Annotated in this window: 58 protein-coding genes (1 of these 58 only partly in view); 18 read left to right on the top strand and 40 right to left on the bottom strand. The window is 62.8% G+C overall.

Translation table 11 applies throughout. The features are described from left to right. The 3 genes in view from AC0L3H_RS26220 to AC0L3H_RS26210 are tightly spaced (at most 9 nt apart) and all read left to right on the top strand, a layout consistent with a single transcriptional unit that may run on beyond the window. Positions 1 to 907, top strand: the 3' portion of a protein-coding gene (locus AC0L3H_RS26220; protein ID WP_473587386.1) for a TRAP transporter large permease. It extends 395 nt beyond the left edge of the window; 907 of the gene's 1302 nt are visible here — the last part of the coding sequence; its start codon lies off the left edge, out of view; its stop codon occupies positions 905 to 907. Between the two features lie 4 nt (positions 908 to 911). Then, entirely contained in the window at positions 912 to 1346 is a 435-nt protein-coding gene (locus AC0L3H_RS26215; protein WP_128166373.1) for a type II 3-dehydroquinate dehydratase, read from the top strand. 9 nt (positions 1347 to 1355) lie between these two features. Next, a complete protein-coding gene (locus AC0L3H_RS26210; RefSeq protein WP_473587385.1) occupies positions 1356 to 2192 on the top strand; it encodes a 3-oxoadipate:acetyl-CoA acetyltransferase in 837 nt (278 codons plus the stop codon). Positions 2193 to 3258: 1066 nt separating this feature from the next. Here the strand turns inward: AC0L3H_RS26210 and AC0L3H_RS26205 are convergent. From AC0L3H_RS26205 to AC0L3H_RS26195, 3 genes are all read right to left on the bottom strand, one after another. Continuing rightward, positions 3259 to 4527 carry an adenylate/guanylate cyclase domain-containing protein gene (locus AC0L3H_RS26205; protein WP_473587384.1) on the bottom strand — a complete coding sequence of 423 codons (1269 nt, stop codon included), beginning with the start codon at positions 4525 to 4527 and terminating at the stop codon, positions 3259 to 3261. A gap of 190 nt (positions 4528 to 4717) precedes the next feature. After that, complete coding sequence (locus tag AC0L3H_RS26200; RefSeq protein WP_473587383.1) at positions 4718 to 5644, bottom strand: hypothetical protein; 927 nt, start codon at positions 5642 to 5644, stop codon at positions 4718 to 4720. 40 nt (positions 5645 to 5684) lie between these two features. Continuing rightward, positions 5685 to 6269: a GNAT family N-acetyltransferase gene (locus tag AC0L3H_RS26195; protein WP_091596894.1), complete on the bottom strand. Its 585-nt coding sequence runs from the start codon at positions 6267 to 6269 to the stop codon at positions 5685 to 5687. A gap of 205 nt (positions 6270 to 6474) precedes the next feature. Here AC0L3H_RS26195 and AC0L3H_RS26190 point away from each other — a divergent pair, with 205 nt between their 5' ends. Next, on the top strand, positions 6475 to 7194 hold the full coding sequence (locus tag AC0L3H_RS26190; RefSeq protein WP_473587382.1) for a DUF899 domain-containing protein: 720 nt from the start codon (positions 6475 to 6477) through the stop codon (positions 7192 to 7194). Positions 7195 to 7330: 136 nt separating this feature from the next. On the opposite strand, the gene AC0L3H_RS26185 is transcribed toward AC0L3H_RS26190, so the two are convergent. Together AC0L3H_RS26185 and AC0L3H_RS26180 are read right to left on the bottom strand one after the other, a co-directional pair. Continuing rightward, positions 7331 to 7747: a GFA family protein gene (locus AC0L3H_RS26185; RefSeq protein ID WP_473587381.1), complete on the bottom strand. Its 417-nt coding sequence runs from the start codon at positions 7745 to 7747 to the stop codon at positions 7331 to 7333. A 22-nt stretch (positions 7748 to 7769) separates the two neighbouring features. After that, positions 7770 to 8246, bottom strand: coding sequence for an SRPBCC family protein (locus AC0L3H_RS26180; RefSeq protein WP_473510991.1), 477 nt, complete (start codon positions 8244 to 8246; stop codon positions 7770 to 7772). A gap of 104 nt (positions 8247 to 8350) precedes the next feature. Here AC0L3H_RS26180 and folP point away from each other — a divergent pair, with 104 nt between their 5' ends. After that, positions 8351 to 9184, top strand: coding sequence for a dihydropteroate synthase (folP, locus tag AC0L3H_RS26175; RefSeq protein WP_473587380.1), 834 nt, complete (start codon positions 8351 to 8353; stop codon positions 9182 to 9184). Between the two features lie 91 nt (positions 9185 to 9275). Here the strand turns inward: folP and pqqE are convergent, their stop codons facing one another. The 4 genes from pqqE to pqqB are packed head-to-tail and all read right to left on the bottom strand — an operon-like array spanning position 9276 to position 12380. Next, entirely contained in the window at positions 9276 to 10397 is a 1122-nt protein-coding gene (gene pqqE, locus AC0L3H_RS26170; protein WP_128180874.1) for a pyrroloquinoline quinone biosynthesis protein PqqE, read from the bottom strand. Continuing rightward, positions 10394 to 10690, bottom strand: coding sequence for a pyrroloquinoline quinone biosynthesis peptide chaperone PqqD (gene pqqD, locus AC0L3H_RS26165; protein WP_473587379.1), 297 nt, complete (start codon positions 10688 to 10690; stop codon positions 10394 to 10396). Before pqqD ends, pqqE begins: the two co-directional genes overlap by 4 nt. Then, the gene (pqqC, locus tag AC0L3H_RS26160) at positions 10687 to 11445 is read right to left on the bottom strand and encodes a pyrroloquinoline-quinone synthase PqqC (protein WP_473510987.1); all 759 of its coding nucleotides are present in this window, start codon (positions 11443 to 11445) and stop codon (positions 10687 to 10689) included. Before pqqC ends, pqqD begins: the two co-directional genes overlap by 4 nt. Then, positions 11442 to 12380: a pyrroloquinoline quinone biosynthesis protein PqqB gene (gene pqqB / locus AC0L3H_RS26155; RefSeq protein WP_473510985.1), complete on the bottom strand. Its 939-nt coding sequence runs from the start codon at positions 12378 to 12380 to the stop codon at positions 11442 to 11444. Before pqqB ends, pqqC begins: the two co-directional genes overlap by 4 nt. A gap of 220 nt (positions 12381 to 12600) precedes the next feature. Between pqqB and AC0L3H_RS26150 the strand changes: the two genes are divergently transcribed. Then, positions 12601 to 12738, top strand: coding sequence for a hypothetical protein (locus AC0L3H_RS26150; RefSeq protein WP_023797673.1), 138 nt, complete (start codon positions 12601 to 12603; stop codon positions 12736 to 12738). Positions 12739 to 12788: 50 nt separating this feature from the next. On the opposite strand, the gene AC0L3H_RS26145 is transcribed toward AC0L3H_RS26150, so the two are convergent. The 4 genes from AC0L3H_RS26145 to AC0L3H_RS26130 all read right to left on the bottom strand — a co-directional run bounded on the left by AC0L3H_RS26145 (position 12789) and on the right by AC0L3H_RS26130 (position 16825). After that, a complete protein-coding gene (locus tag AC0L3H_RS26145; protein WP_473587378.1) occupies positions 12789 to 13346 on the bottom strand; it encodes a PQQ-dependent catabolism-associated CXXCW motif protein in 558 nt (185 codons plus the stop codon). A gap of 10 nt (positions 13347 to 13356) precedes the next feature. Continuing rightward, positions 13357 to 14220, bottom strand: a complete 864-nt coding sequence (locus AC0L3H_RS26140) for a quinoprotein dehydrogenase-associated putative ABC transporter substrate-binding protein (RefSeq protein WP_473510983.1) — start codon at positions 14218 to 14220, stop codon at positions 13357 to 13359. 1 nt (position 14221) lies between these two features. Then, positions 14222 to 14743, bottom strand: a complete 522-nt coding sequence (locus AC0L3H_RS26135) for a c-type cytochrome, methanol metabolism-related (RefSeq protein ID WP_023797676.1) — start codon at positions 14741 to 14743, stop codon at positions 14222 to 14224. Positions 14744 to 14926: 183 nt separating this feature from the next. Then, positions 14927 to 16825, bottom strand: a complete 1899-nt coding sequence (locus AC0L3H_RS26130; RefSeq protein ID WP_353682180.1) for a methanol/ethanol family PQQ-dependent dehydrogenase — start codon at positions 16823 to 16825, stop codon at positions 14927 to 14929. Positions 16826 to 17498: 673 nt separating this feature from the next. Here AC0L3H_RS26130 and AC0L3H_RS26125 point away from each other — a divergent pair. Then, on the top strand, positions 17499 to 17852 hold the full coding sequence (locus AC0L3H_RS26125; protein ID WP_023797678.1) for a hypothetical protein: 354 nt from the start codon (positions 17499 to 17501) through the stop codon (positions 17850 to 17852). A gap of 46 nt (positions 17853 to 17898) precedes the next feature. Here AC0L3H_RS26125 and AC0L3H_RS26120 read toward each other — a convergent pair whose 3' ends face one another. From AC0L3H_RS26120 to AC0L3H_RS26095, 6 genes are all read right to left on the bottom strand, one after another. Then, positions 17899 to 18762 carry a quinoprotein dehydrogenase-associated SoxYZ-like carrier gene (locus AC0L3H_RS26120; protein ID WP_473490814.1) on the bottom strand — a complete coding sequence of 288 codons (864 nt, stop codon included), beginning with the start codon at positions 18760 to 18762 and terminating at the stop codon, positions 17899 to 17901. Positions 18763 to 18875: 113 nt separating this feature from the next. Further along, a complete protein-coding gene (locus tag AC0L3H_RS26115) occupies positions 18876 to 19847 on the bottom strand; it encodes a quinoprotein relay system zinc metallohydrolase 2 (protein ID WP_473587377.1) in 972 nt (323 codons plus the stop codon). 31 nt (positions 19848 to 19878) lie between these two features. Continuing rightward, positions 19879 to 20619: an ABC transporter ATP-binding protein gene (locus tag AC0L3H_RS26110; RefSeq protein ID WP_473587399.1), complete on the bottom strand. Its 741-nt coding sequence runs from the start codon at positions 20617 to 20619 to the stop codon at positions 19879 to 19881. Further along, complete coding sequence (locus AC0L3H_RS26105) at positions 20588 to 21367, bottom strand: ABC transporter permease (RefSeq protein ID WP_473587398.1); 780 nt, start codon at positions 21365 to 21367, stop codon at positions 20588 to 20590. The genes AC0L3H_RS26110 and AC0L3H_RS26105 overlap by 32 nt, the downstream gene beginning before the upstream one ends. 44 nt (positions 21368 to 21411) lie before the next feature. Continuing rightward, positions 21412 to 22398, bottom strand: coding sequence for an ABC transporter substrate-binding protein (locus AC0L3H_RS26100; protein WP_473587397.1), 987 nt, complete (start codon positions 22396 to 22398; stop codon positions 21412 to 21414). A gap of 39 nt (positions 22399 to 22437) precedes the next feature. Then, the gene (locus AC0L3H_RS26095) at positions 22438 to 22647 is read right to left on the bottom strand and encodes a hypothetical protein (protein ID WP_473587376.1); all 210 of its coding nucleotides are present in this window, start codon (positions 22645 to 22647) and stop codon (positions 22438 to 22440) included. A 587-nt stretch (positions 22648 to 23234) separates the two neighbouring features. Here AC0L3H_RS26095 and AC0L3H_RS26090 point away from each other — a divergent pair. Further along, the gene (locus AC0L3H_RS26090; protein ID WP_027151302.1) at positions 23235 to 23615 is read left to right on the top strand and encodes a c-type cytochrome; all 381 of its coding nucleotides are present in this window, start codon (positions 23235 to 23237) and stop codon (positions 23613 to 23615) included. Positions 23616 to 23721: 106 nt separating this feature from the next. On the opposite strand, the gene gph is transcribed toward AC0L3H_RS26090, so the two are convergent. The 10 genes from gph to AC0L3H_RS26040 are packed head-to-tail and all read right to left on the bottom strand — an operon-like array spanning position 23722 to position 33708. After that, the gene (gene gph / locus AC0L3H_RS26085) at positions 23722 to 24423 is read right to left on the bottom strand and encodes a phosphoglycolate phosphatase (RefSeq protein WP_473587375.1); all 702 of its coding nucleotides are present in this window, start codon (positions 24421 to 24423) and stop codon (positions 23722 to 23724) included. Further along, the gene (locus AC0L3H_RS26080) at positions 24420 to 24977 is read right to left on the bottom strand and encodes a thioredoxin family protein (protein ID WP_473587374.1); all 558 of its coding nucleotides are present in this window, start codon (positions 24975 to 24977) and stop codon (positions 24420 to 24422) included. Before AC0L3H_RS26080 ends, gph begins: the two co-directional genes overlap by 4 nt. 21 nt (positions 24978 to 24998) lie before the next feature. Beyond that, positions 24999 to 25685, bottom strand: a complete 687-nt coding sequence (gene rpe / locus AC0L3H_RS26075) for a ribulose-phosphate 3-epimerase (protein ID WP_236377784.1) — start codon at positions 25683 to 25685, stop codon at positions 24999 to 25001. 58 nt (positions 25686 to 25743) lie between these two features. After that, positions 25744 to 26682, bottom strand: a complete 939-nt coding sequence (cbbX, locus tag AC0L3H_RS26070; protein WP_473587373.1) for a CbbX protein — start codon at positions 26680 to 26682, stop codon at positions 25744 to 25746. An 8-nt stretch (positions 26683 to 26690) separates the two neighbouring features. Beyond that, a complete protein-coding gene (locus AC0L3H_RS26065; RefSeq protein WP_023797690.1) occupies positions 26691 to 27125 on the bottom strand; it encodes a ribulose bisphosphate carboxylase small subunit in 435 nt (144 codons plus the stop codon). A gap of 18 nt (positions 27126 to 27143) precedes the next feature. Beyond that, entirely contained in the window at positions 27144 to 28637 is a 1494-nt protein-coding gene (locus tag AC0L3H_RS26060) for a ribulose-bisphosphate carboxylase large subunit (protein ID WP_473587372.1), read from the bottom strand. A 21-nt stretch (positions 28638 to 28658) separates the two neighbouring features. Next, entirely contained in the window at positions 28659 to 29738 is a 1080-nt protein-coding gene (fba, locus tag AC0L3H_RS26055) for a class II fructose-bisphosphate aldolase (protein WP_287225677.1), read from the bottom strand. A gap of 13 nt (positions 29739 to 29751) precedes the next feature. Beyond that, entirely contained in the window at positions 29752 to 31773 is a 2022-nt protein-coding gene (gene tkt, locus AC0L3H_RS26050; RefSeq protein ID WP_473587371.1) for a transketolase, read from the bottom strand. Between the two features lie 10 nt (positions 31774 to 31783). Beyond that, positions 31784 to 32656 carry a phosphoribulokinase gene (locus AC0L3H_RS26045; RefSeq protein WP_077373871.1) on the bottom strand — a complete coding sequence of 291 codons (873 nt, stop codon included), beginning with the start codon at positions 32654 to 32656 and terminating at the stop codon, positions 31784 to 31786. Positions 32657 to 32661: 5 nt separating this feature from the next. Continuing rightward, entirely contained in the window at positions 32662 to 33708 is a 1047-nt protein-coding gene (locus tag AC0L3H_RS26040) for a class 1 fructose-bisphosphatase (protein WP_023797695.1), read from the bottom strand. Positions 33709 to 33828: 120 nt separating this feature from the next. On the opposite strand from AC0L3H_RS26040, the gene AC0L3H_RS26035 reads away from it, so the two are divergent. Then, a complete protein-coding gene (locus AC0L3H_RS26035) occupies positions 33829 to 34785 on the top strand; it encodes a LysR family transcriptional regulator (RefSeq protein WP_473587370.1) in 957 nt (318 codons plus the stop codon). 43 nt (positions 34786 to 34828) lie between these two features. On the opposite strand, the gene AC0L3H_RS26030 is transcribed toward AC0L3H_RS26035, so the two are convergent. The 5 genes from AC0L3H_RS26030 to AC0L3H_RS26010 form a co-directional block, all read right to left on the bottom strand. After that, positions 34829 to 35404 (bottom strand): TetR/AcrR family transcriptional regulator, encoded by a 576-nt coding sequence (locus AC0L3H_RS26030; protein WP_473587369.1) that lies wholly within the window; start codon positions 35402 to 35404, stop codon positions 34829 to 34831. A 164-nt stretch (positions 35405 to 35568) separates the two neighbouring features. Next, entirely contained in the window at positions 35569 to 38679 is a 3111-nt protein-coding gene (locus tag AC0L3H_RS26025) for an efflux RND transporter permease subunit (protein ID WP_473587396.1), read from the bottom strand. 2 nt (positions 38680 to 38681) lie between these two features. After that, complete coding sequence (locus tag AC0L3H_RS26020; protein ID WP_473587368.1) at positions 38682 to 39791, bottom strand: efflux RND transporter periplasmic adaptor subunit; 1110 nt, start codon at positions 39789 to 39791, stop codon at positions 38682 to 38684. 35 nt (positions 39792 to 39826) lie between these two features. Further along, positions 39827 to 40237: a hypothetical protein gene (locus AC0L3H_RS26015; protein WP_473587367.1), complete on the bottom strand. Its 411-nt coding sequence runs from the start codon at positions 40235 to 40237 to the stop codon at positions 39827 to 39829. A 437-nt stretch (positions 40238 to 40674) separates the two neighbouring features. Beyond that, positions 40675 to 41133, bottom strand: a complete 459-nt coding sequence (locus AC0L3H_RS26010) for a nuclear transport factor 2 family protein (protein ID WP_473587366.1) — start codon at positions 41131 to 41133, stop codon at positions 40675 to 40677. A gap of 83 nt (positions 41134 to 41216) precedes the next feature. On the opposite strand from AC0L3H_RS26010, the gene AC0L3H_RS26005 reads away from it, so the two are divergent. From AC0L3H_RS26005 to AC0L3H_RS25990, 4 genes are all read left to right on the top strand, one after another. Continuing rightward, positions 41217 to 41795, top strand: a complete 579-nt coding sequence (locus AC0L3H_RS26005; RefSeq protein WP_473587365.1) for a TetR/AcrR family transcriptional regulator — start codon at positions 41217 to 41219, stop codon at positions 41793 to 41795. A gap of 47 nt (positions 41796 to 41842) precedes the next feature. Further along, positions 41843 to 43147, top strand: a complete 1305-nt coding sequence (gene fabF / locus AC0L3H_RS26000) for a beta-ketoacyl-ACP synthase II (RefSeq protein ID WP_473587364.1) — start codon at positions 41843 to 41845, stop codon at positions 43145 to 43147. 72 nt (positions 43148 to 43219) lie between these two features. Then, entirely contained in the window at positions 43220 to 44035 is an 816-nt protein-coding gene (locus AC0L3H_RS25995; RefSeq protein ID WP_473587363.1) for an oxidoreductase, read from the top strand. A 268-nt stretch (positions 44036 to 44303) separates the two neighbouring features. Then, positions 44304 to 44504: a hypothetical protein gene (locus tag AC0L3H_RS25990; RefSeq protein WP_023797709.1), complete on the top strand. Its 201-nt coding sequence runs from the start codon at positions 44304 to 44306 to the stop codon at positions 44502 to 44504. Between the two features lie 23 nt (positions 44505 to 44527). On the opposite strand, the gene AC0L3H_RS25985 is transcribed toward AC0L3H_RS25990, so the two are convergent. The 6 genes from AC0L3H_RS25985 to AC0L3H_RS25960 form a co-directional block, all read right to left on the bottom strand. Then, the gene (locus AC0L3H_RS25985) at positions 44528 to 45157 is read right to left on the bottom strand and encodes a hypothetical protein (protein WP_473587362.1); all 630 of its coding nucleotides are present in this window, start codon (positions 45155 to 45157) and stop codon (positions 44528 to 44530) included. Continuing rightward, positions 45157 to 46032 (bottom strand): ABC transporter permease, encoded by an 876-nt coding sequence (locus tag AC0L3H_RS25980; RefSeq protein WP_473587361.1) that lies wholly within the window; start codon positions 46030 to 46032, stop codon positions 45157 to 45159. Before AC0L3H_RS25980 ends, AC0L3H_RS25985 begins: the two co-directional genes overlap by 1 nt. Further along, positions 46029 to 46817: an ATP-binding cassette domain-containing protein gene (locus AC0L3H_RS25975; RefSeq protein WP_128173332.1), complete on the bottom strand. Its 789-nt coding sequence runs from the start codon at positions 46815 to 46817 to the stop codon at positions 46029 to 46031. Before AC0L3H_RS25975 ends, AC0L3H_RS25980 begins: the two co-directional genes overlap by 4 nt. Positions 46818 to 46903: 86 nt before the next feature. Beyond that, positions 46904 to 47398 carry a cupredoxin domain-containing protein gene (locus AC0L3H_RS25970; protein WP_091596883.1) on the bottom strand — a complete coding sequence of 165 codons (495 nt, stop codon included), beginning with the start codon at positions 47396 to 47398 and terminating at the stop codon, positions 46904 to 46906. 73 nt (positions 47399 to 47471) lie between these two features. After that, the gene (locus tag AC0L3H_RS25965; protein ID WP_287137524.1) at positions 47472 to 48398 is read right to left on the bottom strand and encodes a YVTN family beta-propeller repeat protein; all 927 of its coding nucleotides are present in this window, start codon (positions 48396 to 48398) and stop codon (positions 47472 to 47474) included. 66 nt (positions 48399 to 48464) lie between these two features. Then, positions 48465 to 49715 (bottom strand): ABC transporter substrate-binding protein, encoded by a 1251-nt coding sequence (locus tag AC0L3H_RS25960; RefSeq protein ID WP_473587360.1) that lies wholly within the window; start codon positions 49713 to 49715, stop codon positions 48465 to 48467. Between AC0L3H_RS25960 and AC0L3H_RS25955 the strand changes: the two genes are divergently transcribed. Genes AC0L3H_RS25955 through AC0L3H_RS25935 form a run of 5 tightly spaced genes read left to right on the top strand, consistent with a single transcriptional unit; the run spans position 49654 to position 54318 of the window. Next, on the top strand, positions 49654 to 49944 hold the full coding sequence (locus AC0L3H_RS25955) for a hypothetical protein (protein WP_473587401.1): 291 nt from the start codon (positions 49654 to 49656) through the stop codon (positions 49942 to 49944). The genes AC0L3H_RS25960 and AC0L3H_RS25955 overlap by 62 nt on opposite strands. Next, entirely contained in the window at positions 49941 to 51782 is a 1842-nt protein-coding gene (locus AC0L3H_RS25950; protein WP_473587359.1) for a (5-formylfuran-3-yl)methyl phosphate synthase, read from the top strand. Before AC0L3H_RS25955 ends, AC0L3H_RS25950 begins: the two co-directional genes overlap by 4 nt. 3 nt (positions 51783 to 51785) lie before the next feature. Next, complete coding sequence (locus tag AC0L3H_RS25945) at positions 51786 to 52337, top strand: flavoprotein (protein WP_473490792.1); 552 nt, start codon at positions 51786 to 51788, stop codon at positions 52335 to 52337. Further along, positions 52330 to 53724, top strand: coding sequence for a DUF6513 domain-containing protein (locus AC0L3H_RS25940; RefSeq protein ID WP_473587358.1), 1395 nt, complete (start codon positions 52330 to 52332; stop codon positions 53722 to 53724). The genes AC0L3H_RS25945 and AC0L3H_RS25940 overlap by 8 nt, the downstream gene beginning before the upstream one ends. 3 nt (positions 53725 to 53727) lie before the next feature. After that, positions 53728 to 54318 carry a DUF447 domain-containing protein gene (locus tag AC0L3H_RS25935; protein ID WP_473587357.1) on the top strand — a complete coding sequence of 197 codons (591 nt, stop codon included), beginning with the start codon at positions 53728 to 53730 and terminating at the stop codon, positions 54316 to 54318. Positions 54319 to 54663 lie beyond the last annotated feature (345 nt).

The raw sequence follows: 54663 nt of genomic DNA, 5'->3' as shown, positions 1-54663 counted from the left end.
GGATGGCAAGTACCCGGCGAGCTATGCCGCTGCGCTGACAGCCGTCACCTCCGTCGTCGGCCCGATCATTCCTCCGTCGATTCCTCTGGTCATCTACGCGCTGATCTCGGATGCATCCATCGGCTACCTGTTCATTGCCGGTATCGTGCCGGGCCTTCTTCTCGCCCTGTCGCAGATGATCATCGTCGCCATCGACGCGCGCCGGAAGAGCTTTCCGGTCGAGAAGCCGGTGCCGCTCAGGGAATTGCCGGGGATCACCTTGCGCGCATTTCCGGCGCTGATGCTGCCGGTCGTTCTGCTGGTCGGCATAAGGGGCGGCGTGATGACCCCGACCGAGGCCGCGGCGGTCGCCGCCGGCTACGCGCTGCTCATCTCGGTCGCGATCTATCGCAGCGTGACGCCGGGCCAACTCTACCATGCGCTTCTCAACAGCGCCCGCACCACGGCCTCGATCGGCATGCTCATCGCCGGCGCCCTGGTGTTCAACTACGTTGTCACGGTCGAGAACATTCCGCAGTCCCTGTCGGTGATCCTGAAGTCCTGGGATCTTTCGCCGATGGGTTTCCTGATCCTGGTCAACATCCTGCTGCTGATCCTGGGCTGCGTGCTGGAAGGGACGACCATCCTGCTGGTAATCGTACCGGTGCTGATTCCGACGGCGCAGGCGCTCGGTGTCGACATGGTGCATTTCGGCGTAATGGTCGTCGTCAACATCATGCTCGGGCTCGTCACCCCGCCCTACGGCTTGCTGCTGTTCATCATGACCCGCATCGCAGAGGTGCCGCTGCGCGACCTGGTGCACGACGTAATGCCGTTTCTCTACGCCATGATTGCCGCCCTGATGCTGATCACCTTCTTCCCATCGCTGGTGCTGTGGCTGCCGCGCCTGCTGGGCTATCAAGGATAGGACCATGACCAAGCCAATCTTCGTTCTCAACGGCCCCAATCTCAACCGGCTCGGCATGCGCGAGCCGGAGATCTATGGGCGGACGACACTCGCAGAAATCGAGCGGATGTGCCGTGACGCCGCCGGCGACCATCCGATCCGTTTTCACCAGTCGAACATTGAGGGCGAAATCGTCAATTGGGTGCATGAGGCGATCGACGACGGCGCGGGCATTTTGGTCAATCCCGCGGGTTTGAGTTTTGTTTCGATCCCGGTGCTCGATGCGCTCAAAATGTTTCCGGGCCCGATCGTCGAACTGCATATCTCGAACATCCATCGCCGCGAGGAGATCTATCATCGGTCGCTGGTATCGAAGGTCGCCACCGGCGTGATCGCGGGGCTCGGCGCCGCGGGCTATCCGCTCGCGATCCGCTGGCTCATGGACCAGATAGACGGATAGTTTGTCGCCATGCCTGAACCCTGTATCATCGCTGTTGCGATCACCGGCTCGCTGCCGCGCAAGGAAGACAATCCTGCGGTGCCGATCAGCGTGGCCGAACAGATCGAGTCGACCCAGGAAGCCTTTGAAGCAGGTGCGTCGCTGGTGCACATCCACGTGCGCAATGACGATCAGAGTTCATCGTCTGAACCAACGCGCTTCGCTGCTGTTCAGGCGGGGGTGCGTAGGCATTGCCCCGGTATGATCGTCCAGTTTTCGACCGGCGGGCGCGGTCGTGATCCTGCCGCGCGTGGCTCGGCACTTTATCTGAAACCGGACATGGCGTCGCTTTCGACCGGTTCGGTCAACTTCCCATCCATCGTCTACGAGAACCATCCCGCCCTGATCGGTGATCTCGCAACCGCGATGAAGGCAAATGGCGTGCTGCCGGAGATCGAGATCTTCGACCTCTCGCACCTTCACACTGCCAGGCGGCTGGCCGACGCAGGACTTTTAGGTGAGCGCCCGCACATCCAGTTTGTCATGGGCGTGCAAAACGCACTGCCTGCGCAGGAGAGATTGCTCGATGTGCTCCTCACGGAAGCGAAACTCCTGTTTCCACAATCCACCTGGACAGCGGCCGGAATAGGCCGCAACCAGACGATCGTCATGGAATGGGCGTTGGCGCGCGGAGCAGACGCAGTGCGCACCGGACTTGAGGACAATATCAGGATCACCAGGGAACGCCTGGCGCGCAGCAACGCCGAGCTTGTTGAAATCGCGGCGGCCTCAGTCGGGAAGTTTGGCCGGCGTGTGGCCACCGTCAACGAGGCGCGCCAAACGCTTGGTCTGGCGTCAGGATCGTAATTCCTGGGCCGCAACTTCGCGCCGCGCTGTCGGACCTGTTGCGCCTTGGCCAGCGTCCTGGAATTACGGTGACAGTGCACTATTTTCTTTCCCCGCCTGGCCGCGTTTTCCCGATTTCACGGCTTTTCCGGTTTGCTCGGCAATCCGGTCCAGAAGTGGTTCGCCGCCCTCCGGCCGTTCAGATGCCGACATCGGCAGCGCGGCGATGCTAGTCGAGCCGTGCGTTCAACTACACACAGGAAGGCCTCCGATCGGTAGGTGCGGCGAACGGCGGCAACGACGTGCGAATAGGATGGTTGAGTGTATGATCGAAAATGCCGTAGCTGCAGTCTAACGCGAAGCGAAATGCCGAGCGTCTGTGATCCATCGGTCATTGCAGCGGCGATGAACCGGAATCATGACCCCAAGCCGACCTTCAGCAACCCGTTTTGCTGCCCGATAGCCGGCGGCGCCCGGCGTGCCGCCGACGAGCTCGAGCGGTATCTCGACGACGCGCTCGGAGCATCGCGACCGATCGAACACAGGGGCGCTGAACCATGTCGACGACGGTCGCCGTACCCATACTTCGGCCTGCAGCACCGGCCGGAATCCGCTCCGCGGACTCCGGCCCGTCCTTCGGGTGGGCGATCCCCGTTCCGGTTTTCAGCTTGTCCCCCGTTCTCCCGGTCCTCGCCGGACAGGCAGGGGCAGGACGAGGCCTGCCCTGCCTTCCACTGGAAGGGAAAGAAGGGTGGCCGCTTGAAAAGGAGCTGATGCGGCATGGTTGAAGCGAGGATTGAGGGGGCCGGGCCCAGCCTGGCCGAAATTACAGAGCGGCATATCGCGGCGCAAAATTAGTGTGGCCCTGGGGTCTCAGAAGGCGCCTATCGTGACCCTTCGAATATCCCGGAAAGGGCCGCTGCATCAGACATTTAAGCGTTCCGGTGTCCCGGGGTTAATTTTCGGCGCGCTTTCACACTCAGAGACGACGGTTGATCAGAGTCTCATCCGCGGGTTGGAACATGAGAGACTACTTGATCTGAAGTTCCGGAGTTCCGGGAATTCATGCTTGTCCACCTTCCTCCGACTAGCCCCGCCGCTGCCGTCGCCGCAGGCCAGGCAAAGGCTGCGAGCGTTCCAGGCTCAGGCTGGGATCAAGGGTAAAGAGCTCCTGCGCGCGTCCGACGCCACGCAACGCGAACCGGCCGACTGAAACGAGCTTTTTGCGCTCCTCGCCGAGTAGCAGCTCGGCGAATTCCGATGAGCAAAGCATATTGCGACCGGCCGACTCGCACATGGAGCTGATCCGGCTGACCTCATTGACCGGCGGGCCGACAACGGTGAAATCGAGACGGTCCGGAGTGCCGATATTGCCGTAGAAGACCCTGCCGGCATGCAGGCCCAAGTGAATGTCGGCGACAGAAAGGCCATCGTTTTTGCGGCGTTTGGCAAGCTGCAGCAGCCGTGTGCGCATGTCGCGCTCTGCCTCCACCGCGGCGCGACAGGAATATTCGGGCCGCGAACTGGTGAAGATGGCCAGGACTCCATCTCCGATCAGTTTCAGCACATCGCCGCCGGCGGCCTTCACTGCGCCGATGACCGCTTCGGCGTAGTCATTGATCAACGGCACGAGTTGATCGTTTTGAACCGACTCGGACAGGTTCGTATAGCCAGTAATGTCGGAGAACCAGAGTACGGCGTTGATCCTCTTCACCGAGCCGTGGCGGATGCCGCCGCTCAGCACCTGGCGACCAGGCCCCCGGCCGAGATATGCCTCGACCAGCGTCTTGGTGAGCCTTGTCTGCGCAGCCGAACGAACCGCCAATCCCAGATGCGGTGTAAGCCGGGACAGAACAGCGACTTCCTCCTCCGAAAATCCACCCGGGCGCGCTGTGGTCCAGCGGGCGTAGAATGCATCGACATCCTCGACCCTCATCGCCTGCCGGATACGATAGACGATCGCAAGATAGTCCGTCTGGCCGGCATCGCGCAGCTCCTCGATCGCCGGAAAGCCGCGCGTTTCGCCTGCTTCGAGCCGGCAACGTAGGGTCAATTCACGCCGCCGCAGCATCTCCAGAAACGGGCTGCGCTTCCACAACTCCGCTCCCTTGCCCTCACGGCTCGACGGGTATTCTTCTTCGCGGAAGCTGATCGACTCGTCTTCGTCCCAGAAGAAGGCGCGTGCCTCGTGCATCGGGTGCAGCGTGTCGATCATCACAAACGCCTTGCCCAGCGGCAGCCCTGCTTCGACGCAACGCTCGCAGAAGGCCTGTACAAGCGATTCCTCGCTGCGGATGCCAAGCAGCCCAGCCTCCGCGAGCCAGGTGGCAATTTCATCGCAATCGCTGATCTTCATTGCCGACGATAGCTTCCCATTACACCGCAAAAACAGCGCCACGGTGTTTTATATCACATGCGCGGTCAACGGAGCACAAGCACGTCACCCGATGACAAGCTGATGCTTGCTGTCCTGGATCGGATGTTGTCGGTGCTCCAAATGGGGATTTACGAGTCTCGGCACGGACTCTGAACCGAACCGAGTAATGTTACCGCAATTCCGACAGCATGCGCACCCAACCGCGTATTCCCTTGCGAAGCCGATCGACACCGTACCGCTCGTTAGGGGCATGAATGGCATCGTCGGCGAGGATGAAGCCCGTGACGATGCAATTGAAGCAAAGGCGGTCGGTGAGGAGCCCGATCAGTGGAACGGTGCCGCCTGTTCCCTTGATCAGCGTCGGCTCTGGCCATTCTGCGTCAAGCGCTCGCGCCGTGGCTGCGATGTAGGGGCTGGCTTCGTCACCGTTCCCGCCGGCCCCCTCGAACACAACCTGACAGCCGGCAGGAAGGCGAGCCTCGACGAAGTTTCGAAACAAGGCGCGGATATGTTCCGGTCGCTGACCACCAACCAGGCGGAACGACAGTCGAGTTGTGGCCGATGAGGGTAGAACCGATCGTTCGCCGGGGCCTATATTGCCGCCCACGATGCCGTTGAAGTCGATGCCAGGACGTATGGAAGAGTTCCGAGACGACACCCCAGCGCGAAGCGAAAGAAAAAACGTCGGAAGAACCAGACGGGCGTGTCGCCGATGCGGGCGACGTCGGTGGCGGTCAGCCTTCGCCTGCGAGACGGAAGTGCAGGCGGACAGCGTTGCCCAGCAGACAGACCGCAACAGGCAGACTGGTGAGAAGCCGAAGCCATCCCAGGAATGAAAAGCCTCGTCATCCACAGGCGCACCGCGCCGTTCGACCGGCACGCCGTCACGATCGGCGAGCAGGACGCAGCATCCGACATCGCCCACCGCAAGATAGAGCCGGTCCAAGCTCGATTGGGCGGCCCGGACGAGCGGTTCAATGCGTTGCCGGGCCTCTCCCAATTCCGCCTCTGTCAGATGGCGTGGCGGGCCGAGCACGGCAAAAAGTCCACTGTCACCGAAATGCCCTTCACCGAAATACCCTTGCGCCGACACCACGGGATGGCGGCTGACGCTTCGCTCGTCTGCCCTGCCTGGCTCAACGCGGTCGCCGCAGCATCGGGACTTGCGTCGGCGATGAACCGACCTGGATCGCGCCGAGCGGTTCGAAGCCGTGGCGCCCGTAGAACGGAATGTTGCGCGGGTTCGAGGACTCCAGATAGGCGGGCGCGTGATCGCGATCGCACTGCGCGAGCGCGTATGCCATCAAGGCCTCGCCGTGGCCTTCGCCCTGATGCGCTGGGTCGACGCCGATCACGGGCAAGTACCAATGCGGTTCGGCCGGATGGTACTTGGCCATCTGCTCGAATACAGCGGCGACTTCAGGGGCAAGGGAGGGCGCAACCGTGCTCTCGACAACCGCACCGAGCCCTTCCTCGTCGGGATGCACACCGGGCGACAGCCACAACGCCGTCCCGACATAGCCATCGGTGCAAAAAGCGCTTCCGTTTGAGAATGCCCTGGCCCCGAAGGCGCGGACCATTCGCGGCATGGCCGCAAGGTACTGGTGTGCATGCGGCCAGGTCCATCGTGCCATGGGATCCGCTGCAAACGCCAGCGAGATTGTTCCGATCGCCGGATCTTCATCGGACGCGGCCATAACCCTCACTGTCGGCGATTTCATGCTGCCCTCCAAACGACGCAAATGATTCGACGAGGCGCCCGCGCCCTCAACGGGCGCCGCAACAAGCGGGCAGGGATCAGGCGGTGCATCGGAAACCGCCACATCCAGCTGCCATGTTTCGCCTCCGGCATTGAGTTTAACGCCTGACGCAACAAGTTGTTTCGAGAAACGGAAAGGAAGATCCCCGAGGAAGGAGACAGCAGCGATGACGAAACACAAGACCGGAACACGCGAGGAATGGCTCGGAGCGCGGCTCGCACTGCTCGAGGCGGAGAAAAGGCACATGCGGCAGAGCGACGAGCTGGCGCGACAGCGACAGGAGCTGCCCTGGGTTCGGATCGACAAGGAGTATCTGTTTGAGACCGAGGAGGGCAGCGCCTCGCTCGCCGACCTCTTCCAGGGGCGCTCGCAACTCTTCGTCTATCATTTCATGTTCGGCTACGGATACCGGCTCACCGATGAGCGCCAAGGATGCACCGGATGCTCCTTGATCGCCGATCACTTCGACTGCGTCATCCCCCACCTGAACGGCCGCGACATTACCCTGGTTTGCGAATCGATCGCCCCGTTGCAGGAGATCCAGGACTACAAGCGGCAAATGGGCTGGCGCTTCCCGTGGGTTTCGTCGCTCGGCAGCGATTTCAAATACGACCTCGGCGCCGCCTTCACCGAAGAGCAGCAGAGAGACGGCGCCGACTACAACTATCAGCGTGTCGACAGGGCCGAGCCGCAGAAGGAGGGAATGAGCGTCTTCGCGCTCCAGGACGGTGCCGTCTACCACACCTACTCGACCTACGCCCGTGGCACCGAGGCGTTTATGGGGGTCTACCGTTTCCTCGACCTGGCTCCGTGGGGAAGGAACGAGAACGGGCTCGAGTTCCCCCAGGAGTGGTGGCGCCGCCACGACGAGTACGGCAACCGCTGAGTGTCATGGGCACGACCGCGAACTACGGTGACGATGCACTATTTTCCTTCTGCCTGCCGTGCCTCGATCCGTAATGCCGCGGTGGGCGCAGATCCGCCTCCTGAAGATAGTGCGCGTCTACCCTGCCGCCGGCCGGTTAGCCCGGCGGCATCTTCTCGAAGGTCTTCAGCGCGGTATCGAGCTTGTCCCAGGGGAGGGCCCGGATACCGTACGTCACCACGGTCGGATTGAAGCGGCCCGGATCGTCGAGGCTTGCGGCATGGACCGTGATCACGTCCGGCATGGCGGCGTATGTCAGGTGTGTCGGCGTTCCGCAGACCGGGCAGAAGGAATGGATTTTCTCATTCCCGTTGTCCGCCGCGACACGCCAGTCCGTCGTCACGCCGGTGATCGTCACGTCCGCCCGCGACGCAAACGTCAGGTAAGATCCATGACCGGTGCCGCTTCTTTTCTGGCAATCGTGGCATTGGCAGTGGTTTTCGAAGATCGGGGCTGCCTTTGCCTCGTAGCGGACCGCGCCGCACGCGCATCCGCCGGTGTAGAGAGTGCTCATCTGCTCGGTCCTTTGTTCTGGATCAGGCCGCCAGTTCGGACGCGCGCGGCCTGGCGAAGACATCGATCGCCTGACCGGTTTCGAGGAAGGATTTCAGGCTGGAAAGGACGATCGGCCAACCCTTTTTGATGCCGTTCGCCATGCCGCTGCCGGCTTCGAGTTCGTCATGGCTGACGGTCAGCCGGACCATGGCCTCGTATTCCTCGAGCTCGAAGGTCACCCGGCTGTAGCTCGCCGGATCGGACGCCTGCGAAGCGTTTGCCCAGGTGATGACGAGACGGGTCGGCGGCGACACCTCGACGACCTTGCCGACGAGCTCGACGGTCCGTTCGTCATTGGCGCGGATGTGCTGCCAGTTCGAGCCGGGCTTCCAGTCGGAGACGTTCTCGTGGCCCCAGTAGCGCCGTGCGAGGTCCGGTTTGGTTATCGCCTCGAACACCTTTCCCGGTGTCGAGACAATATAGGTCGTGTAAGTAAAGCTGATCGTTTCCCTGGTCATTGCTACGCTCCTTTTGTTTCGCGAGCATAGGTAGACGGGGAAACCGGGTTCGTGTGAGTGACAATCTTGTCGCGAATTGCATCTGATATGAAAAAGGTTGACGCATGACGCGCTGGCAGCTTGCTCATGGACGGCATCTCGATCTTGGCGCGCAATCGTTGCTGATGGGGATTTTGAACGTCACGCCGGACAGTTTTTCCGACGGCGGAGAATTCGACCGGCCGGAGCGGGCGCTGCAGCAGGCGCGGCGCATGATCGGCGAGGGCGCGGCGATCATCGATGTCGGCGGCGAATCCACCCGGCCCGGCGCCGGCGCTGTTTCGGCGCGCGAGGAACAAGCGCGCATCCTGCCGGTCATCGAGGCGCTGTCGTCCGACGGCGACAGCCTGGTTTCGGTCGACACCTACAGGGCCGAGACGGCGCGGCTGGCGGTCGCGGCGGGCGCGCATATCGTCAACGACGTGCATGGCCTGCAGCGCGAACCCGACATCGCGCAGGTCGCGGCGGAAACCGGCGCCGGTCTCGTTATCATGCACACCGGGCGCGGCCGCGAAAAACTGGCGGATGTGATCGCCGACCAGTTCCTGTTCCTGAACAGATCGCTGGAGATCGCGCGCGACGCCGGCATCGCGGACGAGCGGATCGTGCTCGACCCCGGCTTCGCCTTCGCCAAGGACGGCGAGGAAAACCTCGCGCTCATGGCTCGCTTCGGTGAGTTGCGCGCGCTCGGTTTTCCATTGCTCGTCGGCACGTCACGCAAGCGCCTTGCCCGTCACCTGGTCGGCGGAAGTGACGAGGGGCGAGACGTCGGCACAGCGGCAACAAGCGTTATCCTGCGGCTGAAAGGCGCTGCGATCTTTCGCGTCCACAACATTGCCGTCAATCGCGACGCACTGGCATTCGCCGACGCGGTGCGCGAGCGCGAGACCGGGGAATAATGCGTGTCGCCCAAAAGCATGCCCTCGGGCCCTGACCCGAGGGTGCGCAGCGGTTTTGGGATAACGACACGCATAAAAACAAGAAGGCGCGTCAGGCGGGCTCGGTGACGACGCCAATCCGCCGATAGACGAATTGTTCGTCGTTCGAAGGAACTGCCGCAGCACGCTGGGCTTCGTCGATCAGCATGGCCATGCGCGCATGGATCGGCGATTTCGCGCAAGCCGGGTCCGTCGCGGCGGCGTCGCCGGCGATCGCCATCGCCTGGCAGCGGCAGCCGCCCCAGTCGATCTCACGCCGTTCGCAGCTGCGACAGGGCTGCTGCATCCAGTCGGTGCCGCGAAAGGCGTTGAATGCCGGCGAATCGGTCCAGATTTCGGCCAGGCTGCGCGGGCCGAAACGCTCAAAGCTGAGCGACGGGATGGTCTGTGCGGCATGGCATGGCAGCACGGTGCCGTCCGGCGCCACCATGAAGGCATCGCGCGCCCAGCCGCCCATGCACGGCTTGGGATAGATGGCGAAATAATCCGGCGTGACGAAATCGATGTTCATGATGCCGGTGAGCCGTTCGCGCGCCGCCGCGACGATCTCTGCCTGACGGTCGACCGCAGCACGCTCGGGCATCAGTTGATCGCGATTGGTCAGGGCCCAGCCGGCATACTGCACGTTGGCGATCTCGAGCCGCTCCGCGCCGAGCGAGAGCGCCAGGTCGATGAATTCCGGCACTTCCTCGATGTTGTGGCGATGGATCGGCGCGTTGATGGTAAGCGGCAGGCCGGCTGCGCGGGCGCGGCGTGCCGTCTCCAGCTTCTTTTCGTGGCCGCCTTTGTGATTGCCGATGCGGTCGGTGGTCGCCGGCCGTGCGCCTTGAAAGCTCAGCTGCAGATGGTCGAGCCCGGCTTCGGCAAACGCCTCGATGCGGCCTTCGGCGATGCCGACGCCGGCGGTGATCAGGTTGGTGTAGACGCCGCGCGCCGAAAGCCCGGCGATCAATTGCTCGAGGTCGCGGCGCAGCGTCGGTTCGCCGCCCGACAGATGCACCTGGAGAACGCCGAGATCGGCGGCCTGCGAGAACAGGTCGAGCCAGGTCTGCGTATCGAGTTCGCGATTGGCTTTCAGCAATTCGAGCGGATTGGAGCAATACGGGCATTGCAGCGGGCAGCGATGCGTCAGTTCCGCCAGCATGCCGATCGGAGGGAGAAGGGGCTCGCTCATAGTTTTACCAGCAGCTTGTCCGACCATTCTTGCAGGAAGGCAATGACGTCGGCCGCCACGGCCTCCTGTTCGGCGTCATAATCCGCCGCAAGCTCGGCGATGATGTGGCCGACCGTGGATCGCCCGTCGCAGCGGCGCAATATATCGAGGCTGATGTCATTCGGCCAAAATATTTTTTCCGGTGAAAGCACGGCGAACGCCTGCCGCACGGGATCGTACTGTATGCGCACGTGCTTCGGCAGCGACGGCACTGATCGTGACGAAACCAAAGCGCTTTCGCGCAGCGCCATCATTGGGCTGGCTCCGGACGGAAGGCGCCGGGCGGGATGTTTCCGGGCTCGCCATAGGCGTGTTGAAGCGCGTCGAGCATGGCCCACAGTATATCGCATTTGAACACCAGCGCATCGATCGCCTGCTGCTGGCGTTCCGCCGTGTCGGCATGGCCGAGCACGTAAGCGAGGGCGAAGTCGGCGTCGCGCGAGGCCTGTTCGGGCCGTCGGCTGAAATAGGCCAGCGTATCCTCGGTGATGTAATCGTATTTGGCCAGCATCGCCGGGATCCGTTCGCCGATGATGAGCGGCGAGAACATCTCGGTCAGCGACGATGCGACCGCCTCGAACAGCGTCCGGTTCGTGCAAAAGGCGAGGTAGGCGCCGACCGCGAAACGTGTCGCCGGCAGCGCCAGCCTTTCGCTCTTCACGTCATCGGCATCGAGGCCGAGCGAGGTCGCCAGATGCAGCCAGCGCGCGATGCCGCCGCTCCAGCCGTCCTCGCCGTCATGGTCCTCGATGCGTTTGCGCCAGGCAGCCCGAAACGCCGGATCCTCAGCATGTGCGAGGATCATGGCGTCCTTGCGCGGGATGACGGCCTGGTAGCAATAGCGGTTCAGCGCCCAGGCCTGCATCTCGGTCCTCGACAGCACACCGCTGGTCATCCTGTGATGGAAAGGATGGCGGTTGTGATAGCGCTCGGCGCCGACCTGCCGCAGCACGGCTTCGAGCTCGCTGGAGGACAGGCCGTTCCTGGCCGCGTCGTGGAAATCACTCAAAATTCCATCTCCATCCCATCTTGGGCGACTTCCCAGCCAGCCGCTTTGACCGCTGCGTGCTCGGCCGAATTCTCGTCCAGAACCGGATTGGTGTTGTTGATGTGGACGAAGACACGGCGGCCGATCCCCACATCGGCCAGGCCGGCGATCGACCCATCGTCTCCCGACATTGCCAGATGCCCCATGCGCGCCCCGGTCTTTTGGCCGACGCCGGCGGCGATCATCTCGTCGTCGGTGTAGACCGTGCCATCGAACAGGACACAGGCGGCATCGGCCAGGCGCGTGCGCAGGGCCGCATCGATGCGCGCGCAGCCTGGGATATAGAAGACGGAGCCGTGACTGCCGGCACCAGCGATGCGGACGCCGATCGTGTCGCCGGCGTCGGAACTGAAATTGGCATCCGGCCGGCTTCTTTCCTCGAGATAGAGGGCTATCTTGCCGGGCACGGGAAAACTCTCGACAGTCACGCCGGTGTCGTGGCCGTCTGCGTCGCAGATCGCCAGTTCTTCCGCCGGCGGCAAGGTGCGTCGCGGCACGAGCGCCGGATCGAGGACATTGAAGATCGAATTCGCTTCCAGCGTCGCCAGCACCTGTGTCGTTGCGTAGATGGCGAAGGGCTGCCGCTCACGCAGGCTGAGCAGGCCGGCGACATGATCGACATCGGCATTGGTCAGCACCACCGCGCGGATGGGCGTCGAACGCAACGGCGCATCATGCGCGGGCTGCAATTCAGGCGTTTGCGCAATCTGCTGGCGGATATCGGGTGAGGCGTTGAAGAGAACCCAGCCGGCCCCATCCACTGATGCGGCGATGCTTGATTGGGTTCGCGAATGCACGCCAGCCATCCCGGTGCGAGCCGCGCGGCTCAGGCGATAGTTGCAATTCCACTGCGGAAAGCCGCCGCCTGCCGCCGAGCCGATGATCTTCAAGCGCATTGCAATGCCCGCTCTGCGGCTTGTTCAACCAACAGCAAATTTTCGACCGCGAATGGCGTCGCGCCCGCATTGAACGCGTCAAAGCCTTTCACGGAGACCTGGCGCGGCAAGACAGTGCGTGTCCCCGTTGCCGGGGACACGCACCTCTGCGGCCTACTTCTTGGGAGTAATTTCAGCAGGCAGATACCGCGAAATCTCGAAGCCCGCAGCAACTTGGCACATGGTCGGTTTTGTCCAGCTCTTCTTCATGGCATATCTCCTCTTCTACCAGCCCGAAGGGGCCGATCCTTTTCTCAGTCAACCATTGCTGGGCACCATTGCAATGGCTCGTCCATCAGCTCTCAAAATGGACAAATGAAACGGCAGGTTCTGAAAAGTCGAAAAACAAGAAAATAACAATGCGCATGCTCAATTGCTAATCACATATGGCTTCCTTTCCTCCAGCGGAAGGTTGGCACGTTCCCATCCATCGGCGCCGGGCGGATACCAGATCACCGAACTGTAGCCCCATTCGATGGCCCGCTTCGCGGCATTCCACGACATCCAGCAATTCGTCATGCAATAGAACAGAATGGCACGCGACTTGTCGGGACCGGCTTCGGCCGCGAGGCCTTGGCGAAAATAGTTGGCGGTCTCCTCGGAGATAGCGCCGTAACCGACATTGGCCAGCCAGGTGCTGCCTGGGATGTCCTTTCTGATCTTGGCTCTCCAAATCGTTCCTGCCGGCAAATTGGCCGGCTTCGGCGTGTTCGGCATGACGTCGAAGAACACCGCCTTCTTCTCCCGCCACAGCGCCTCCGCCTCCGCCGTCGTTACGACCTTCGCGCCCTGCAGCGTCTGCGGCACCGGCGCCCGATATTCGTCCATCCGGTAGCCGCCGGGCTCGGCGATCTCGCCCGCCCACATCGGTTCGGTCAAACCGAGAAGGCCCGCGGCGACCAGCAAAATCGTCTCCTTTCCCTTCATGCGTTTCTCGTCATTGCGTGATCGGATTATCGTGTTCGTCGATCAGCGGCACATCGTAGTCCAGCAGGATCCTGGTGATCTCCGCCTGGTTTTCCCTGATCACCCGGTTGAGCGTCCGCTTCCATTCCTGGTCGGATGGACGCACGCCCATGGTGATGCGGTATGACATGCGCGAGCCGGTTTTCTCCTTCACCAGCGGAACGATCGTGAAATCGGCGCCGAGTTGCTTGGCATAGTAGCCGGCCATCGGTCCCCACATGACCGCCGCATCGATCTTGCCGGCGAGCATGTCCTTGATCATGACTTCCCCCATGGAAGGGGTGAGGCGGGTATCCACCGCCAGCGGATAGATCTTTGCCGTTCGCATGAGCTTGTTGGCGGCCATGTTGGCAGTCGGCGGTGTGCTTTCGACGACGCCGATCCTCTTGCCAGTGAGTTTCGGATCCTCGATGGTCTCGACGCCTTCCATGCCGTTGCCCTTCGGGTGCACCAACACATAGGACGAGCGATAGTAGGCGTTGGTGTTCTGCACCAGTTCATCGCCCTGGGCATAGCCCATGATGATGTCGCATCGGTTGGCGGCCAGCGTGTTGCGCACGAAGCCGGCGACAAGAGGAAACCATGTATAGGCGACGGACTTTCGGCCGGTTTTCGCGGCAACCAGGTCGGCCAGCCGGTTTTCGAAGCCTTCGCCGCTCTCGTCGGTGAACGGCATGTTCGAAGGATCGGCGCAGACGCGCAGAATGTCTGGGTCGACCAGTTCGCCCGCGGCACCAAGGCCGGCGTCCTGCGCCTGGGCGTTCGCAGGCAGCAAGGCGAGTGCGCCGAGCATCGGCAGGACAAAACACAGCTTCAACGCGTCATGGCCAATCATATCATCCACCCATGCAGGATGCTTCGGCATCCTTCGCTGCCTGTGGCTTGTCTGCTTTCTTCGGCGGCCTGCCGCGCGGCGCCGCACCGTCGGCGCGGGCACGCAGATAGACGTAGAGGTCATCCATGTAGCAATAGACGTTTTTGTTGTCGCCAAAGGCAGGCATGACATTTTCCTTGCCGCCGCCGACATTCTTGCGGCCCTCGGCGACGATCGAGATGAAAGTGGCGTAATCCATTGTTTTCAGGCTGTTGAGCAAGGCCGGCGCATAGCTCGAACCGGTGCCGTCCGGTCCGTGACAGACATGGCAATCGGAGTGATACCGGCGGTAACCGCTGAACGTGTACCAGTCGACGGCTCCGTTTTCGATCTTGAAGGTCGGATTTCCCTCCGCGTCGAAATGCTTGCCGCCTTCTTCCGTCACGGCCTTGGCTTTTTCAGCGCTGTCCTGGGCATGCGCGAGGCTTGAACTTGCCAGAGGCAGCGCCAGGGCGAGAGCGGAAATTACAATGCGAACGGACATTCAGCTACTTCCTTGATTTCTTGATTTCGCCTGCACACGGTATTGCTGTCGTGAAGCGGCATGGATCGATGTGGGTGCGCGGCGAAATTGAGAGCCCGGTCCTGGCTTCCCGGTGATCCGGGCTCTCGCTTTTCAAGCCTTGGTCTTCTCAAAAAACCGAGGCGTGCCTATGGTTCCCGTGTCTCAGTCCGGGAGACCGAAGACGGTGAGCTGGCCGCCCAGCGTCGTGTAGTCGGCAAGTGCTGCGTAGCCACCGACCGCGCCCAGACCAGCAGTCCCAACGACCGCAGCCTCGTCGCCTTGCGCACGGCCCTGATCGACGGCGCCATGCCAGGCAGCGGCGTTTTCGGGCGAAAGCAGTCCGCCTGCCAGACCGATACCGGCCCATCCGCCGACTCCGGACAGAACGGCAATGTATTGCTTGCCGCCATGCTCATAGGCCGTGATGTTGCCGATGATGCCGGACGGGGTCTTGAACTTGTAGAGTTCATTGCCGTCATGATCGACTGCCTTGATGTAGCCCTCGAGCGTGCCGTAGAAGACGACGTCACCGTCGGTCGCCAGCGCGCCCGACCAGACCGAGAACTTCTCGGGCTTGGACCAGACGATCTCGCCCTTGGCAGCATCCCAGGCAATGAAGTTGCCCATGTGGTCGGCTCCAGCGGGAGGATACATCGACACGGTGGCGCCCACGTAAGGCTGACCGGCGGTGTAGCTCACCTTGTAGGGCTCATAGTCCATGCAGACATGGTTTGTCGGCACGTAGAACAGACCGGTCTTCGGCGAATAGGTCGCCGGTTGCTGGTCCTTGGTTCCAAGCGCGGCCGGGCAGATGCCCGTCGAGTTGGTGTCTTCGCCATTCTGCTGGGTCGAATATTTGGCGACCACCTGCGGGCGGCCGTACTGGTCGCTGCTGGGGTCCATGTTGACTTCCGTCGCCCAGTTCACTGCCGGATCGTATTTCTTGGCGACGAGAAGCTCGCCATTGGCGCGATCCATGGTGTAGGCAAAGCCATTGCGGTCGAAGTGCACCAGCACATCGCGCTTGGCGCCCTTGATGTCCATGCCGTCGACAAGGATCATCTCGTTGACGCCGTCATAATCCCATTCGTCATGCGGGGTCATCTGGTAGAGCCACTTGGCCATCCCGGTATCCGCATCGCGAGCCATGATCGTCATCGACCAGCGATTGTCGCCTGGCCTCTGGACCGGGTTCCAGGTCGATGGATTGCCGGTACCATAGTAGATCAGGTTAAGCTTGGGATCATAGGCGTACCATCCCCAAGTCGTGCCGCCACCGGTCTTCCACTGCTCGCCTTCCCAGGTGTTCGTGCCCGAGTCCGCCCCGACTGGTTTGCCGAGATGGGTGGTCTTTTCGGAATCGATCAGGGTTTCTGCATCGGGTCCCGTCGAATAGGCCCGCCAAGCAAGCTTGCCATCCGAAAGATTGTAGGCCGAGAGGTGGCCGCGAACACCATATTCGGCGCCAGAGATGCCGACGATAACCTTGTCCTTGACGACCACAGGCGCGGACGTGCCGGATTCGCCCTTTCCGCCGTCGATCTGGTCGCCGTTCTTGACCGTCCAGACGACTTTTCCGGACTTGGCATCGAGCGCCACGACGGTGGTGTCGGCCTGGTTGAGGATGATCTTGCCGTCACCATAGGCAACGCCACGGTTGACCGTGTCGCAGCACATGATGCCAATAACATTCGGGTCTTGCTTGGGCTCGTATTTCCAGAGGATCTTTCCGTCATTCTTGAGATCGAGAGCATAGACGGTGTTCGGGAACGGCGCGTGGACATACATCACATCGCCGATGACCAGCGGCCCGCCTTCATGGCCGCGCAGCACGCCAGTGGAGAAGGTCCACTTGACCTGCAGGTTCTTCACATTGTCCTTGGTGATCTGGTTGAGCTTGGAAAAGCGGGTGTTGGCGTAGTCACCCGTCTGCATCACCCAGTCCTTGGGATTCTCGGCCATTTTCATCAGTTCTTCATTGGCCGACGTCATGTGGACCGCGCCGAACGACATGAGCGCCGCGGTTGTTAGTAGGTAGGCAGTTTTCGCTAATACACGCATCAAAGTCCTCCCAGGGTGCACAATGACGAATCGTCCGTTGAGCCCACCAGGGCTTGCCCAAGCGATTCATGTGGGGGAAGTATTTCCGGCAGCGTGTCACGACCTAAGCCGAATGAGCAGAGGGCACCGTTACTGCCCATCCCACCTGGCCTACGAAAGACTGTCGCCGCTCCCTAATTGACGGTGACGCCCTTGAAGCCGGAAACAGGATGAAGCTATGTCATCCCCAGAAGGAAGGCAAGAAAAATCACTTCCATCTATGTTGCACTGCAATATAGAGAAATAGATATGAAAAAATCCGGACTGAAAGCTATTGATCGACTGTGGATGAAGCGCGATTTATATAAGTGGTTAAATTTTACGTATTTTTTGGGCAAAATGTATTGATTTTTATTTGGGAATATTCGCTGGATCGTATGATTTTAAGTATGCGCGCGTAGCTTCGGGTGCCGATAGTGGAGGAGACCTGGAATCAAGCTCAGCACCAGGATTCGGAGCCGATGTTCGTGCTGTCGGGGAGGCCTTTTGCCGGCCGGGACGGCCCTGTCCTTTGGTACTATATGGCCTGCATGAGAACTTGACGGGCGTGGCGACAGGAGGCCAACTGGTGCGGTGATCCGTCTCGATCCATTGGGCTCGATCTGTCACGTTCCGGGCCAATCGGAGGTTCCCCATGATCAGATATGTCGGCTTTTCGAGCTTGCCGCTGTTGCTCACGTCGGCCCTGGCCTTCGCCAATCCGGCCGGCGCCGCCTCAGATTATCCGACGGTGACGGTTGTCGACTATGTGCTCGGCTGCATGCAGACGAATGGCCAGACACGTCGGGCGCTGGAGAGCTGTTCCTGCTCGATCGACGTCATCGCCTCGATCCTTCCCTTCGAGGACTATGAAAGGGCCGAGACCTTCAAGAGCATGTCCCTGACGACAGGGGAGCGTTCGGGACTGTTCCGCGAAAGCGCGCCGGCAAAAGCCGCAAGCACGGGACTGAAGCGCGCGCAGGCGGAAGCCGACGTGCGCTGCTTTTAGACGCTGTGTAAGACCGCCGACGGCGGCTGCATAGGGTTTCGAGGCTTCAAAGCCCCGTAGCCTCCAGCGGCCATTGATTGCGAAATACCTTGCCGTCCGTATCGATCGCTTCGACCTGGATTTGGCCAGTGCCGTGCGCGGTGAAATCGAACCGGAAATTGGGATCTTCCGAAATCGATATCCCCCCTTCCATCGACAGGATCAGCCGGTCTGCCTGCGAGACCGACAGTTTCTGAACGAAATGCGCGGGGATGAAATACTGGGTCAAGGGGTTGCGCTGCAGGCCCGAATTGTTCGGGTGGCGGATCATCAGCTGCAATTCCTGCGCCTTTGTCATCGTCTCTTGCGGCGGGAATTGGCGCAGCTTCATCTGCCCCATCGTCGCTATCGCCTCGTCCTGGTTCTTGAGCGCCGGGGCGGAGCATCCGCCTGACGCCTTGACGAAGGTCTGGGCCATGTGAAGCTCGCCGCCCTGCGTCTCTGCTATGGCACGCAAATAGGAATAGTCGTCGACGCGCACGCGCGTCGACAGATGTGTCACACCGGCGTCCTTGCCGATCTCGAACGTCGCCGCTACCGGCGCTGGATTGACGTCGATGATCAAGGTGACGGATTTGATGCCGGCGGGCGCCTTGGCCGGGTCGATATAGATGTCGACGGGCACGATGGCGGCATCCTGCGCCCGCTTCGGCGCCTCGATCCTGACGACGCCGCTATCGACCAAAATTGCCCGATCGCCGAACACGTCGCCTTTCATATCCTGCCAGATCCGGTCCGAAGAGGCGGTTGTCTGCTGGGCGTTGGCGGCGCCGGAGGCGCCAAAGAGCGCGCCGATGGCCAGGATGATCGCGGCGAAGATGGCTGCGAGCGGCAAGCCGAGCTGCCGGCTCCGGTAAGCGTGGTTCTGCATTTCGATGCCTCCACCAATGTCAGAGAGGTGGTGCCCAGGCCGATGTCGAGGATAGACCCTTGACGATGCGTTTGGCAAATCGATCCGCCACGTCCAGCGTTCGTCGCGGTGACCTATTCCCATTCGAGTTCGGCAAAGGCGGCTGTTGCATTGCGCTCGTTGTAGTCGTCGAACAGCTGCCAATTGCTCCGTTCGCTTGCGCCGGCGGTCTTGACGGCGTCGCGGAGCGGCGTCCCGTCGGCGATCGCCTTGCGAATATCGCGCGCCAGAATTTCGAAATAGCGCCGCTCTCCCGTCAGCGCCGCCGGCCAGTCGGCCGGCACCGGGCCATGACCCGGCACGACGCGCGTGGCGCCAATCGCGGCGAGCCCATCCATCTGGCGGAGCCAGCCGAGCAGCGATCCGTCGAGCGTCGGCAAGGAACCGATGAAAACCAGATCGCCGGCAAACAGCGTGCGGGTCGCGCTATCGAAGACGGTCAGGTCGTTGTCGGTGTGAGCCGCCTTCCATGCCTGCAATTCGAGCACGCGTCCGCCAAGGTCGAGCTGCAGGCGGTCGTCGACCAGCATGGTCGGCGGTATGATCTCGATCCCTTTGATGAGCGCGTCGCCGATCTGTTCGCGAAAGCTCTGCAGGTAGAACGCGCCGCGTGCCTCGAGGGCTCGCGGCAGATTGTGGTGGCCGACGATGGTGGCGCCGATCTGCCGGAACGCCGCGTTGCCGAAGACATGGTCGGGGTGCATGTGGGTGTTGATCAGGTAGCGGACCGGCCTGGCGCTTATCTTGCCGATCGCGGCGATGAGGGCGTTCGCCTCGATCAGGCTGCCGCCGCTGTCGATGACGGCGACGGCGTCGGCGCCGACGACGACGCCGAGGTTGGAGATCGCGCCCTGGTTGGCGGCGCTCATCAATTCATCGACGCCCTGGAACGCGAAGACGCCGTCGGCGACTTTCCTGAGCTTGAATTCAAGGCCGTGGGCTGCGGCGAGAGCGGCCCGCCCGAGGCAACAGGGCAGCATCGCGGCGCTGACCGCGGTGCAGGCGAAGCCGTTCACAAGCTTGCGTCGTATCCTGTCGATAGGCATGGCTTCCTCCCGATTCCGAACTGCAAGGCGATCAGGCCACGCCAGGAAATTTTTGCTGGAACGACCGCAAAAGGTCGCTCATCACCTGTGGATTGCGATAGTGCCGCGGCAGCCTTACGTCGAACATGCCGAGCACATGCGCCGGCCGCTGCGCGAGCACGATGATGCGGTCCGACAGCATCAGGGCCTCGCGCAGATTGTGGGTTACCATCAGGGCGGTCGTGGGCCGCGCCGACCACACGGTCAAAAGCAGGTGCCGAAGCCGCTCGGCGGTCCGTTCGTCGAGTGAGGCAAAGGGTTCGTCCAGGAACAGCACCGCCGGTTCGGTGGCGAAGGCCCTGGCAAGCGCTGCCCTGCGTGCAAGGCCGAGCGAAAGCTCGGCCGGATAGAGCGAGCGCATGCCGGCGAGGCCGAGCGTGTCGAACAGCCCGTCGAGGTTCTTCGTCCTCAGGCTTTTCGGCAGCGCCAGCCTGACATTCTGCTCCACCGTCCGCCACGGCAGCAAGACCGGCTCCTGGAACACGGCGGCGATCCGGTCGGAGCCGCCTTCAGGCAGCTGGAACGAGCCGGAAAAGTCCTTGTCCAACCCAAGCAGGATGCGCAGCGTCGTGGTCTTGCCGCAGCCGGACGGCCCCAGCAAGCAGGCGAATTCGCCTTGCCGGACCTCGAAGGAAAGGTCCTGGAGCGCCTTGATCGAGACGCCTTGCGCGGACCTAAAGATCTTTTCCGCGATGTCGACCCTAAGCGGGACGACGGCGCCAACGGGTTGCATGTCGTTCAACGGGCTGCACCAGAAAGAGTTCGATGACAAGCATCACCGCCACGAAAGCCAGGGTGTAGGCAAGAATGGCGGCGACGTCGAAGAGCTGGAAATAAAGATAGATCTGGAAGCCGACGCCGTTGGAGCGGCCGAGCAGTTCGACCACCAGGACGATCTTCCAGATGAGGGCGATGCCGGATCGTGAGGCGGCGGCAAGATAGGGCTGCAGTTGCGGCAGCAGGACATGGCGAATGCGGTCGAGGAGACCAAAGCGGTAGACGGCGGCCATTTCGGCGTAACTCGGATCAAGCGCCCTGGCGCCTTCGCGCATCGTCACCACGACATTCGGGATCTTGTTGACGGCAACCGCGCCAATCGCCGCCGCTTCGTTGAGGCCGAACCAGATGTAGGCAAGCACGATGACGACCAGTGCGGGAATGTTGAGGAACAGGACCACCCAGGGAGCGAAGAACCGGTCTGCGCTGCGGTGGCTGCCGAGGAGGACGCCGATGACCGAGCCAACAACCATCGCGACGACATAGGCCGCGGCAACCCGGCCGAGCGTCGCGCCGAGATGGTAGAAAAGATCGCCGTTCGCCGCCTCTGCGAGCAGCACCTGCCAGACCTGTCCCGGCCCTGGAAAGGCACGGCTCGGCCAGGCATTTGCCGCAAGGGCCCACAGCAGGCCAAGCCCGAGCAGAGAGGCCGCGACCGTCAGCACCGGTGTCAGCGCCGCTGCCAGGCCGGATTGGCTGGACATGCCGGCCGCAGCGCCAAGCGGGCGATCGCCGGAATCAGGTGCGCTCATTGCGGGGGTACCTGCCAGAACGTGCCGGGCGCCATCTCGGGCGCGCGGCCGACCAGCTTTTCGCCGCCGATCTCGGCCAGCACACGATAGAGCTTGCCGGCGTCGGCCGCATCCTCGGCGACGGGGCGTCTGGGAATGCCGTCGCGATAGCGGTCACGCAGTTTGGCCAGTTCCTCGCCTTGCGCGCGGATATCAGGCGCAAGGCGCAGCCACTCATCGTCGGATCTGGCCAGCAAGTCCTTGGACTGCGCCGAAGCCTTGATGAAGCCGCTGATAGCGTGCGGATTTTCGTTCGCCCATTTGTCATGAAAGACATAGCCGAGCGCCGATACGGCGCCCGAGGCCCCGAGCGCTTTCGCCGCAGCATCGGCGCCGATCAGCCGACGAAAGCCGTTGGCCTCGAGCCGGGCGCAAAAATGCCAGAAATTGAGCACCGCATCGAGCTCGCCCTGCATCGCCTTTTCCGAAATCAGCGGCGGCGCGCCAAAGACGATGTCGCTGGTTGCCGCCAGGTCGAGGCCGTGATCGCGTCTGGCCAGCGCCTGGATCAGCAGCCAGCTTTTATCGAGAGGTCCGCCGGCGACGCCGAGCTTTTTTCCGCTGAGATCGATGATCGTGCGGATCGGCGCTCCCTCCTTCACCATGATCGCTCCGACGGCGGTCGAATAGGGGACCAGTGTGAGGTCGACTCCTTCGGAGCGCTGGCGCGAGACCCACAGCCAGTCGGAGACGATCATGTCGATCGCGCCGGCCAGCATGGCGACGTTGGTTGCATCCTCGCCGGCAAAATCGAGGATCTCCAGCTCGATGCCGTTGGCTGCGTCGAACCTGTGGTGCTTCAGCGTGTCAAGCGCCCAGCTCACGGTGCCGAATTTCAGCACACCGATGCGAACCCGGTTCGTGGCGAAGGAGGGCTTTGGGACAAGTGCCGCGGCTGTTCCAAGAGCCGCCAGCCGGAGCGTTCCTCGACGCGAAATCATGATGATGTCTCCTCCCGGGGCCGTAACGGGCCGGGGCGCCGATCAGATCGCACGGTCTTTGTTCGGCAAAGCGCATTTCCAGCGCTTGACCCTGAGGGTCGGGTGTTCCTGCGACCATTTCGCGATTTCGGTGGGTGCCAGCATCATGCATTGGAACAGAGAGCCGCGGCTCTCGAAATAGAGATGTTCGTCTCGGCAATTGCCCGGATTGGCAATCAGGCAAACCGTCAAGATGAGGTCGACCATATCCATTCAGCACCTCTTGCGCGCTTGAAGACGCCCGCTTTGACGAGATCCGGCCCGATCCGCGAGCCTGGACAAAATCGCCAACTGCCGGAGTCCCGAGGTGCCCATGGAAAACCGGAATGGTTTGAGGCTACGCGTTCGCCCGATGGCCGTCAATCGCGCCGTCGGTGAAGCTGCCGATCTCCCCCCTTGCGGGGGAGATGCCCGGCAGGGCAGAGGGGGTGCTGTCCCTCCGACCTGTCGATCAATTACAGCCACACCCTCAGGCTGATTTCCGGTTGGGAAGCCGAAAGTTGGCGATCCTTCCCACCCCCCTCTGTCCTGCCGGACATCTCCCCCGCAAGGGGGGAGATTGGATGTCGCCTTCGGCTTTCGCCAGCCTTCAACGTTGGAAGGCAGCGCAAACCCAAAGCGACTGCCTTGAACTCGGGTAGTGGTTGACATCGCTCATCTGCCGGGTAGCTTCCAGGGTGCAGGCGCTGCAACTCCGCAAGGGAGACGTTTTCGCTCTGCATAAAACGATGCATGCCGATGATCAGACAAAGGCATGCGCTAATCGTCCAGGGCACCTTGACGATCAATGAGGAAATGCCATGCGTGCAGTCGCATTTTTCGCCGTCGTGTCCGTTGCGACGTTTATTACAAACCAATCGCAGGCACAGGATGCCGCGGCGGGTGAGAAGGTCTTCGCCAAGTGCAAGGCCTGCCACGTCGTCGACGAGGACAAGAACAAGATCGGCCCGTCATTGAGCGGCGTTATCGGCCGGACGGCCGGCACGCATCCGGGGTTCAAATATTCCAAACCGATGGCCGAGGCGGGTAAATCCGGCGTCAAATGGGACGAAGCCACGCTGACGAATTATCTTCGCGACCCGAAGGGCATGATCAAAGGTACGAAGATGGCGTTTCCCGGTCTGAAGAAGGACGAGGATCTCGCCAACGTCATCGCCTATCTGAAGCAATACTCCAAATAACCCGGTTTTTCCGCAGGAAATAACCCGGTTTTTCCGCAGGAGTAACGCGACTTCGCCGGCCGTTCGCAAACTGCGTGCGGCCGGCGCCCGCACTGGTTGGCGCCGGTCACGCGGCGTCTTGCAGCCTGCGCATCGCGGAAGGCAGGTCGAGCAAGCCGTCGCAAACCAGGTCGGCGCCAAGCGCTTCAACGGCAATTTGGGTGTAGCCGCCACGCAGCAGGATAGCCGGCATGCCGGCGGCGCGGGCGGCGGCCACGTCGGCGCCGCTGTCTCCGACCATCAGCGCGTCACGAGGCTCGACCTGAAGCTGGTCGAGCGCCAGCAGCAGAGCGTCGGGCGCCGGTTTCAGGCAAGTTACCGCGTCTCCGCCGACGATCGCGCCGAGATGGTCCGTCAGCCCGAAATGCAGCAGGATTTCGCGAGCCGCCAGCTGCGGCTTGTTGGTTACCACGCCCATGGCTATTCCGCTCAAATGGAAGTGGGTGAGAACCTCCCTGACGCCGGGCATCAGCGTCGTCAGGCCGGTCAGATGTCTGCGGTAGATCGGCGCCATGGCACGGTTGGCCTCGTCGAGGGCGCTGCCGAGGAGCGGCGCGCCGGATGCCGCGAAGGCTCGCTCGACCAGTTTCCTGACGCCGCCGCCGATCATCGCCCTGACCTGTTCCAGGCGCAGCGGCGGCAGATCGCGACCGGCCAGCAACTCGTTGACGGCGGCGGTTATATCGGGCGCCGAATCGACCAGCGTGCCGTCGAGATCGAACAGGATCGCTTTCGGCGATCGAAACCGCCTGCCTGCGCCGACGTTCATGCAGCATCCTTCCACTTGATCGAGCAGCCGATCGAAGCGATCTGGTCCAGCGGTCCGTCGCCGGTTCGGGCAATTTGCCTCATCGCCTCGAAAAGGTCGCGTCTCAGTCCGGGCGGTCCGGCGTCGCGCCGCGCCGCGTCCAGCCGGCCGCGATATTGCAGCGTCAATTCGCTGTTGAGCCCGAAGAAATCCGGAGTGCAAACGGCTCCATAGGCACGCGCCACCGTCTGGCGCTCGTCGTGGAGGTAGGGGAAAGTGAAGCCGTTCGTCTTGGCGAAGAGCTTCATGTTGTCGAAGGAATCATCCGGATAGGCGTCGGCATCGTTGGAATTGATCGCGACAAAGCCGATGCCTTCGGGCTTGAGGTCGTTGGCATCGCGGACGATGCGGGAAATCACCGCCTTCACGTAAGGGCAGTGGTTGCAGATGAAAGCCACCACCAGCCCGTTCGGGCCGGCATGGCTGAAGATCGAATGCGATTTGCCGTCGACACCGGGCAAGACGGCATCGATGGCTTGCCAGCCGAAATCGCAGACAGGTGGGATTTCCCCCATGTTGTGCTCCGATGAAATGGTTTACGCGGCTTTCCGGATCGCGCCGTCGGCTGCCTGCCTGATGGCGCCGATATTGGCGCGATAGGCCGCCTCGCTGCCGCCCTTGAAGATAGCCGAGCCGGCGACCAGCACATTGGCGCCGGCCGCGGTTACCAGCGGGGCGGTCTCGGGGGTGACGCCGCCGTCGATCTCGATGTCGATCGGGCGATTGCCGATCAGCGCCTTGACCCGCCTGACCTTGTCGACGACCGCCGGAATGAAAGCCTGGCCGCCGAAACCCGGATTGACCGTCATCAGAAGCACCAGATCGAGCCGGTCGAGCACATACTCGATGACGCTTTCCGGCGTCGACGGGTTCAGCGACACGCCGGCCTTCTTGCCGAGATTCCTGATCGCCTGCAGCGAACGGTCGAGATGCGGCCCGGCCTCGGCGTGCACGGTGATGATGTCGCAGCCGGCATCGGCGAAGGCGGCGAGATAGGCGTCGGCCGGCGCGATCATCAGATGGCAGTCGAAGACCTTGTCGGTTCGGTCACGAATCGCCTTGATCACCGGTGGACCGAAGGTGATGTTGGGCACGAAATGACCGTCCATCACGTCGAGATGGATCCAGTCGGCGCCCGCCCGGACGACTGCTTCGACCTCGTCGCCGAGCCGCGAGAAATCCGCAGAAAGCACCGAGGGGGCGATGATTGTCTTGGTACCCATGGTCGTCGGCTCCATTCCGTCTTCGGTTTCCGGTCGCTGACCAACCGGCGTCATCTTGTCAGCGCGCCTTCGTCTCCGGTTCGCCTTCGAGCTTGCCTTCCGCGAACACGCGGCTGCCGCGAATATCGGACTCTTCAATGGTGATAAGGTCGGTCTTCGTCAACACCCGGTCGCGCGACGTGAAAAGCCGGTTGGCCTGGCGAAGCCGCGCCCGGTCGAGCCCATTGCGGACCGAGCGAGCGTTGGAGAAATGCGGCAGCCGCATGCGGATCGGCAGATACTCTTCGAGCGCCTTGGCCGCCGCCTCGCTGAGACGGTAATTCTGTTCCGCCAGCATGATCTCGGCGATCGATTTGAGCTCGCCGACGCCGTAGTCGGGAAAGTCGAGGTGATGGGCGATGCGCGAGCGCATGCCGGGATTGCTGTTGAAGAAGCGGTCCATCTTGTCCTTGTAGCCGGCAAGTATCACAACCAGGTCGTCACGGTTGTTTTCCATGCATTGCAGCAGGATCTCGATCGATTCCTGGCCGTAGTCGCGTTCGTTCTCGGGCTTGTAGAGATAGTAGGCCTCGTCGATGAAAAGCACCCCGCCCATGGCGCGCTTGATCACTTCGCGGGTTTTGGGCGCGGTGTGGCCGACATACTGGCCGACGAGATCGTCTCGCGTCACTGCGACCATGTGGCCTTCGCGGACATAGCCGAGACGATGCAGGATTTCGGCCATCCTGAGCGCCACGGTGGTTTTCCCGGTACCGGGATTTCCGGTGAAGTTCATGTGCAGCGTCGGCGCGCCCGAGGTCAGGCCGAACTTGCGGCGAAGCCGGTCGACCAGGAGCAGCGCCGCGATCTCGCGGATGCGGGTCTTGATGGGCTTCAGGCCAACGAGTTCGCGGTCGAGCTTGGCCAGCACCTCATCGATGTTGGACGCCTCGAACTCGGCCTGCAGATCGACCGATTCGTCCGGCGCGGCAGTGCCCTTTGCTATCGCGTCCAGCATGGTTTCGGCTAGCTCCGCTCGCCTTCGGGCCTGTCGGTCGCATAAGGCACGATCGAATAGCCCTGGCTGCGGCCGTCGCGCTCCTGGCGCAGCAGCCGGAACCCGGGTTCGTTGGGCGGCCGGTTGACGATGAACGACATGCGCGGCGCTTCCCAGCCCTTGCTCGAATCGAAGGCGGTGACCCGGACATACATGTTGGGCATGGCTTTCCGGCAATTGTTGACTTCAAGCAGGATGCCCGCCGGGTCCTTCAGGTCGAACATCGGGTTGCCGTACATTTCCCAATAGGTGTTGCGCGGATGCGGATCGTCCGTGTACTCGACGCTGACCGCCCAGTGGTTTTTCAGCGCGTATTTGATCTGCGCCGAAATCTGCTCATCGGTCAGGTCGGGCAGGAACGAAAACTGTCCCTGCGTGACCTTGTTTCCCGGATTGGTCATCATGGCGACGGTTCCTTTCGTCTAGAAGCTGGGCGTTGCGGTTGGCACGAAGTCGGCCGTGTCGGTCGATTCGTAGTTGAATGTGACGTCCTTCCAGGTCTCCAGGGCAGCTTTCAGCGGCGTGCACCATCTGGCCGCCTGTTCGAGGATTTTGGTGCCTTCGCGCAGATAGTCGCGGCCCTCGTTGCGGGCGAGGATCATCGCCTCCAACGCGACGCGATTGGCCGTCGCGCCGGCCTGGATGCCGTCCGGATGGCCGATCGTGCCGCCGCCGAACTGCAGGACGACGTCCTCGCCGAGATAATGGATCAGCTGGTGCATCTGGCCGGCATGGATGCCACCCGAGGCGACGGGCATCACCTTGTTGAGCGAGGCCCAGTCCTGGTCGAAGAACAGCCCGGTTTCGAGGTTCTGCGGCGTGCGCTCCTCGCGCAGCGTGTCATAGAAACCCTTGATCATCAGCGGGTCGCCTTCCAGCTTGCCGACAACGGTACCGGCATGGATGTGGTCGACGCCGGCCATCCGCATCCATTTGCAGATGACGCGAAAATTCATGCCGTGGTTCTTCTGGCGCGAATAGGTCGAGTTGCCGGCGCGGTGCAGGTGCAGGATCATGTCGTTGCGGCGTGCCCATTTGGCCATCGACTGGATCGCCGTGTAGCCGATGACCAGGTCGACCATGACGATGCAGGAGCCAAGCTGTTTTGCGAATTCGGCGCGCTCGTACATCTCCTCCATCGTGCCGGCGGTGACGTTGAGATAATGGCCCTTGACCTCGCCGGTGGCGGCCGACGCCTTGTTCACGGCCTCCATGCAGTAGAGGAAGCGGTCGCGCCAGTGCATGAACGGCTGCGAGTTGATGTTCTCGTCGTCCTTGACGAAGTCGAGGCCACCCTTCAGCGCCTCGTAGACGACGCGGCCATAGTTGCGGCCTGACAGGCCAAGCTTCGGCTTCGTCGTCGCGCCGAGCAGCGGCCGGCCGAACTTGTCGAGCCGCTCGCGTTCCACCACGATGCCGGTCGCCGGGCCCTGGAAGGTTTTGAGGTAAGCCACCGGGATGCGCATGTCCTCGAGCCGCAAGGCCTTGACTGCCTTGAAGCCGAACACGTTGCCGATGATCGATGCAGTCAGGTTGGCGATCGAGCCCGGCTCGAACAGGTCGAGGTCGTAGGCGATGTAGGCGAAGTACTGCTGCTCGGTCTTGGTGCCGGGACCGGTGTTCGGCACCGGCTCGGATCTGAACGCCTTGGCGCGGTAGAGCTCGCAGGCGGTCAGCCTGTCGGTCCACACCACCGTCCACGTCGCGGTGGAGGATTCACCGGCGATGGCGGCCGCCGCCTCCTCGTGGTCGACACCTGGCTGCGGCGTGATCCGAAACATGGCGATCAGGTCGGTCTCCTTGGGCCGGTAGTCCGGCTCCCAGTAGCCCATTTTCTTGTAGGGGATGACGCCCGACTTGTAGCGTTCCTTGCCTTCCTTGAGCGTGCCAGCTGACGGCATGTCGATCTTGTTCATGACAGGTCTCCTGTTTGCCGCTCAGGCGGCTTTCGCGGTTGCGATTTGCGGGTCGAGTTTTCCCGCGGCGTAACGTTTGGCCATCTCGTCCATGGCGATGACTTTGATCTTCGAGGCGTTGCCGGCGGTGCCGAAGCGCTCGAAGCGATCGCGGCACAGGTCGCGCAGGGCATCCATGGCGGGTTTCAGGAATTTGCGCGGATCGAATTCGCGCGGGTCTTCCGTCGCGACGCGGCGGAACTGCCCGGCCATGGCCATGCGGCAATCGGTGTCGATGTTGACCTTGCGCACGCCGTAACGGATGCCGCGCTCGATCTCCTCGACCGGAACGCCAAAGGTCTGGGGCATCTCGCCGCCATATCGGTTGATGACGTCCTGCAGTTCCTGCGGTACCGAGGAAGAGCCATGCATGACCAGATGCGTGTTGGGCAGCTTTTCGTGGATCGCCTCGATCACCTGCATGGCGAGGATGCCGCCGTCGGGCTTGCGGCTGAATTTGTAGGCGCCGTGCGAAGTGCCGCAGGCGATCGCCAGCGCGTCGACCCGGGTGGCGGTGACGAAGTCGACCGCCTGATCGGGATCGGTCAAAAGCTGGTCGTGGGAAAGCGCGCCTTCGGCGCCATGCCCGTCCTCGGCCTCGCCCTGGCCGGTTTCCAGCGAGCCGAGCACGCCGAGCTCGCCTTCGACGGAAGCGCCGACCCAATGCGCCATGCGTGCGACACGTTCGGTGATGGCGACGTTGTAGTCGTAGCTCGCCGGCGTCTTGGCGTCCGCCATCAACGAGCCGTCCATCATCACCGAGGTGAAGCCGTGGCGGATCGCCGAAAGGCAGGTGGCTTCGTTGTTGCCGTGGTCCTGATGGATGCAGAGCGGAATGGCCGGATGCATTTCGGTCAACGCCTCCATCATCTTGGCCAGCATGATGTCGTTGGCATAGGAGCGGGCGCCGCGCGAGGCCTGGATGATGACCGGTGCGTCGCAGGCCCTGGCCGCCTCCATGATGGCAAGGCCCTGTTCCATGTTGTTGATGTTGAATGCCGGAACGCCATAGCCGTGCTCGGCGGCATGGTCGAGAAGCTGGCGAAGGGTGATGCGGGCCATTTTGGGGTCCTTCCTAGATGATGAGCTTCAGCGCCGCTGCGGCGACGGCTTCGGGCGTGATGTCAAAATGCCGGTAGAGATCCGGGGCAGGGGCGCTGGCGCCGAAACCGGCCATGCCGACGAAAGCGCCGGTGTCGCCGATCCAGCGGTCCCAGCCGAGCCGTGCTGCGGCTTCGACGGCGACGCGCGGCGCCGAGCCGAGGACCGCCTTGCGGGTGTCGGCATCCTGTTCCTCGAACAGCTCCCAGCACGGCATCGAGACGACGGCGGCGGCGATGCCGTGCTCGGTCTCCAGCCGTTCGGCGGCGGCAACGGCGATCTCGACCTCCGAGCCGGTGGCGATCAGCGTCACGGCGCGGTGTCCGGCCGGCTCGCGCAGGATGTAGGCGCCCTGGCTCGACCGGTTCTCGTCGCTGTGTGGCTCGTCGCTATGTGTGTGGCGCAGCATCGGCAGGTTCTGCCGCGAGAGCACCAGCACGCTCGGCCGGTTCTTGCTCTTCAGCGCCAGTTCCCAGCACTCCGCCGTTTCGATGATGTCGGCCGGACGGAAGACGTTGAGGTTGGGCGTTGCCCGCAGCATCGCCAGGTGCTCGATCGGCTGATGGGTCGGGCCGTCCTCGCCGAGACCGATGGAATCATGGGTCATCACATAGATGACGCGCTGGCCCATCAGCGCCGAGAGCCGCATCGCGCCGCGGGCATAGTCGGCGAAGCACAGGAAGGTGCCGCCATAAGGCACGAAGCCGCCATGCAGCGCGATGCCGTTCATGGCCGCGGCCATGCCATGCTCGCGGATGCCGTAGTGGATGTAGCGGCCGGTATAGGTACCAGGCGCTATGCGATCCATGCCCTTGGTGATCGTCAGGTTCGAATGCGTCAGGTCGGCGGAGCCGCCGACGGTCAGCTCGGTTGCGGCGTTGATGGCACCGAGCGCCATTTCGGAGGCTTTTCGCGTTGCGACCTTGGTCGCCTTTTCGACATGCTCCTTGCGGAAAGCGCCAAGCGCTTCGAAGACCGCGTCGGGCAGGCTGCCGGCGACCGCACTCTCGAAGGCCTGGCGCTGCGGCGAGGCGGCAAGCCGCTGCTCCCAGGCGTGCCGCGCCGCTTGCCCGCGCTCGGCACTTTCGCGCCAGGCGAACAGGATGTCGTCCGGCACCTCGAACGGCGCGCAGGCCCAGCCGATGTTCTCGCGCGTCGCGGCGATCTCGGCATCGCCCAGCGGCGCGCCGTGCGTCTTTTCCGAGCCGCCCAGATTGGGCGCGCCCTTGCCGATCACCGTTCGGCAGGCGATCAGCGACGGCCGGTCCGACTGCTGCGCCGCTTCGATTGCCGCAGCGACGGCTTCCGTGTCGTGGCCGTCCACCGACTGCACATGCCATCCGGCGGCTTCGAACCGTGCCGGCTGGTCCATCGATGTCGACAGCGACGTCGGTCCATCGATCGAAATCGCATTGTCGTCCCAGAAGACGATCAGCCGGGCGAGCTTCAGGTGACCGGCAAGGTCGATCGCCTCGTGACTGATGCCTTCCTGCAGGCAGCCGTCGCCGGCGATCGCATAGGTGAAATGATCGACGAGATCGGCGCCGTGGCGGGCAGCCAGCATGCGCTCGGCCAGCGCCATGCCGACGGCGGTCGAGATGCCTTGTCCAAGCGGACCGGTCGTCGTCTCGATGCCAAGCGCATGGCCATATTCGGGATGTCCGGCGGTGCGGCTGCCCAGCTGACGAAACCGCTGCAATTGCTCGATCGGCATGTCTTCGTAGCCGAGCAGGTAGTGCAGCGCATATTGCAGCATCGAGCCGTGCCCGGCCGAAAGTACGAAGCGGTCGCGATCGGGCCAGTTGGGCGCCGACGGATCGATGTTTATGAAGCGGCCGAACAGCACCGTCGCAACGTCGGCCATGCCCATCGGCATGCCCGGATGACCGGAATTGGCCTTTTGGACGCTGTCCATCGCCAGCGCGCGAATGGCGTTCGCCATGTCGTGCTCCGAGACGGCGGCGACGGGCTTCAGGGCTGCTGCTTGGCTGTTCATGGCGTCCTCCTCACGACACACGGTTCTTGCGTTCGATCAATTGCAGGATGAGCGGCGTCAGGATCAGCTGCATGGCAAGATCGAGCTTGTTGCCTGGCACCACTATGGAATTCGGCCGCGACATGAACGAGTCGTGGATCATCGAAAGCAGGTAGGGGAAATCGATGCCGCGGGGATTGGCGAAGCGGATGACCAGCATCGATTCGTCGGGCGTCGGGATCCAGCGCGCGATGAACGGGTTGGACGTGTCGACGATCGGCACGCGCTGGAAGTTGATGGCGGTCTGCGAGAATTGCGGGACGATGTAGCGGACATAGTCCGGCATGCGGCGCAGGATGACGTCCATCACCGCCTCGGTGGAATAGCCGCGGGTTGCCCGGTCGCGATGGATCTTCTGGATCCATTCGAGATTTATGACCGGCACCACGCCGATCCTGAGGTCAGCGTGCCGGGCCAAGTCTATCTTGTCGGTGACGACGCAGCCGTGCAGGCCCTCGTAGAACAGCAGGTCGCTCGGCGGGAATTCGCGCCATTCGGTAAATTGTCCGGGCGGCGTGCCGTACTGCTTCTCCTCGTCCTCGTCATGGATGTAGGTGCGGGTCTTTCCGGTTCCACGGCGGCCATATTCCTCAAACACCTCTTCGAGGATTGCGAGCTCGTTGGCCTCGGCATGGAAGTGGGTGAAGTTCGGATTGCCGGCCTTCTCCTGCTCGGCCACCTTGACCTTCATCGTGGCGCGGTCGTAGCGGTGAAAGGCGTCGCCTTCGATGAAGGCGGCGTCGATGTTCTCACGCCGGAAGATCAGCTCGAAGATGCGCTTGACCGAGGTGGTGCCGGCGCCTGACGACCCGGTGATGGTGATGATGGGGTGCTTTGCCGACATGATGCTCAGGCCCTGAACAGGCCGCGGCGGCTGAACAGCGGTGCACGCTCGCCGATCGCGCTGGGCTCGGTGTGGTAGCGGGTGATGCGCGCGACCTCGCGCGCCGATCCGAACACCACGGGCACGCGCTGGTGCAGACCCTCGGGCTCGATTTCGAGGATGCGGGTGATGGTGTCGGTGGCGGCGCCGCCTGCCTGTTCGATGAGATAGGCGATCGGGTTGGCCTCATAGACGAGGCGCAGCCGTCCCTGGCGGTAACCCTTGCGCTTGTCGCCTGGATAGAGGAACACGCCGCCGCGCATCAATATGCGGTAGCAGTCGGCGACGAGGGAGGCGATCCAGCGCATGTTGAAGTCCTTTCCGCGTGGGCCTTCAGTGCCTTCGAGGCAGTCGTCGATGTAGAGCCGCACCGCCTCGTCCCAATGCCGGTAGTTGGCGGCGTTGATGGCGAACTCCTGGGTACGCTGCGGGATGATCCGGCTCTCGTAGGCCTGAACGAAGGTGCCGAGCCTGGTCGAGAGAACGAAGACATGCGTGCCGCTGCCGAGCGACAGGACCAGTGCCAGCTGCGGCCCGTAGATGAAGAAACCGGCGCCCAGCTGCTTCACGCCCGGCTGCAAAAAAGAGGCGGCCGGATTTTCGTCCGGCGCGCCAGTTGCAGGGAGGAGCGAGAAGATCGTTCCGATCGACACGTTGGTGTCGATGTTGGAAGAGCCGTCGAGCGGGTCGATGGCGATGGCGAGAGGCGCCTGGCTGTCGAGCAGAACTGGCTGCTCCAGTTCCTCGGAGGCGTAGAGCGCGACCGGAGCGTGGCGCATGGCATCGAGGAAGATGTCGTCGGCGAAGATGTCGAGATCCTTCTGGATGTCGCCGTCGGCATTGGCGCTGCGGGTCCCGGCAAAGGCGGTGCCGAGCACGCCCTGATTGATGGTGTTGCGGACCTTGGTGGCGGCCTGCGTCAGCTGACGAACGGTCGCGACGACTGCCGAACGCAGTTCGTCGGGTGGGCCGAGATAGGAATTCAGAAATGCGTCGAGCGTTGCCGCTGGCATCGTAACCTCCCGATCCAGCCGCAAACTCCTCCGGCCGGATTGGGGAATGAGAACAAACTGCCATGGATAAGTAAAATTCAATAACTTTACTTTCATGCTAAAAAAAACTTAGTATGGCGCATGAGAAACCTCACACTCAAGCAATTCAAGACCGTTCAGGCCATCATCAGCCATGGAAAAATCGTTAGCGCGGCCAAGGTGTTAGGCTTGTCTCCTCCAGCGGTGACGATCCAGTTGCGGCAGGTCGAGGAGGAGTTCCAGTTGGCCTTGTTCGACCGGACGTCGGACGGCATGCGTCCGACTGCCGCAGGTCTGGCCTTCGTCGAGACGGCGCAGGCGATCGAGGAGCGGCTTCGCCTGCTCGAAGACAAGATGGATGCGATCAAGGGCGTGCGTATCGGCAGCTTGCGGCTCGGCGTCGTTTCCACCGCCAAATATTTCGCGCCGCGGCTGATGGCCGGCTTCATGAAGGAACATCCCGACATCGACATGCGGCTCGCCATCGGCAACCGCGCCGAAACCATCAACAGTCTTAAGAACCACGACATCGACATCGCGCTGATGGGACGCCCGGCGAGGGAAGTCCCGGTGCGTGCCTCGGTCTTCGGTGATCACCCGCTGGTCATCATCGCGCCGCCCGACCACCCGCTGGCGTCGGCGCGCGAGATATCCAAGGAGCGGATCGCCGAAGAGCATTTCCTCATCCGCGAGCCCGGCTCCGGCACGCGCATCTCGCTGGAAATATTCCTCAGCGACGTGCCCGGCCGCATCGACGATCTCGGCGTCGAGATGGGCTCGAACGAGACGATCAAGCAGGCGGTGATGGCCGGGCTCGGCATTGCCTTCATCTCTGCCCACACCATCGCCGCCGAAACCGAAGCCGGCCGGCTGGTCATCCTCGACGTCGTCGGCATGCCGATCCGCCGGCAATGGTTTTCGGTGATGCGCAGCGATCACGCGATCTCGCCGGCGATGGCGACGTTCCACGATTTCCTGATGCGCAAGGGCGCGATGTACCTGCCGCTGTTCGGCAAGCTCTATCCGCACGAAGGACCGAACATTGGAGGTCGCGCCTGAATTGAGGGCGGAATGCGTCGCTGGCAGCCACCTGCCAGGGCGGCTAGTTCGATTTGCCGAGAGCTTTCAGGACAAAGCGAATCTGCGTGCGCAGGCCCGCTTCGGTGTCTTCGCCGTGTTGAACGCAGTGCTCGATCAGAATCGGGTGGAAGAACGGCGTGAACGCGGCGTTGACCGCACGCCCCGCTTCTGCCGGGTCCTCGACCTTGAGTTCGCCCGCCTCGGTCCCCTCACGAATGATCGCCTCAAGGATTTCCAACATTCGCTCGACATGCGCTTTGATGACCGCCCGATTCTCGCGCAGGGCGGCGACGATCAAGTCGTGCATGCTTCTTTCCTTGATCAATTTCGTCTTGTTGTGCTGGTGAACGGCGGTCAGGAGCCGGTCGAGTTTCTCCAAGGCCGGCGCGTTGGTGCGTGCGATCGCAACGGCGATGTCCGCGACCTCGTTCACGACCTGCCTGCAGATGGATTCGTTGATTGCATCCCTGGAGGAAAAGAAACGGTAGACGTTCGCCCGGCTCATGCCGAGTTCGGAGGCGATGTCGGCTACCGACGTCTTATGGTAGCCGATGCGGCGAAAATGCGCCTCCGCCACCTCCAGGATGCGAGCGCGCACCTCGTCGGACCGGATGATTCATGGATGTCTCCAGAACTGATGATGGATCTGCCGGGCTCGCCCTGAACGATCATTTGCAAGCGGTAAAGTCGCGCGACTGGCCCTGCGTATGTTGAGGCAAAGCCAGCGGCGAAATCTTGATCCGCCTGCTCGACAACAGGGCCCTATTCAGCAGCAATTGCCGTGTGCATTTCCAGTTCCTCCGCCGCGCCCTCACGGACCTCGTCAGCAGTCGGCTTGATGCCGAACCACGCGGCGTAGAGCGCGGGAAGGAAGAGCAGGATCAGCACCGTGCCAACCGCCGTGCCGCCGATGAGCGTATAGGCCATCGATCCCCAGAAGACGGAGTGCGTGAGCGGGATGAAGGCCAGCACAGCGGCGAGTGCCGTCAGGATCACGGGCCTCGTGCGTTGCACCGTCGCCTCGATGACGGCGTGATAGTCATTAAGGCCGGCAGCTCGGTTCTCCTTGATCTGTTCGGTCAGGATCAGCGTGTTGCGCATCAGGATGCCGGCCAGTCCTATCATGCCCAGAATGGCGTTGAATCCGAAGGGCTGGTTGAAGGTGAGCAGCATCGGCACGACGCCGACGAGACCAAGCGGCGCCGTCAGCATCACCATGGCCATCGTCGAGAAGGATCGCACCTGCAGCATGATAACAATCAGCATGGCGGCGATCATTGCCGGAAAGACTTTGCCCAGTGCGGTGTTGGCCTTTTCAGCCTCCTCGATCGATCCGCCCAGTTCGATGCGATAGCCGGCCGGAAGGGATGCAATCAGCGGCTGAAGGGCCTTCATGATCGCCTTGGAAACCTCTGGCGGCTGAGTCGCTTCGTTGATATCCGAGCGGATCGTGATGACAGGCGTGCGATCGCGGCGCTTCAGGATCGGCTCTTCCAGACGGATTTCCGAATGGCCGATCTGGTCGAGCGGAATCGGGCGACCGTCCCGGCTCATCAGTGTGAAATCCGCCAAACGTGTCGGATCCAGCCGCTCGCCGCCGGCGCTGCGTGCGACGATGGGGACGTTGCGGATGTCCTCGCGAACCTGCGTAACGGGGATGCCGGTGAGCAAGAACTGGAGTTGCTGGCCCACCTCTGCCGGCGACAGGCCGATGAGGTTCAGTCGATCCTGATCCGGGACGAAGCGGAGCACAGGTGTGCGATTGCCCCAATCGCGGTTGGCCTGACGCACGTCCGGGACGCCCCGCATGATGTCGAGGGCCTTCTCGGATATGCTGTAGAGCTGCGCGGGATCAGGTCCGATAATCCGGAACTCGACCGGGAACGGCGTGTAGGGGCCGAACACGAGTTGCGTGACGCGGACATTGGCCTCGGGTGCAAGCCCCTCTGCCACCGCCTCGCGGAGGCGGTGCTTCAACACCTCACGCGCCTCGGCGTCCTGGGTCAGCACGACGATCTTGGCGAAGGCAGGATCAGGCAGTTCCGGCGCCATTGCGAAAAAGAAGCGGGGTGCCCCCTGACCGACATAGCTCGTGACGATCTTGGCCTCGGCTTGGTCGTCCAGCCAGCCTTCGAGCTTCTCGACCGTAGCGGTCGTCGTCTCGATGCTGGTGCCTTCCGGCAGGCGAACCTCCACCAGCACTTCGGGGCGGTCGGACGTCGGGAAGAACTGCTGTTTGAGAGAGCCCATGCCGACAACCGAAAGCACGAAGGCGATGCCAACGATACCGCTGATCATGAACTTGTGGCGCACGGCGAAGGTGATGAGCCGCCGCAAGCGCCGATAATTGGGTGTGTCATAGATCGCGTGGTGACCGCCTTCGACCGGTTTGATCGCGGGCAGCATCTTGACGCCGAGGTAAGGTGTGAAGACCACCGCGACGATCCAGGAGACGATGAGGGCGAACCCTACGACCCAAAAGATGTTGCCGGCGTATTCGCCGGCCGTCGAGCGCGCGAAGCCCACCGGCAGGAACCCGGCGATCGTCACCAGCGTTCCGGACAGCATCGGCGCCGCAGTGTGGCTCCACGCATAGGCCGCCGCCTTGATGCGGTCCATGCCTTCTTCCATCTTCACCACCATCACCTCGATGGCAATAATGGCGTCGTCGACGAGAAGACCGAGCGCCAGGATGAGGGCGCCGAGCGTGATGCGGTCGAAGAACCGGCCGGTCTCCAGCATGATGAGGAACACGACGGCTAGCGTCAGGGGGACGGCAGCCGCCACGACGATGCCGACGCGCCAGCCCATGCTAATCAGGGCGATCAGCAGCACCACGCCGAGCGCCATCGCGAATTTCATCATGAACTCGTCAACCGCAGAGGTGATGTTGACGGCCTGGTCGCTCACCTTGTCGAGCGTCATCCCGAGCGGCAGCGTCTGTGCGATGGCCGCCGTCCTGTCCTCCAGCGCCTTGCCGAGCGCGAGACCATCCCAGCCCTCCTGCATGACAGCCGCGAGCATGATGGTGGGCTCACCCTGACGTCGGATGAGGTATGTGGGAGGATCTTCATAGCCGCGCCGGACTTCGGCGATATCGGAGAGCTTCAGCGTCCGCCCCGCGGCGGCAATCGGCGTGTCGGCGATCGCCTGAACGCTGTCATAAGCGCCATCGACCCGGATGAAGACTCGCGGCCCCTTTGTGTCGATCGAGCCTGCCGGCGTGAGGGTGTTCTGCCGCTGCAAGGCGGCGACGATGTCCTGTGCCGATACGCCGAGGGTAGCCAGCTTGGCATAGGAAAATTCGACGAATATCTGTTCGGGACGTTCACCAAGCATGTTGATCTTCTTGACGCCGGGCACGTGCAGGAGGTCCTGGCGGATCGCCTCGGCCTGCCTCGCCAGCTCGCGCATCGGCATGCCCTTGGCCTTCAGCGCGTAAAGGGCGAAGCTCACATCCGAATATTCGTCGTTGACGAAGGGGCCGAAGACGCCCGACGGCAGGTTGCGGGCTTCATCCCCGAGCTTCTTGCGGGCCTGGTAGAACTCCTCCTGCACGACAGCTGGCGGTGTGCTGTCCTTCAGCGTGACCATCATATACGCATAACCCGGCCGTGTGGTCGTCTCGACCCGATCGTACCAGGTCAACTCCTGAAGCCGCTTCTCCAACGGTTCGGCGACGAGGTCCTGCATCTCGCGCGCCGTCGCGCCCGGCCATGCCGTCGTGACCGTCAGGGTCTTGATGGTGAAGTTGGGGTCCTCCGCCCGCCCGAGCATGACGAAAGCGTAGGCGCCGGCGGCCACCAGCAGGAGGATGAAGAACAGCGTGACGGCGCGTTCACGAACGGCGATCGCGGAAAGATTGAGGTTCATCATCAGTTGCCCCTGATTTCGGACGCAGTCCTGACGCGAGCGCCCTCCTGCAGGAGATGGGCGCCGAGCGAAACAATCGGATCGCTGGAGTTCAGTCCGGAGACCACAGCGGTTTCGCTGGTCACACGAACAAGCTTGACGGGCTGAAACTTTACGGTCGAGGTGGCGTTGTCCAGGACCCAGACCCCAGTCTTCTCGCCGTCATCGAGCACGGCTCCCAGCGGCAGTTGGACTTCGCGCTGGCGTGCCTGGCCCGCAAGCCGAATGGTTACCGTCGCGCCAAGCGGTGCTGCCGCGGCCTCACCGTCGAGCACATAACGGGCCTCATAGGTACGGGTCCGGGCATCGGCGGAGTTCGACAATTGCCGCAGACGTGCCGTATAACGACGTCCGTCGCCGCCATACACGCTGGCCTCGGCCGCCGACCCAATCGCCGGCCGGATCGTTTCGGGAAGCGCGACCACCGCTTCGCGGGAGCCGGCCTTGGCGATCCGGACCACTGTCTGGCCGGCGGAGACGACCTGTCCCGGCTCGCCAAGCGTTTCGACCACCGTTCCATCCGCGTCCGCCAGCAGGACCGCGTAGATCGCTTCGTTCTCGGCGACCCGTGCTTCTGCTTCGGCGGCGGCGAGTTGCGCCTCGGCCGTATCCACCGCAGCCTTCGCCTGCTCGTAGCGCTGACGGGGAACCCATCCATCCCTAAGCAAACTGGCGTATCGCCGTTCATCCGGTTTCGCCTGAACGACTGTTGCGCGCGCTGCAGCAACGGCGTTGCGCTTCGCCGTGAGCGCGAGGCGAAGGTCGGTGTCGTCGATGCGCATCAGTGGCTGACCAGCCTTGACCTCCTGACCCACATCCACGAGCCGCTCCACGATCTTGCCGGGGACGCGAAAGCCGAGATCGCTCTGCACCCTCGCCCCGATAATACCGGTGAAGCCGCGTTCGGATCCGTTCACCGGCGCTGCCTTCACCAGTCTGACGATCGGCGCTTCCTGCCTCGGGTCGCCTACGGCGGAGGCTCCCTGCGTAGGAATGGCAAGTATGGCAAATGCCGCCGCTCCTGACATCGCGATCAGCACGCTCCCCAGTACAACAGCGGGTCTCTTTTTCACGTTCGTCGCCTCTCAAAAAAGATTGGGTTTGACCTTTACATCGGCCCGACGGACGCGAGCCCAGCACGCAGGCTGCCGTCTGCAAGGCGGGTCGGTGCATTGGCATCGGCGCGCATGCCTGTCTCGGACGACACCGTCACCTCCTCGCCGGACCGCGAGAACGCGTAGAGCGGGCCGCGGTGGCCGGGCATCGAAAATGCCACGGAGTCGCCGTCGGCGAGGCCCATGACGACGCGCTGCGGATCGCCGCCGGTCTTCGGCGCGAAGGTGGCGGTGACCTCCAGGAGGTCGCCCTCGACCGGGACGTAATAGACGACCATGTCGAGGTGGCCCTCGTGCAGGCTGCCAGCTTCGATCGGGCGTCCTATGGTGGCTTCCTCGGCAAACGCCGGGGCGGCAAGAAACAGCGTGGCCAAAACCGAGGCGCTCAGGGTGTTGCGGATCATCTCGTATCTCCTTCGTTTTAGATTGCGTTCGAACTCTATAACTGAGTTAGATTACGAATGCAATCTAAAAAATGAAAATTTATGATGCATGTGAGTCGCAGGCGCATCGCGCAGACAGAATGGAGGGGCTGCCCGATTGACGCGCTCGGTTCGGATGCCGCCGGGCAGGGCGCCGACGTGAGGCATCATTCGAGGCCGGGGATCAGGGAATACTCTGGAATGCTCGATAGCTGGGTTGGCGAGGGCAGGGCAAGGAGCCCAACTGCAAGGCCATTCTCTCGACAACGGCCGGCGCGGTGCTCCTCTCGCGACCGTCAACGACGAGCGGCTGTCGAAGCGGTTCCCGCAAGCGGCCGTCGAGCACGCGCTGATGGGGTCGGCATGGCCACGGGCTAGCGTACCCGCGGTTACGCTGCGGGCCGCTGACTGCGCTTCTGCTAGCCTACGATTGGTTCGGCGACAGCTTCTTCGAGGCCAGCTGCCGCCTGGGCGGCAAGACCGCGGGCCGCTGCTTGTGAATCGTAGAATTCCTCAAGCGCATAGACCTTGCCCCATCGCAGGGTGAACACATGCAGGCCACTATTGACGTAAGACGCGTCGCCGTTGAGCAGCGTCGCGGTGCCGTCCCACTGGGCAAATACGGTGGTGTGCCACGGCCAGCCCTTCACCCAGACATGGTTGACCGTGAGATGGAGATTGGGCAGGACGCGGCCGAGGCGCTCAAACCAGCGGCGCACGGCTTCCTTGTCGTGGCGCTCACCACCAAGCGCGTGGGCGCCGGAAACGCGGTGATGGACATGCGGCACGAGTGCTTTCACCGCCTCATCCCAGCGATGGTTGTTGACGTGGTCGAAGCTCTGCCGGATCGATTTCTCGACGATATGACTGTATAGCATTTGACCTCTCCTCCAAATTGGATTGCGTTCGTACTCTATATCTGTTATAGATGTCGAACGCAAGCTAATTTAAGGAGGTCTACATGCGTGTGAGTCGGATTCAGGCGGCGGAAAACCGCGAAACCGTGATCAATGTGGCAAGCCGGCTTTTTCGGGAGCGCGGCTTTGACGGCATCGGCCTCAAAGACCTGATGCAGGCTGCCGGGCTGACCCAGGGCGCGTTCTACAAGCAGTTCGCCTCCAAGGACGATTTGGCGGTGCAGGCGTCGAGGCGGGCGATGGAGAGCGCCACGCTGCGCTGGTCGGCCGCGACTGCGGCAAAATCCGAGGATCCGCTTGGCGCCGTGATCGCATTCTACCTCAGCATGGGCCATCGCGGAGAAAAGATGGACGGCTGCCCGATTGTCGCGCTCGGCTCGGATGCCGCCAGACAGGGCAGCGAGGTGAAAGCGTCGTTCGAAGCCGGGATCAAGGAGCATCTCGAAATCCTCGGCCGTTTCATTGCCGACGCCAAAGCTGAGGAGCCCGACAGAAAAGCCATGGCCATTCTCTCGACGATGGTCGGCGCGCTGATGCTGTCGCGCGTCGTCAACGATCCGGATCTCGCCCAGGCCTTCCTGGACGCGGCGACCGGACAGGTTCGCGAAGCAGCCGCCGCTTGAACGGCGTGCGCAGCGCTGGCGACGCAGCCAAATTGATAGGAAAATAGATGCGACGGATTGTTGTTACAGGCATGGGAGCGGTCACGCCCCTTGCTGCCGATGTCGAAGCGTCGTGGTCGCGGCTGCTGGCCGGTCGCTCGGGCATCCGCAGGCTTCCGGACGATGTGGTGGCAGACCTCCCGGCCAAGATCGGCGGGGTGGTTCCCTCGCTGGAAGACGATCCGGACGCTGGTTTCGATCCGAATACCGTCCTGGCTGCGAAGGACCAGCGTAAGGTAGACCGGTTCATCATCTTCGGGCTCGCCGCTGCACAAGAGGCCCTCGCGCAAGCAGGATGGGCGCCCGTCTCGGAAGCGGATCGCCTGCGCACGGCCACGATCATCGCCTCCGGCATCGGCGGCTTCCCCGCCATCACCGAGGCGGTGCGCACGGTCGACCAGCGCGGCGTCCGCCGCCTCTCGCCGTTTACGGTGCCGTCCTTCCTGGTGAACCTCGCGGCGGGCCACATCTCGATCCGCCATGGCTTCAAGGGGCCACTCGGCGCGCCGGTGACGGCGTGCGCGGCCGGCATCCAGGCGATCGGCGATGCGGCCCGCCTCATCCGCGCCGACGAAGCCGATATCGCCGTGTGCGGCGGGACGGAAGCCTGCATGAACATCGTCAGTCTTGGTGGTTTTGCTGCAGCACGATCTCTTTCGACCGGCTTCAACTGGGCGCCGGCTCAGGCGTCACGGCCTTTCGACGTGTCGCGGGACGGCTTCGTCATGGGCGAAGGAGCCGGCGTGCTGGTCATCGAGGAATTGAGCCACGCGCTGGCGCGCGGTGCGAAACCGCTCGCCGAGTTCGTCGGCTACGGCACGACGGCGGATGCGCATCACGTCACCTCCGGTCCCGAGGATGGCGACGGGGCGCGCCGAGCCATGCAGATCGCGCTGGCCCAGGCCGGCATTTCGCCGCGTGAGGTTCGCCACCTCAATGCGCACGCGACCTCGACGCCGGTCGGTGATCTCGGGGAAATGGCGGCGATCAAAACACTCTTCGGCGCAGATTCCACCATCGCCGTCAGCGCAACCAAATCGGCGACCGGACATTTGCTCGGAGCCGCCGGCGGGCTTGGAGCCATCTTCGCAATCCTGGCGCTCAGGGATCAGGTGGCGCCGCCAACCCTCAATCTGGGCGCGCCGGATCCAGCCGGCGACGGCATCGACTTCGTCGCAAACCAGGCCCGGCCGATGGCAATGGACTACGCGATCTCAAACGGCTTCGGCTTTGGCGGCGTCAATGCCAGCGCGCTGTTCCGGCGCTGGACGGATGAACTCGCCGGTGCGAACGCCAGAGGCGCTCATAACTGACGCCTCCGACCTTTCGTGCTTCCCCCACGCCAATCCAAAATCAGTCCAAACCCAGAGAAAGAGATGATTTCAATGAACAACACCAATCCTGGCGTCGCCCTGGTGACGGGGGCGTCCTCCGGCATCGGGCGCGCGACGGCCATAGCTTTGCAAAGCGCCGGTTTTCGCGTGTTCGGCACCAGCCGTCGCGCAGCCGCCAAAAACTCCGACGGCCCGACCATGCTGGCCTGTGACGTGACCGATGACGCGTCGGTGGCGAAACTGGTCGATGACGTGCTGGCCGAGACCGGGCGCATCGATCTGCTCGTCAACAATGCCGGCATGGGTCTGTTTGGTGGCGCGGAAGAGTCCTCAATGATCCAGGCTCAGGCACTGTTCGATGTGAACGTCTTCGGCGTGCTCCGCGTGACCAACGCGGTCCTGCCGATAATGCGCCGACAAGGCAAGGGTAGGATCGTCAATCTGAGTTCGGTGCAGGGGTTCATCCCAGCTCCCTATTTCGCACTTTATGCTTCGACCAAACATGCCATCGAAGGCTATTCCGAATCGCTCGACCATGAACTGCGCCCGTTCGGGATTCGCGTTGCATTGGTCGAACCCGCTTATACCCGCACGTCGTTTGAAGATAATCTCGCCAAGCCGGACCAGTTGCTTGATATTTATGACGCTGCGCGCGCTGGCATGAACGCAGTCGTGCGGAAAGCAATGGAAAAAGGCGATTCGCCCGAATTGGTCGCCAAGACGGTTTTGGCGGCTGCGACCGATCCCGTTCCGAAGAGGCGCTATGCTGCGGGAAAAATGGCGCGCCAGGTCAGTCTCCTGCGCCGTTTCGTCCCCGCATCCGCATTCGACAAGAGCCTGCGTAAGCAGAACGGGCTGCCGGTCTGACGACATCGAAGACACCCCGTGAAGATCGGAATCATCGACGCCGGAAACATCGGCGCCGCATTGGCGCAGCGCAACCTGAAGCAATTGCCTAGAACAACGCCCTGCGGTTGTTGGTGTTAGATAAGCGATATGTTATATTGCGGTGCGAAAGAGCGGGGGCACGTCCTTTCACACCCGTAAGCGATCTGTATGTGCGACCCTGCAGACTGGTCGGTATCACTGAAACTCCCGGGCATGGGGTTCGGGATTCGATGGGGGTAATGGGGCAATGCTTTATACGCTGGTTATGATGGTCTGCCTGACGGATGTGCCGCAGACCTGTGAACAACGCGAGCAGATGGTGGACGGCCTGGCGATGAACCCAGGGACCGCCTTCATGCAGGCGCAGCCGCTGGTCGCCCAGTGGATTGAGACGCATCCCGGTTATTTCGTGCAGCGCTGGCGCGTGCTGCCCGGCCGGGGAACGTGAGATCCGCTGCGGAGATAGAGGTTCTACTTCTTCGCGGCGAGCGTTTCCGAGACGGCCTTGGACAATTGATAAAGCCGCTGCTCGATGATCGTCGGCACTTCACAGACGTAAGTCAGTGATTGGACGCGTTCATTGAAAATTCGCGTTGCGAATTTCAGCTGCTCGGTTCGCCGTTCGATGTCGTCGGGATCCGCATCCGGCTTTGCCCGCAACGCATCGACGTCGGACGCTGCCTTGCGCAAGACGGCGGCCATTTCGAGCTGCTTGTGGGCGTACCGGGAAATGCCTGAGATCACCTGCGAACGCTCCGCGTCCATGTGATCGAACATGCCTTGCACCAGCATCGCCATCTTCGGGGCAAGCTGCTCGGCCGGCAGCGAGGCGGCGAAATCCTTGATCTTCTTCTGGGCTTCGGCAATCGGCATCCGCCGGGCCGCCACCTCCTCGACCAGGCCGGAGACGGCAGGGTCCTTCGAAAAGTCCTTCGCCGCTGGCGGAAGCTCCGGCCCGTTCCAGATCTGTCCGAGCGAGAGTTGCGGCACCTTGCGCTGTATGCAGGGCCAGTCCGGATCGGTATTCGCTGCCCTGGCGTTCATGCTCGGCGCGAGCATGGCAACCACAGCCAGGCTGCGAACAAGGCTCATTCGTGCCATCAGCCATTTCCTCCGGTGTCTTGTTTGCGGGTTACCAGGCCGCGCGAAGGGTCGTAGGCGATGATGGCGGCGGCAAGGAACAGAACAGTGCAGCCGGCAACGACGCCCAGCGACAGCCACTCGATCTGGCCGTAGAAGGCGAAGCGGATCAGTTCGACGGCATAGGTGAACGGATTGGCAAGGCAGATCTTGTGCAGCAGCGGGCTCGCCTCCTGGATGCGCCACAACGGATAGAGCGCCGGAGAGGCGAAATAGCCGGGAAAGATGACGAAGTTCATGATGCCGGCGAAATTTTCGAGCTGCTTGATCATCGACGACAAAAGCATGCCGAGCGCGCAAAGCATCATTCCCGACAGGAACAGCGCCGGCAGCACCATGAGATAGCCGATCGGCGGCGCCTTGACGCCCCAGAACCAGGCAACGATCAGGAACGCATAGACCTGCGCGATCGATACGGAGACGCCGGCGAGCATCTTCGACACCAGCAGGAACCAGCGCGGGAAGGGGCTGACCAGCAGGGTGCGCATGTTGCCCATCTCGCGGTCATAAACCATCGACAGCGAAGACTGCATGCCTGAGAACAACAGGATCATGCCGCACAGCCCCGGCGTGATGTAGACCTCGTAGAGCACGTAGGTCTTGTAGGGCGGGATGATCGACACGCCGAGCACCTGCCGGAATCCGGCGGCAAAGATGAACAGCCAGATGAGCGGCCGAACCAGCGAGGATATGAAGCGCTCGCGCTGGTGCAGGAAGCGCAGGCATTCGCGCAGGACGACGCCCTTGAGGCAAATGAGATAGTGACGCAGGCCGAATTTTTCGAACTTCGCCGGGATGATGCCGACGACTTTTTCGGGCATTGAAGGAGCGCTCATGGCGATATCCCCGCGGTGCCGGCCGCCTCGATGCGGCTGAGCCTGGAAAAGGCGTCGCGGATCGAGCCGGCGCCGCTCGTCCTGACGACATCGGCCACCTTGCCCTTGGCGACCAGTTCGCCCTGCCGCAGCACGACGACATGGTCGCCGTCGTCAACCTCGTCGATCAGATGCGTTGCCCACAGCACGCCGATGCCCTCGGTTTCGACGAGCTTGCGGATGGTGGCGAGAATGCCGGCGCGCGACTGGATGTCGAGACCGACCGTCGCCTCGTCGAGCAGCAGCAGCGACGGGCGGTGGAGCAGCGCCCTGGCGATCTCGATGCGCCGCATCTGGCCGCCGGAAAGGCTGCGCGCCTTGTCATGCTGACGGCCCGGCATGTCGACGATATCGAGCAGCGCGGCAATGCGCTGCCGGGCCTCGCGTCCGCCGATGCCATGCAGCGCGGCGTGGTAGGAGAGGTTCTGGTAGACGCTGAGATCGAGGTCGAGCGTGCGCGCCTGGAACACGATGCCGACCCGCCTGAGCGCCTCGCCGGAGGCGCGGCTGACGTCATGGCCGAAGATGCGGATCGATCCGCGGCGCGTGTCGTAAAGATGGCTGATCAGCGAGAACAGCGTCGTCTTGCCGGCGCCGTTGAGACCGAGAAGAACTGTGAACGTCGCCGGCGCGATCGAGAACGAGACGTCGTTGAGCGCCGGCTTCGAACCATAGGAATGGCTGACGGCGGCGACGTCGAGCGCCGCCACCTGATCTCCCGGTCCGCTTGTCCTCACATGCTGCACGCCGGCTCGCTCCCTTGTCGTCGACAATAGTCTGGCCCAAGTCTAGCCCACGGGGCGCGATCGCGCAGGTCCTGCTTTTTCAAACCTTACTTGATCGTGATCGTGCCCTTCATGCCCTTGTCGGCGAGGTCGGGCACCGACCATGTGTAGATGCCGGGCCTCACGGTGGTGAACTGTACCTGGATGGTGCCGTCGGCGTCGAATTCGAGCCATGCGGGTGCGCCGTTCATGTGCACCTCGAGGTCATTGATGACGATCTGGTTGTTCCACACATTGCGGAACAGGTCGGTGTGGAATTTGTACTCCAGCCCGCCCGCCGCGGTGATCTTCCAGCGATAGCCCTGGCCGGCGATCAGCTCAAAATCCTTCTGGTTGGCGGTGAACTGGTCTTCCTTGCTGCCGAGGATAAGTTCCGGCACGTCCTTGCTGGCCCGGGTCGCCTTCTCGGCTTTCGGACTGGCCTCCGTGCTGGCCGCTCCGGCGGCGGCGTCATCGTCATCGCCGTCCTGCGCCGAGACCTGGCCCTGGGTGAGCGCCATGCCCACCAGCGCGGCGAAAGCGACTGCCCGAAATTTCCGCATGATTTCCTGCCCTTCTGCTGTTTTTCTGTCGGTTTGATTCACTTGGTTTATTCAATGGTTCATGTGGCGGGATTCATTTGGGAGAGACGACGACGCCCCATGGCAGCGCGCCGACGGTCACCGACTGCACCGGCTCGTCGGTCGCCACGTCGATGAAGGTGATGTCGTTCGACACGCCGTTGGTCGAGATGATGGTCTTCTGGTCCGGGGTGAAAGCAAGCTGCCAGACGCGCTGGCCGACCAGCACGTATTTCTCGACCTCGTATGTCTGGGTGTTGACCACCGCGACGCGGTTGGCCGGCCCGAGCGCCACATAGGCTTTCTTGCCGTCGGCGGTGATGCGCACACCGACCGGCTGGATGGATTCGGGCCTCAGGCCGGCAACCTCGAAGGTGATCTTCTGGACGACTTCGCGCGTTTGATTGTCGATCACCGAAACCGTGCCACCGATCTCGGCACTCACCCAGGCCTGCTTGCCGTCGGGGGTGAACTCGACGAAGCGCGGACGCGCATCCACCAGCACGTTGTCGGTGATCTCGTGCGTCGACGTATCGATGAAATGCGCCATGTTCGTCGTTTCCGACGTGTTGACCATGGTCTTGCCGTCCGGGCTGACACCCATGCCCTCCGGTTCGACGCCGACCGGGATTTCCGCCAGCACCTTCTTGCCCTCGATGTCGATGACGGTGACGAGATTGTCGTCCTCATTGGCGACATAGAGCGTCTTGCCGTCAGGCGACAGCACGAACAGCTCCGGGTCGGGCCCGGAAGGCAAGGTATCGACGATCTCCAGCGACGCCGTGTCGATGACCTCGATCGAATCATCGTCGCTGGCGCAGAGATAGATGTGCTTGCCGTCGTGCGAGATGGTGATGCCGCGCGGACGCTGCCCGACATTGACGGTCTTCACCACCTGCATCGTCGCGGTGTCGACGACGGTCATCGTGTTGTCTTTCTCGTTGGAGACATAGGCCATGTAGGCCGACGCCGGACCGGCCATTAAGCCGGTCGCAACGATGGCGAGTGCGCAAGCTCGTCTCTGCACCGAAATTCCTCCCAATCTTTTCTACTTAAGCACGCATTTTGTTTCCGGCTCGTCGACCCCGAGCGTATCGAGCTCCGACAGCTGGTGCAAAAATCCCTCCTGCGGCGATGTCGAGACGACCGACCTGGTGTCGCCGAGGAAGATCGGCTGCCGCAACTGCTGGTTCCATTTGCGGAAGGTCAGTTTCTGCCCCTTGAAGGCGGCGATCGAAAAATCGTCGGAGCGGATGAAATCGGCCATCTTGCGCGGGTCGGCGCCCTGCGTACGGGTCGCCGCCTCACCGAGGATGCGCACCGCGGTCCACGCCGCCATGTCCTTCGAAACCATGCGGCGGCCGTTTGCCTTGGCGAAGCGGTTCTGGATCTGTGTGCCGCCCCATTGCTCGCTGGCCGGATGCCAGGCCAAGGGGGTGAGCCCGGCGGTGCCGGCGACCGGCCGCGGAATCCAGGTACGGAACGGAACGTAGGTGCCGAACACCTCGCTTTCGTCGGCGACCAGCAGCACATCGTGCTCGGGCAGGTCCTGGGTGAAGACAGGCATCTGCCGCTGGATCTGGACGACGCCGGAATCGGTCCGCCGCGCCGTGCCGGTATCCTCGAACAGTTTTTCGCCGACGATCTCGCCGCCGAAGCGCGTCGCCGCCCGGCGCAGCGCCTCGGCAAAAAGCTGGTCGCGCTCGTGCGAGCCGTAGATCAGTACCCAGCGCCGCCATTGCTTCCAGATCAGATATTGCGCCAGCCCGTCGGCGAGCATGCTGCGCGTCGGGATGGTGTGGAAGATGCTGGCGCGGCATTCCTCCTCGCGAAGACTGTCGTCGGTGGCGCCGGCGTTGAAGATCAAAACGCCGTTGTCGCGGGCAAGATCGGCGATCGACAGCAACTGCCTGGCCGAGAGGTCTGCGACCACATAGCGGTTGCCTTTGGCGATCATCTCCTGGAAGGCCTGGACGACATCGGCATCCGGCTTCACCTCGGTCACGTCGAGGCTGAATTTCTGGCCGAGGAAGCTGCCGGTCGTGTTGTTGTCGGCAATCGCCACATTGCCGCCGGCGACACCTTCATCGCGCGGCGGGACGTCTAGCACCGACAAGGCCAACTGCGGCGCATAGGCGCGCAAATAGCCTATCTTGATCTCGATTACTTTTTTTTCCGGCTTGGCCGTTGCGGTCGGCTGCTTGCCCGTCGCTTCCTGGGCGAGCGCGCCCGCAACGTTGACGGTCAAGAAAAAAAAGCACAAAAAGGCCGCCAGAGTGCCCGGCACCGCGCTCGTCATCGATAAAATTACCCGTTCTTGCGCTAAAGTCCGATTGTTGTCGGAGCGGCGCGAAGTCAAGGTGCCCGCGATGAGCTTAGCTGACCCGCAAAATTTATCAAACCCTGAAAGTGGACTTCTCACGTCTGCTTTAGTGCCATGCCTGCTCGCCCGAACCGCGACCGAGCGGATTTCGGTATTCGGGCCCAAAAGCGTCCTTTTCCTCATGCCGGAGAAAGTCCGTCAATGACCAGAATGCTGGCCAGCGTCACCGGCGTCGACGAGGCAGAGATCGCGCTTTCAGGCGGTGCCGACATCGTCGACCTGAAGGATCCGAAGGCGGGAGCGCTGGGCGCGGTGTCCACGCAGACCATCCGCCGGACGATTTCGCTGATCGCCGGCCGGGCGCCGGTCAGCGCGGTCTGTGGCGACCTGCCGATGGAACCCGAGACGATCCGCGCCAGGGCCGAAGAGATCACTGCCGCCGGCGTCGATTACGTCAAGATAGGTTTTTTTCCGTCGGCAAATGTCGCGGCTTGTGCCGCGGCGCTCGAACCGCTCGCCGCGCGAACGAAACTGATCGCCGTGCTTTTCGCCGACCTGACGCCGGACTTCGAGCTTCTGCCGATGCTTGCCGAACATCGCTTCCATGGCGCCATGGTCGACACGGCCAACAAGGCCAACGGGCGGCTGCTCGACCATCTGCCGCCCGAGCGTATCCCGGGATTCATCGATCGAGCGAAATCGCTCGGCCTCATGGTTGGGCTGAGCGGATCGCTGGAAGCCCCTGATATTCCACGCCTGCTGCCCTTCGCCCCCGATTTTCTCGGCTTTCGCGGGGCGCTGTGCGGCGATTCCGGCCGCGTGGGTTCGATCAGCGCCGAGGCGGTTGCGCAGATCCGCGAACTGATCCCGGAAGCATCCCGGGCCGGCGGCGCTTCGAGCATCGACTACCGCCTGCTGGCGGCGAGGGGCTATTCGCCGGGCACCGACCCGACACTGGGCACCGACAAGATCTTCGTGCGGGACTTTGTCTTGCCGGTCCAGATCGGCGCCTACAGTTTTGAGCACGGCCATACCCAAAAAGTGCGTTTCGACGTGACCGCCGACGTGCTGCAAGTCACCGACCATCCCGAAGACATGCGCCATGTCTTCTCCTACGACATCATCATGGACGGCATCCGCACCATCGTTGCGCGGGGCCACATCCAGCTCAGCGAGGCCCTGGCCGAGCAGGTGGCGACCTACATCCTGGAGAACCCGCGTGTCGTGCGGGTCACGGTAAGGGTGGAAAAACTCGAACTCGGCCCAGGCGGCGTCGGCGTCGAGATCGAACGCAAGCGCCAATCGGCAGGCCGCGGCGTCGCCTCCGGCCCTGCCGGGCGAAAAGACCAAGGCGCCGTTTCCCGGCCGCGACAGGAAAGGCCCGAGGCCATCAGGCGAGCCGCCGTCAAGCCGTCCGTCGTCAAGCTTGGCGGCAGCACCGTCCATGCGGCGGAACTGGAAAGCTGGATCGCGGCGCTGGCGGGCTCCCAGCTGCCGATCGCCATCGTGCCCGGCGGCGGCCTGTTCGCCGACCAGGTGCGCGAGACGCAGATTTACATGGATTTTTCCGACACCGCCGCCCACGCCATGGCGATCCTCGCCATGGAGCAGTTCGCCCAGGTCATCCTCGACCGTGACGAAAGGCTGGCTCCGGCACGGTCTCTGGAAGAAATGCGGCGGGCGCTGGACGCGGAGAAGATCCCGGTGTGGCTGCCGTCGTCATTGGCGCTGCCGGCGCCGGACATTCCGGCGTCCTGGGATGTTACCTCCGATTCGCTTGCCGCCTGGCTTGCCGGCAAGCTCGGCGCGAACGCGCTGCTCTTGATCAAGCAGACCGGCGCCTTCTCCGGCAGCGACACGATCGACAGCCTGGCGGCCAGAGGCATCGTCGACGCCGGCTTCGCCGCCATGCTGCCCGACGGTGTCGATGTCCACCTCGCCGGCCCGAAAGATGCCGCCGAGGCCGGGGCGCTGCTCGCGGCGGGCACTCTGCCCGGCATTGCGATCGCGGCTTTGATCCGGTCGGCAAGAAAAGCAGGGTAGGCGATGGCGATGCTGCATACGCCGCGCTGGGCATGGGTTTTGACCGGTTCCGGTCATTTTTTTACGGAGAGTTTTGCACTCATCCACCAGATCGAGCATTGCGATGTCTTTGTGTCGAAAGCCGCCAACGAAGTGCTGCGCATGTACAAGCTCAAGCTCGATTTCCCGGAGACGACGCGCGTGCTGCACGACAAGACGGCGAGCGCGATCCCGGTCGGCGAATTCTATCACGGCGTCTATCATACGGTGGTGGTGGCGCCGGCCAGCTCCAACACAGTCGCCAAATGCGTGCACGGCATTTCCGACACGCTCGCCACCAACGTCTTTGCCCAGGCCGGAAAATGCCGGGTGCCGGCCATCGTCTTTGCCTGCGACACCGCGCCGGAACTCGAAACCATGGCGCCGCATGGGCTGGTCAAGGTCTATCCGCGCAGCATCGACCTGGAGAATACCAACCAGCTGAAGAGTTTTGAGCGAACCCAGGTGGTCGAGTCGCTTGCCGATCTCGAAGCCTCGGTCAGGCGGCGCCACGCCGAACTCGCAAGCCATGGCTGAGCGGCTGGTCTTTCTTACGGGCCATCTGGCCAAGGTTCGGCTGGAAAGGCTGCTGGCCGGACTGGGCGAAACCGAATTTGCCTGGGAGATCATCGACATCGGCGTCAAGGTCGCGGCGCTGATGAGCGAAGACATCATCAAGCGGCGGCTCAGCCTGGCAGGCGGCACCGACCGCGTCATCCTGCCCGGCCGCTATCGCGGCGACATCGAGCATCTGTCGAACCACTTCGGCGTGCCCTTCGTGCGCGGGCCCGACGAGATCGCCGATCTGCCGGCCTTTCTCGGCCGGGCGGGCGAGGCGCCCGACCTTTCGCGTCACGACATGCGCATCTTCGCCGAAATCGTCGATGCGCCGATGCTGTCGGTCGAGGCGCTGGTGGCGAGAGCACGGACGCTGGCCGCGGCCGGCGCCGACGTCATCGATCTCGGCTGCCTGCCGGAAACACCGTTTCCATTGCTGGAAGAGGCGGTGCGCGAGCTGAAGGCACAGGGATTTCTGGTCAGCGTCGATTCCGCCAGGTCAGACGAACTGTCGATCGGCGCAGGCGCCGGTGCGGATTTTCTTCTCAGCCTCGATGAGAACACGCTGCCGTTGGCCCTGGACCACAAGGCCGTGCCAGTGCTGATCCCGTCCACGCCCGGCGACCTGGATTCGCTCGGACGGGCCATCGAAGCGGCGCAAAAGGCCGGCATCGCCTTCCTCGCCGATCCGGTGCTCGACCCGATCCATTTCGGCTTTGCCGCCTCACTCGCGCGTTTCATCGAGGCGCGCCGCCGCTGGCCCGAGGTCGAGCTGCTGATGGGCACCGGCAATCTCACCGAATTGACCGACGCCGACAGTTCCGGCGTCACCGCGGTTCTGGCCGGGCTCTGCTCGGAACTTCAGATCCGAAACGTGCTTGCCGTGCACGTCAGCCCGCACACGCTGCGAACCATCGAGGAGCACGACATTGCCCGCCGCATCCTGTTTGCCGCCAAGAGTGACGGTGCGCTGCCGCGAAGTTACCATCCAGGGCTGCTGCAGGTTCACGACCGCAAGCCGTTCACCGCCTCAACCGAGGACATCGCAGCACTGGCGGCGGAGGTGCGCGACACCAACTTCCGCATTATGACCGCCGAGGACGGCATCCATGTTTTCAACGGCAAGGGGCACGCGGTTGCCACCGATGCGTTCGAACTCTTTGCCGGGCTTGGCGTTGAGGCGGATGGAGCACACGCGTTCTATCTCGGCGCCGAACTGATGAAGGCCGAGATCGCGTGGCGCCTCGGCAAGCGCTATGTGCAGGACGAGCCGCTCGCATGGGGCGTTGCCGCGCCGGCTCCCGAAACCGACCGCAGCCGTCTTGCGGAACCGGGCCACACGCTCCGCGCGAAGAAAGAGCGCTAAACCATGCCGTTCATTCGCGAATCGATCATCACTACGGTCAACAAAGCCGGCGACGTCCACATCGCGCCGATCGGCATCATCGCCGAGGAGGACGGCTGGGTCATCGCGCCGTTCCGGCCGTCCATCACGCTCGACAATCTCGCCGAAGTGCCGTTCGCCATTGCCAATTACACCGATGACGTCCGCATCTTTGCCGGCTGCCTGACTGGCCGCAAGCATTGGCCGACCGTTGCCGTCGACGGGTTTCCAGTGCCGCGTCTCGCAGCGGCGCTCGCGCATTCGGTCCTCGAAGTCGAAAGCGTCGACGACGATGCCATGCGGCCTCGCCATTTCTGCCGCGTGGTGCAGGAGGAAACGCATGCGCCGTTCACCGGCTTCAACCGCGCCAAGGCGGCGGTGCTGGAACTGGCCATCCTGGTCAGCCGGCTCGGCATGCTGCCGCGCGACAAGATCGAGGCGGAAATCGCCTACCTTTCGATTGCCATCGAAAAGACTGCGGGCGAGGGCGAGAAAGAAGCCTGGGGCTGGCTGATGCAGCGTGTTTGCGATCACCTCGCGGCCGAGGATGCCAACGGCGAGGATGCGCGGGGGTGAACCGGATATGCTGAACCAGGGTAAGCGTCCGGGCTGACGCGTTTTAGCATGGTACGCGGTGGCGGTGGCGCTGATCTCAAACGGCGGTGTTCGATCCTTTTGCGGGCATTGAGCCCGGTATGCACGATGACTGGAGTGGGCCGGAAGGAGACGTTCAGCTTCTGGCTACGGATCTTCTAGGGCGGACATTCAGCTCACAATGGGCATCGTCGTGATCTGACCCTAACCGGCCATTCCCGAGCCGAAATGTTGCTCAAAAGCTGACGTTCAGTTGTGTGCGTCAAGTTCTGCAAAAATGGCGTGGCATTCAGCGGTGACGTTGGCGTGTCCGCCGCGCAGCCCCCG

This window comes from Mesorhizobium sp. WSM4816, from assembly GCF_055811535.1.
This window is presented reverse-complemented; position numbering and strand designations above follow the sequence as displayed.

Excerpts from the sequence above, each read along its gene's own strand:
- AC0L3H_RS26195 (WP_091596894.1), bottom strand. The coding sequence starts at position 6,269 with ATGAAATCGCCGACAGTGAGGGTTATGGCCGCGTCCGATGAAGATCCG.
- pqqE (WP_128180874.1), bottom strand. The coding sequence starts at position 10,397 with ATGAGCGAGCCCCTTCTCCCTCCGATCGGCATGCTGGCGGAACTGACG.
- rpe (WP_236377784.1), bottom strand. The coding sequence starts at position 25,685 with ATGGGTACCAAGACAATCATCGCCCCCTCGGTGCTTTCTGCGGATTTC.
- AC0L3H_RS26065 (WP_023797690.1), bottom strand. The coding sequence starts at position 27,125 with ATGATGACCAATCCGGGAAACAAGGTCACGCAGGGACAGTTTTCGTTC.
- AC0L3H_RS26060 (WP_473587372.1), bottom strand. The coding sequence starts at position 28,637 with ATGAACAAGATCGACATGCCGTCAGCTGGCACGCTCAAGGAAGGCAAG.
- fabF (WP_473587364.1), top strand. The coding sequence starts at position 41,843 with ATGCGACGGATTGTTGTTACAGGCATGGGAGCGGTCACGCCCCTTGCT.
- AC0L3H_RS26190 (WP_473587382.1), top strand. The coding sequence starts at position 6,475 with ATGACGAAACACAAGACCGGAACACGCGAGGAATGGCTCGGAGCGCGG.
- AC0L3H_RS26110 (WP_473587399.1), bottom strand. The coding sequence starts at position 20,619 with ATGCAACCCGTTGGCGCCGTCGTCCCGCTTAGGGTCGACATCGCGGAA.
- AC0L3H_RS25985 (WP_473587362.1), bottom strand. The coding sequence starts at position 45,157 with ATGGCACGAATGAGCCTTGTTCGCAGCCTGGCTGTGGTTGCCATGCTC.
- AC0L3H_RS25940 (WP_473587358.1), top strand. The coding sequence starts at position 52,330 with ATGGCTGAGCGGCTGGTCTTTCTTACGGGCCATCTGGCCAAGGTTCGG.
- AC0L3H_RS25950 (WP_473587359.1), top strand. The coding sequence starts at position 49,941 with ATGACCAGAATGCTGGCCAGCGTCACCGGCGTCGACGAGGCAGAGATC.
- AC0L3H_RS26115 (WP_473587377.1), bottom strand. The coding sequence starts at position 19,847 with ATGCCTATCGACAGGATACGACGCAAGCTTGTGAACGGCTTCGCCTGC.
- AC0L3H_RS25945 (WP_473490792.1), top strand. The coding sequence starts at position 51,786 with ATGGCGATGCTGCATACGCCGCGCTGGGCATGGGTTTTGACCGGTTCC.
- cbbX (WP_473587373.1), bottom strand. The coding sequence starts at position 26,682 with ATGCTGGACGCGATAGCAAAGGGCACTGCCGCGCCGGACGAATCGGTC.
- AC0L3H_RS26105 (WP_473587398.1), bottom strand. The coding sequence starts at position 21,367 with ATGTCCAGCCAATCCGGCCTGGCAGCGGCGCTGACACCGGTGCTGACG.
- AC0L3H_RS26080 (WP_473587374.1), bottom strand. The coding sequence starts at position 24,977 with ATGGGGGAAATCCCACCTGTCTGCGATTTCGGCTGGCAAGCCATCGAT.
- AC0L3H_RS26215 (WP_128166373.1), top strand. The coding sequence starts at position 912 with ATGACCAAGCCAATCTTCGTTCTCAACGGCCCCAATCTCAACCGGCTC.
- AC0L3H_RS26090 (WP_027151302.1), top strand. The coding sequence starts at position 23,235 with ATGCGTGCAGTCGCATTTTTCGCCGTCGTGTCCGTTGCGACGTTTATT.
- AC0L3H_RS26140 (WP_473510983.1), bottom strand. The coding sequence starts at position 14,220 with ATGATTGGCCATGACGCGTTGAAGCTGTGTTTTGTCCTGCCGATGCTC.
- AC0L3H_RS25935 (WP_473587357.1), top strand. The coding sequence starts at position 53,728 with ATGCCGTTCATTCGCGAATCGATCATCACTACGGTCAACAAAGCCGGC.
- AC0L3H_RS26145 (WP_473587378.1), bottom strand. The coding sequence starts at position 13,346 with ATGAAGGGAAAGGAGACGATTTTGCTGGTCGCCGCGGGCCTTCTCGGT.
- AC0L3H_RS25980 (WP_473587361.1), bottom strand. The coding sequence starts at position 46,032 with ATGAGCGCTCCTTCAATGCCCGAAAAAGTCGTCGGCATCATCCCGGCG.
- AC0L3H_RS26150 (WP_023797673.1), top strand. The coding sequence starts at position 12,601 with ATGGTCGGTTTTGTCCAGCTCTTCTTCATGGCATATCTCCTCTTCTAC.
- AC0L3H_RS25970 (WP_091596883.1), bottom strand. The coding sequence starts at position 47,398 with ATGCGGAAATTTCGGGCAGTCGCTTTCGCCGCGCTGGTGGGCATGGCG.
- AC0L3H_RS26135 (WP_023797676.1), bottom strand. The coding sequence starts at position 14,743 with ATGTCCGTTCGCATTGTAATTTCCGCTCTCGCCCTGGCGCTGCCTCTG.
- gph (WP_473587375.1), bottom strand. The coding sequence starts at position 24,423 with ATGAACGTCGGCGCAGGCAGGCGGTTTCGATCGCCGAAAGCGATCCTG.
- AC0L3H_RS26025 (WP_473587396.1), bottom strand. The coding sequence starts at position 38,679 with ATGAACCTCAATCTTTCCGCGATCGCCGTTCGTGAACGCGCCGTCACG.
- AC0L3H_RS26210 (WP_473587385.1), top strand. The coding sequence starts at position 1,356 with ATGCCTGAACCCTGTATCATCGCTGTTGCGATCACCGGCTCGCTGCCG.
- AC0L3H_RS26010 (WP_473587366.1), bottom strand. The coding sequence starts at position 41,133 with ATGCTATACAGTCATATCGTCGAGAAATCGATCCGGCAGAGCTTCGAC.
- AC0L3H_RS26035 (WP_473587370.1), top strand. The coding sequence starts at position 33,829 with ATGAGAAACCTCACACTCAAGCAATTCAAGACCGTTCAGGCCATCATC.
- AC0L3H_RS26015 (WP_473587367.1), bottom strand. The coding sequence starts at position 40,237 with ATGATCCGCAACACCCTGAGCGCCTCGGTTTTGGCCACGCTGTTTCTT.
- fba (WP_287225677.1), bottom strand. The coding sequence starts at position 29,738 with ATGGCCCGCATCACCCTTCGCCAGCTTCTCGACCATGCCGCCGAGCAC.
- AC0L3H_RS25960 (WP_473587360.1), bottom strand. The coding sequence starts at position 49,715 with ATGACGAGCGCGGTGCCGGGCACTCTGGCGGCCTTTTTGTGCTTTTTT.
- AC0L3H_RS26040 (WP_023797695.1), bottom strand. The coding sequence starts at position 33,708 with ATGCCAGCGGCAACGCTCGACGCATTTCTGAATTCCTATCTCGGCCCA.
- AC0L3H_RS26180 (WP_473510991.1), bottom strand. The coding sequence starts at position 8,246 with ATGACCAGGGAAACGATCAGCTTTACTTACACGACCTATATTGTCTCG.
- AC0L3H_RS26120 (WP_473490814.1), bottom strand. The coding sequence starts at position 18,762 with ATGCAGAACCACGCTTACCGGAGCCGGCAGCTCGGCTTGCCGCTCGCA.
- folP (WP_473587380.1), top strand. The coding sequence starts at position 8,351 with ATGACGCGCTGGCAGCTTGCTCATGGACGGCATCTCGATCTTGGCGCG.
- AC0L3H_RS25990 (WP_023797709.1), top strand. The coding sequence starts at position 44,304 with ATGCTTTATACGCTGGTTATGATGGTCTGCCTGACGGATGTGCCGCAG.
- pqqD (WP_473587379.1), bottom strand. The coding sequence starts at position 10,690 with ATGATGGCGCTGCGCGAAAGCGCTTTGGTTTCGTCACGATCAGTGCCG.
- tkt (WP_473587371.1), bottom strand. The coding sequence starts at position 31,773 with ATGAACAGCCAAGCAGCAGCCCTGAAGCCCGTCGCCGCCGTCTCGGAG.
- AC0L3H_RS26185 (WP_473587381.1), bottom strand. The coding sequence starts at position 7,747 with ATGAGCACTCTCTACACCGGCGGATGCGCGTGCGGCGCGGTCCGCTAC.
- AC0L3H_RS26125 (WP_023797678.1), top strand. The coding sequence starts at position 17,499 with ATGATCAGATATGTCGGCTTTTCGAGCTTGCCGCTGTTGCTCACGTCG.
- pqqB (WP_473510985.1), bottom strand. The coding sequence starts at position 12,380 with ATGCGCTTGAAGATCATCGGCTCGGCGGCAGGCGGCGGCTTTCCGCAG.
- AC0L3H_RS25965 (WP_287137524.1), bottom strand. The coding sequence starts at position 48,398 with ATGGCCGGTCCGGCGTCGGCCTACATGGCCTATGTCTCCAACGAGAAA.
- AC0L3H_RS26045 (WP_077373871.1), bottom strand. The coding sequence starts at position 32,656 with ATGTCGGCAAAGCACCCCATCATCACCATCACCGGGTCGTCAGGCGCC.
- AC0L3H_RS26005 (WP_473587365.1), top strand. The coding sequence starts at position 41,217 with ATGCGTGTGAGTCGGATTCAGGCGGCGGAAAACCGCGAAACCGTGATC.
- AC0L3H_RS25995 (WP_473587363.1), top strand. The coding sequence starts at position 43,220 with ATGAACAACACCAATCCTGGCGTCGCCCTGGTGACGGGGGCGTCCTCC.
- AC0L3H_RS26205 (WP_473587384.1), bottom strand. The coding sequence starts at position 4,527 with ATGAAGATCAGCGATTGCGATGAAATTGCCACCTGGCTCGCGGAGGCT.
- AC0L3H_RS26095 (WP_473587376.1), bottom strand. The coding sequence starts at position 22,647 with ATGGATATGGTCGACCTCATCTTGACGGTTTGCCTGATTGCCAATCCG.
- AC0L3H_RS26130 (WP_353682180.1), bottom strand. The coding sequence starts at position 16,825 with ATGCGTGTATTAGCGAAAACTGCCTACCTACTAACAACCGCGGCGCTC.